This is a genomic window from Phormidium sp. FACHB-592 (assembly GCF_014695795.1).
In the GTDB taxonomy this organism is placed as follows: domain Bacteria; phylum Cyanobacteriota; class Cyanobacteriia; order Leptolyngbyales; family Leptolyngbyaceae; genus Stenomitos.
Genome location: NZ_JACJOZ010000086.1, coordinates 1 through 55,197, shown reverse-complemented (window position 1 = coordinate 55,197; position 55,197 = coordinate 1). Strand labels below are relative to the sequence as shown.

Here is a 55,197-nt window from a genome sequence, read left to right as displayed (position 1 = left end):
AGTAGGGGAAGGAACTAGCTCACCTTCAGGCGTAAAGTAGCGTAGTTTATTCTCATGCAGACCCAAGAACAACTGTAGCTGCTGGCTCCAAAGCTGACCCTGAGCATTAGGCTGAAGCGGCTGGTATTGACCATTCACAAGAGCAAAGCCTGCAAATTCGAGGCTGTCGGGATCAAACCAGAAGTAGTCGTAAACTTTAAGCACATCCTGGTAAAGCTGTTTCTTTAAGCCTCTATCGATCGTTGCGGTGCTGTCTGACAACACTTCAATAATCACATTGGGTGTTTTGCCATCTTCTGCCCAGACAACCCAGCTTTTGCGGGGTCTGCGTTCTACGCCCAAAACGACAAAAAAATCGGGTCCACGAAAATCACGGCTGCGGAGTTGCTTCTCGCTAAAGTAAATGGTGCTGTTAGCACTGGCGTAAAAATCAGTGCGATCGCGCCACAGCCAGTTAAGGCAGTCTAAAAACAGTACGATTTGCTGAAAGTGAAGGTCGGTTTCCAACGGTGGCTCATCACTGTATAAATCGCAAGGCGGCAGCAGCACATCTGAATCTGGCAGTGCGATCACTGGGTCTTGAGCTGAAAACACTTGAGCCGAAGCCATGACTAACACCTGTTCTACTGCCAATGCCTATCAGCGTAGCAAACTTGCAGCCAGTTGCTTTTGTAGGAGCGTTCCATGGCACGTCTCTACTTTTCTAGACCATCTCAACTTACGAAATACAGACGTTCTTTTTGTTTCGGGGAACCGGGTTCGTAATAACCTGTGAGCCAGGAATCGTCAGGCTTGAGGTACACGGCTTTAGCTTCCTTTGGCTGCTCTATTGCTTGCATAGTGGTTACATAGCGAGAGTAGTAATGGTTGAACAGCCGCATAAATTCGCCCAGGTAGATATTGGCAACACGTCGATCGCCCCGAATCACCAGCATATTTTCGTCATTGTTTTTAGTTGAGGCATCGCTAAAGTTGGCAGAACCTGTAATCACAAGCGGGTCATCGCTGAGGGGATCGATCAGCATATATTTTGTGTGGATGTAGCGGACGTGGGTGTTGAGGTTAGTGGTCTTTTCTTGTAGGAAGCGATCGAATGTATCGCCTTTTTTCACCGCACCAACAGCAATGCGAGTATCGGGATCACGGCGCAAGGTTTCAATGTTGCCACCTTCTTTTTTGAGTAAGACATAGCGCAGATAATCTTTGTCTGCTGACAGCACTGTTGCCAATAAATCATTGACGCCAAAGGCAGCAGTGAGAAAAACAGCCGTATGGGTTACTTCCATGTGATCGGCGCACCATTCCAGTGCTGCCAGCGACCGACGGGGACTGAAGTTGACGTTGTTGCGTTGAGTGGTAAATCCTTTGGTACAGGCGTTTGCTGCCCAGTCCAGGGACGCAACTTGGCAGCAGTGGGATCTTGGCTCAACGCCTCCAGTAGTCGAGATAGCTGGCGGTAACAGCGGGATCGCGCACGATATGTCCGACATTGGAGTGCCCCAAAATGCCGCCATCAGTGATGTTGGTAGAACCTGTCCAGACTTGAAGGGGTTTGCCGTCTTTGAGCAAGACAATGAACTTGTTGTGGGCAATGTAGCTGGGGTTAGCTTGGCGAGGAAGGGTGAGGGCTTCGATGTTGGCGTTGGCGATCGCTGCCGGGTTTGCCTGTTTGGGGTAATTCTGCCCATTCGGCTTGGCATCAAAGATAATTTTGACAGTGGCTCCCGTTTTTTGTGCGGCACCAAAGGCTTGCAGTACGGGCAGATAGTGGAACTCATACAACGCTGCCCGCAGTTCGTATTGGCTACCCTTCGCTTGCTGAATAAAGGTCAGTAGTGCTTCGACTAACCCACGAAACAACCACTCCCAGGCACGACCTTTAGGCACCTGATCGGGCGGTAGATTTTTGAACTTGCGAGCATAGGCTTGCGCCCCCGCCACACTCCGATTGAAGTAGACGGTATGATTGCCCGTCGCCTCGTCTTCAGTCGTAATTTTGACTGCGACCGTCTCGCTTTGCTCCAACTTTTTGGGTTTGCCACGCAGTGCAACAATGCGGTAGGTGTAGTCGTGGGCTGGTTTGGCAGTGAAGTCACCCCATAAAAATGCCTGTATGGGATGTTCTAACAACGAAACCAGGCTACGGGGGGCAAGCTGGGATCAGTTTCTTCAAACGTACGAAAGCCTTTGAGCCAGTAGCGTTCGTCTTCGGTGCGGTCAATACGCTCGATCGCAAACCCCAGTACACCCGCACAACTCGACTCTGCCAGATCAAAACCTAGCAGGACAACAAATGGCGCGATCGTCCGCACTGCGATCGCGCCATTCGTTTTTTTGTTTCGCATTGCTTGTTACCGGGTGGGTTGGTCGCACGAGCCATTGCGGTTAGTGTCAGGCGTAGCATCGGGATAAAACGTACGGATCGCACCTGCCTTTTTGACAAATACGGCTTGATGTGGCTTGGTGCCAGGTATTGCGATCGTCAGGAGACAACCCTTTGATTCTTTGGAGGTAGACTTAAACAACTTAAACCCGCGTGTTGCTTCCAGCAGCATTTCTTGTGCATTGAGCGTGTAGGGATAGCCTTTGACGGGATTGTCTGCAATCACCCGACCGTTTTGCACGATCGCCACACCAAACGTATAGATTTCACCATCTACTACTTCTTGCGTTGCCTTTCTGCCGTTGCCAGTACGAAGAATGCGTCCGGCGACACCGTTCTGCTGTAGCTCCAGATACCGACCAACAAAATGTAGCCCGCATGCTCTTGCCGTCCTGCTCACCGCAGAAAATGTGCTTAAAGCCCTTTTGCTCAAACCAAATGGCAGTTAAATCATCTAAAAACTGGCTGTCGGAGCGACGCTTGGGCTTCAGCTCTCCGTCTGTTACCTGCTTGAGGTCGCGCACCACATCCGGGTAAAACGTCATCAACTGACGGAACTTAACATTGCTAACGGGCGCATCAAACTCGCCTCCGCAGAGCGCCAGAATCTTTCGATCGAACTCCTCCAACTCGGGTGGTGGTGGCGAAATGTCCTTCTGAGCACCGCTTGGAAAATCGACTGAAACAGGATCATCTTCTGTATCAAAGAACGGCAGGAGCGATGAACCGGGTTGGCTCGTTGGGCTGGGAGTCGGTGACAAAGTTGGCGATGGCTTAGGCGATGGGTTCACCACTCCAGATGCTTGAAAATTGCCGCAGGTCGCTTTTACCCAGCGTCGATCGGGTGTAGCCTGGGGCACCTCCAGCAAAACAAACTGACGCTGCGGGTTGTTAAACCCTACAACAGCGTACAAAACGCCGACGGTCAGCTTAATATTGCCAGGATTTTTACCGTTGATCGCTTGCGTTGCAGGGCAGGCTTGCGTTGCTGTAAAGGTTCCAGTAGGGGGTACTTGAGCCTGAGTTCTGTGAATCAAGAGGGCAGATGTAACACCTAACGATAAGCAGGCAACGCTGATCGTGACTGAGTTGGAGAAGGGGGGCATAAATAACGACTCCTGATGGGATGCTTGCGGAACTTACAGCAAGTCGCTACAACAGGCAATAGCGTTACTCGGAAGTTTTTAATAAAAATCTACATTACAGCCACTTCTAATTGTATGAGTCAGACTTTGCGCCCCTTCACTCTACCCCCTCCTACTTCACCAAATCCAGCTTCAGCGTGCCAAACTTCGGCGACCAAAACCCATCATGTCCTTTAAAGAAAGCAACCTCTTTACATTTTCCGCGTCGATTTTCCAGCAGTGAACAGCGCAACATCATCTTCTCCTTCCCCTCTTTTGTGTAGCAGTAGCGCTCCAACAATGCCCCACAGACTGGGCAAGGAACGTCGGTAAAGGCTTCTGGGTCAGGGATGCGTTGAGCATAGGGCATCTCATATCGTTTTCCCTCAGGATTCCAAAACATCACAGTGCCACAGCCTGCTCCGCCACACCTGAGAAAATGGTTTGCCTTCAGCTTTTTCGATTTTGATGGAATCTTGCTCATTGCCTCGCCACACTTAGGACAAGCAGTTTTCGTGACCGTTGCCTGTGGTTTTAGCTGGTTTGCCTTGGGCGATCGCGTTATGCCTTCTTTAGAGCCTTGCGCTCCATCCACATTCACCACCTGAGCGCTATTGGTTTTCAGTAATTGACCTGCTTGCTCCAAAGCAGGCGCAAAATAGGTGCGATGCCAAGCAGTCAAATAGCCCTGCCAGTCCTGCTTTCCGTGGGCGATCGTATCCAACGCGGCTTCCATCTGTGCCGTAAACTCTGGTTGAATCAACTCTGGTAGTAGTTTTTCTAACGCTCCATCTAGTCCCATTCCCAATGCAGTAGGCTGAAGTTTGCCTTTCTCAATCTGTACATACTCCCGTTCTTTCAACGTTTTGATGGTAGGTGCATAGGTGCTGGGTCGTCCAATGCCCTTGCGTTCCATCAACTGCACCAGCTTAGGTTCCGTGTAGCGAGGCGGCGGTTGAGTTTGTTTTTTGTCTGCGGCTGCCTGTTTTAGAGTCAGCGGTTGTCCCTGTTGCAATGCAGGCAATTGGCTATCGGCGCTCAGGTTGTTCCAGTAGCGGGTATAGCCAGGGAACTCTACGACCTGTCCGTTCGCTTCCCACTGCACTGCACCGGATTTTGTTACAATGCGCGTTTTCCGCAAGCGGGCAGAGCAACACTGAGAAGCAACCGCTCGATTCCAGATCAATTCATACAGCTTCGTCTCGTCTGCACTTGCTTGCAGTTGCGCGGGCACCCGCTTCACATCTGTAGGACGAATCGCTTCATGCGCTTCCTGTGCACCTTTCACCGCTCGATGCCGCGTCGTTTTACTAGGTAGATTTGTTGGATCATGCGCTTCCAGGTATTGACGCACAGCAGCACAAAATGGCTCTGCTAAGGATACTGAGTCCGTTCGCATATAGGTAATGTGCCCCGCTTCGTAGAGTGCTTGCGCCACTTTCATCGCTTTGTCAGGACTGAAACGCAATTTGGCACCTGCTGCCTGTTGCAAAGATGACGTGATGAACGGTGGTGGTGGTGCTTGCTGAGCGACTTTACCTTCAACGGTGACGACTTGATGAGGATTCGCACGGGCGATTGCCACTAAGCGATCGGCTTCCACCTGACTGGTCACTCGATCCGATTCCTGAGCTTCCTTCCCTTCTGTAGCATCATCGGGCGCTTCACTAGCTGCTGACTTAGAACCTGGCTTGGCGTTCAATTTGGCACGGTAGAACGCTTTAAACCCTTCCTGGTACTCCACCCAAACGCTCCAGTAATCCTGAGGTTTGAATGCCTGAATTTCTTTTTCTCGCACACAGAGTAGATGCAGCGTGGCACTTTGCACTCGTCCCATCGACTTGGCACCCAGGTTAAGTCGCCACACTATATGCTTGCTGCCCTTGTAGCCCACCAGCTTATCAAGACAATCCCGTGCTCGTCCGGCGGCAATGAGTGACTGGTCAAGCGTTCGAGGATGAGCGATCGCGGCTTTCACAGCCTGGGACGTAATTTCGCTGTAAACCACTCGATGTGGGTTTTTGAGTTTCAATTCCTGTTGTAAGTGCCAGCCGATGGTTTCGCCTTCGCGATCGGGGTCAGTAGCAATGTAGACCGCATCCGCTTGTTTCACAGCTTGGCGTAGGTCTGACAGTACCTTTTTGCCTTTCGCGCCTCGGGGTTCATAGCGACACTCAATGCGATCGCCGGATAGATCAAACCCTAGGGCATCCTCACCATCGTTTGCTAGCTCCCGCACATGACCCATACTGGCTCTCACAATCCAACCAGCGCCCAAAATCTGACTTAATTTTTTTGACTTACCGGGACTTTCAATCAGCAGCAGGTTTGCCATGCATTCAGTTCTTGCTCAATGCCTTTATAGTACAGGCGATCTAAAAAAGAGGAAACTGTATGTATAGCAAAAGGATGCGGATGAAAGATGAGGGATGAGTAGAAGCTATTGCTCAAAGGAAGTTTCAGGGTTGATGTCAGTCCTAACGTTCTCTTCGACTGCCATAGCCCACTTTGCTAATTTTTATCAAGCCAATAAGTTAGCCTCGCACTCAGCTCAGGCATCACAGAAGCAACTTACTACTGTAAAGTCCTTGATAGAGAACGAGGCTACTGTAGAGAGAAAGGCTGGTGGATAGGTAACAGCCTTTTACGACACTTGCTTACTCAGTAGTGCCGAGAACCGTTCGTCTTGGCGCAAAAGGTCGAAATCGGAATTGGTTCGAGCGCTCTCACGATACTCGTTCGGGTCTAGTTCGAGTGCCTGCTGTAAGTTTTCAAACGCTAGATCGAAGTCGCCTTGCAAAGCATAGCAGCACGCTTTGTTGTAAAGAGAATAGGGGCTGTTGGGTTTGAGCGTCAAAGCCCTGTCATAGCTTTTGATGGCTGCTTCCAGAAAGCCCAGGTGATAAAGAGCGTTCCCGCGATTAGTCCAGGCTTCTTCAAAATCGGGTTTGAATTCCAGAGCTTTGTCGTAGCTAGCAACTACTTTCTCGATGCGATCGAGCCGGCGTAGCGCGAGTGCGCGATTGTACCAAGCCCAATAATAGTCTGGCTTGAACTCGATCGCACGATCGTAACTGAGTACGGCTTCGTCGTAACGCTCCAGGTTACGAAGTGAAATACCTCGGTTGTACCAAGCCCAGTAGTAGTTTGGTCTGAACTTAATTGCCTGGTCGTAGCTAGCGATCGCGGCTTCGTACTGTTGTAAGTCATCCAAGGCGCTACCCCGGTTATTCCAGGCTTCCGGAAAACCTGGTTCATACTCAAGCGCCTGGTCATAGCTGGCAATCGCCGCTTCATAGCGTCCCAGATGATATAGGGCGTTCCCACGGTTGTACCAGGCATCGGGATAATCGGGCTGAAGCTGCAACGTGCGATCGTAGCTACTAACCGCCGCGCTAAAGTCCTTCTGCTTATTCAGATATAGCCCTTTCTGGAAAAGGAAGGCGGCTTCTACATCCTGAATATGGCTCATAAGTTCAGTGTCTCAATGGTTTCTTGTGCCTAATATGCCCAAAGAGGGTGGCAGAAAAACAGTTTAAACCCTCTACCTCATAAATTACTTAATGATTTACTTAAAGCTTTTGTAAACCGAGCCATTTGCAACAGGGGCAGAAAGGGGTTTTTTATGGTTCGTTGGCTTGTACAGTCCGTTGGCATTGCCTTGAGAGCCGTAACAGTTTACCCAAGACAGAAGGCTTGACGTTGCTAACACAGGGCTGCTCTGACAGACTGCGTGCAGAGCGTAAGGTTTGGTCGGCGCTTTTGGTTCAGTAGTGGGGCTGGCTGGTTAGGTTTAGTGGTTACTCAATTTGTAACGATTCGAGGTTTTCATTTCAGTAAAGGCATAATAGCAGCCATCCAACATTCTTTATCAAAGGCTGCCGATGTTGTTATGGCATGATGCCCGCACGTATCAAATTCTTTTCCTGGCGCTCTTTTTGATGATTGGGCTGGGCACACGCGATTGGACGTTGCAGCCGGGCATGATTGCTGTGGCGATCGCAACCTGTGTGCTTACGCAATGGGTGATGGTAGCGGTCAGTGGTCAGGGGGTAAAAGGCAGAAGGCAAAAGGCAGAAGGCAAAAGGCAGGCGGCGGAGCAAGGAGGGGAAGGTTGGGGGTGGGGAAAATTCAAAGCTTTTAGCTTTTATCCTTTAGCCTTCAGCCTTCAGCCTTCAGCCCACCGCAAGGCGGAAGCAAGCTACAGCCTTCAGCCCTCTTTCCTTTCCTCTCTCCCCAGTGCTCTTGTCACATCGCTGGGACTGAGCATTCTCGTGCGTGCTGATCATTACAGCACGATGGTTCTGGCATGTGTGGCGGCGATCGGCAGCAAGTTTCTCATTCGGGTGCAAGGCAAACATATTTTTAATCCTGGCAACTTTGGCATTGTGGCAGCACTCATGCTGACATCAGATGCCTGGGTATCGCCAGGGCAGTGGGGTGAAGAAGGTTGGTATGCACTACTGTTTTTGAGCTGTGGTGGTTTGGTGCTCCGGCGAGTCGGACGCTGGGATACGACAGTAGCGTTTTTAGGTAGCTATGCCGTCCTTGAGGCAATACGCAATGTTTTGCTGGGCTGGACGTGGGATGTGTGGGCACATCGCTTAATGAGTGGCTCGTTGCTAATGTTTTCCCTCTTTATGATCACTGACCCGCGCACGATTCCCAATGCTCGGATTGGACGGTTACTTTGGGCAGTAGCGATCGCCCTTCTCACCTTTTTTCTCCGCAACTACCTGTTTCTTTCCACTGCTGTCTTCTGGGCACTCTTTGCATTGGCACCGTTAAGCATTCTGATTGATGCTGTTTTTCCAGGCGATCGCTTTGTGTGGAGCGATGGAGCAAGGGAAGCAGAGGGGGCACAGGAAGCAGGGGAAGCAGAGGGGGCGCAGGAAGCAGGGGAAGCAGAGGAGCGAGAAATGACGGCACTTGTCACTTAAAGCTTGTAAACCTGGGCAGCTATCAGTATCAACCATCAGCTAGTGCTTCGTACACAGAAGCTAGAACGCAGAACTCAAAACTCTCTTGACTCCTTTCCAACAACTCAAAACTACGATCATGAAACCCTTTCGTATTCTCATTACTTTATTTCTCACCTGCCTTGTTTGCCTGGTAGTGGCTCCTGAAGCATGGGCATTTTGCGGCTTTTATGTAGCCAAAGCGGATACTAAGTTGTATAACCAGGCATCGCAGGTGGCGATCGCGCGTGCGGGTAAGCGTACTGTGCTGACGATGGCAAATGACTATCAGGGCGAGGTAAAGGATTTTGCGATCGTTGTGCCTGTCCCTGTGGTGCTGCGGAAGGATCAGATCAAGGTGGCTGACCCCAAAATTATTGAGCGGTTGGATGCCTTCAGCGCGCCACGGTTAGTAGAGTACTTTGACGAAGATCCGTGTGAGCAGGGTCTGTACGATCGGGCAATGCCACCTCGCGCTGCGGCAGCACCAAGTGCAGCTCAAGAGTCGAACAGAGTACGCCAAGATTCACTGGGGGTCACTGTAGAAGCGCGCTACACCGTGGGCGAGTATGACATTTTGCTTTTAAGCGCAAAGGAATCGGATGGACTGCAAACCTGGCTGACCCAAAACGGCTACAAAATTCCGAGAGGCGCAAATCAACTGCTAAAGCCGTACATTCGGCAAAAGCTGAAGTTTTTTGTAGCGAAGGTCAATCTGAGTGAGTACGACAAAACGGGCTATCAATCGCTGCGTCCACTCCAAATTGCCTACGAGTCGCCACGCTTTATGTTGCCGATTCGGTTGGGGATGATCAATGCGAATGCGGCGCAGGATTTATTAATCTATGTGTTGTCTCCACAAGGGCAAACAGAAGTCACCAACTATCGCACGGTTAAAGTGCCATCTGAAACAGAGATTCCGGTGTTTGTCAAAAATGAGTTTAGCGATTTTTACAGGGCAATGTTTCAGACGGCATACGATCGCGAAGACCGCAAAGTTGCCTTTATGGAATATGCCTGGGATATGTCAAACTGTGACCCCTGTTCGGCAGAACCGTTATCGCAAGCTGAACTAAAGCAGGCAGGTGTCTTTTGGCTTGACAATCCAGATAGTGATGCAATGCCCCAGTCATCAGGCGGATTCCGTCCAGGTCGCTTTCCCTCATCCAGCGTTTTCATTACTCGCCTGCACGTTCGCTACACCCGCGACAAATTCCCGGAGGATCTGGTCTTTCAGGAAACGGGCAACCGCAACCTTTTCCAGGGTCGCTATGTGTTGCGTCATGCCTTTACAGGCGAGCCGAAATGTCAGGCAGCGTATCAGTATCGTCGATCGCTTCCCCGGCAGTTTGAACAGCAGGCGCAAAATCTAGCGCGTTTGACTGGATGGAACATTCAAGACATTCGTAAAAAGCTGCCGCAGATACGGGCAGATGTGCGTCCCTTTTGGCAACAACTTCTGTCTAGCTTGATTGACAAATAGTGTCGATCGTCCTGTCCCCTGTCGAAAGGTGCTGTTTTGTCTCTCTACAGGGGATGACGCGGCTATGAGTTGAAGGCAGAATAAGAGGGTTGCAACTCAGCGAACCGGCAGTTATGGATAGCTTGAACGATTTGTTTCAGAAAACCCTTTATTTTGGGGCAGGGTTAGTAGCGTATACGATCGAGAAAATCGAGCATCTGGATGAGAGCGTCTCAGCGCTACAGGTCGAAGTGCAGCAAACGGTAGATGAACTGATTGCACGAGGCGAACAGGTGATGACGCAAACCCAGCAATCGTCTGATGTGACTGATTGGCAGGTTGCACCCTTACGTCGCCGGCTGGTAATGTTGCTCAACGGTAATGAAACGCTGGCAACACACTTGGTTGAACAAGCACAAGATACCTATCCTGATCGTTCCTTAATGTGGATTTACGAGAAAGTCATTCACGATTTAGAGCGCGATCGGGGCTTATAGATGCTGTCTCAAGAACTCATCAACTGTTATTACCGCCACAGCACGAAATGGATGCAGTACAAGCAAATCTCTGTCACCAGTGATGATGTACTGTGCTTGACCGTTCAATGCCAATTCTAAAAGCTTGTCGTCTTTGCGATCGGACTTAAATAGTGGAAAGTATTTAAATTTGGACTGTACAACAGCACTTTTATTGTGACTCTAGCCAAATTGAATCGTTGCGGCGGATGGTGCCGCTCTGCAAAACTGAGGCACGGATACCGGCAATGACGTTGTTATGTTGAGCGGTTGTGCGTAGGATGTCCAGATCGTTTGGCAAACCGGATTGTGCCATCGTTGTGACGACGCAGCGAGGGCAGGCGGTATCAATGCTGAGACGTACTTCATTGCCGATCGCCAGTACACTACCGACCCAGGCATCTTCCACAAACGCTGCCTCATCCGCTACAGGTTTAATCAGAATGTTGGGTCGAAAGCGGCATGGCTCAAACTGTCCGTCTGGGTAAAGTGTCTGAAGTTTTGCCAAAGTTGCCGTCGTTAGAGCGTGAACAAAGCAAGAATCAAAGAACGTATTAGGAGGCAGCACTAGTTCTGTGATCGTTTCCTGATACGCTGTTCCTTCCACGTTAGGCCAATACTGGTCTAGGCTAGCGGTTTTTGGTGCAGACGAGAGTAGCCGTACCTCGCGACCAAGCAGCCCAGAGAGAATGCTGTTAGTTTCGATCGCCTCACTGATTAGAGAACGACCATCCGGTAGGGATACGTTTACTGGAGGAATCTCTTCTCGCACGGGAGTTGTTGTGTACGCTGCCTGAAATTCGAGCAGCTTCGCCCACTTTTTAGGATTCTTAGCGCTGGCGACCCTACCGCTTTGCACATCTAACAGCGCGTAGGCGCGATCGCCTAATAGTCCCTGCTCAGTGATCTCTGAAGCCTCCAGTTCCTCTCCCAGCATTGATTTCACAGGATACCGCCAGAGCGTTTCTACTGAGCCAACCATCACCCTCATCATCACACCTTGCTTACAACTGGCTAACGCTAGCAAGACTAGAGCGCTTTAGGAGTATCAGAAGGTACAGGGTTCATTCTTTCCCAGCCAATGAGGCAGATTGGGCTAGAGCCGTTTTACTACGTAGAAGCGTCTGAATTGCTTGAACTCTCTCCCCACTCTGCTTTACTGTTTTAAGGCGTTCATTGCGATCGAACATGGCAACCATCAACGACAACTATCTCAAACTCAAAGCGGGCTATCTGTTTCCCGAAATTGCGCGACGGGTAACAGCCTTTGCAGAGGCGAACCCAAACGCGAAGGTGATTCGACTAGGTATTGGCGATGTCACCGAACCACTGCCAGAAGCCTGTCGTACTGCCATGATTCAGGCGGTTGAAGAAATGGGCGATCGTGCCAACTTCAAAGGCTACGGTCCAGAGCAGGGCTATGCCTGGTTACGCGAAAAGATTGCAGCACACGATTTTCAGTCACGCGGCTGTGACATTGATGCAGCCGAAATCTTTATCTCCGATGGTTCCAAGTGCGACTGCGGCAACATTCTCGACATCTTCGGCAACAACAACAGCATTGCTGTGACTGATCCCGTTTATCCCGTGTATGTAGATACGAACGTGATGGCAGGGCATACGGGCGAGGCAAATGAGAAGGGTGAATACGGTGGTTTGGTGTATCTGCCAATTACTGCCGCAAACCATTTCACAGCTGAGATTCCGACACAGAAAGTAGATCTCATTTACCTTTGTTTCCCCAACAATCCGACAGGCGCGACTGCCAGCAAAGAGCATTTACAAGCGTGGGTGAACTATGCGCGATCGCATGGTTCCATCATCTTTTTTGATGCTGCCTACGAAGCTTTCATCACCGATCCAACGATTCCCCACTCCATTTATGAAATTGAAGGAGCACGGGAATGCGCGATCGAATTTCGATCGTTCTCCAAAAATGCAGGCTTCACAGGTACTCGTTGCGCGTTGACTGTTGTGCCCAAAACACTTACTGCCAAAGCTGCCGATGGCTCAGATGTAGAACTGTGGAAACTCTGGAACCGTCGTCAATCCACCAAGTTCAACGGTGTATCCTACATCGTCCAACGTGGAGCCGAAGCCGTTTATACAGAAGCAGGACAGGCGCAAATCAAGTCGCTGGTCAACTTCTATATGGAGAACGCTGCCATTATCCGCGAACAACTGACTGCGGCAGGAATCACTGTCTATGGTGGCGTAAATGCGCCCTATGTTTGGTTGCAAACGCCCAACGGTCTCTCCAGTTGGGATTTCTTTGACAAGCTGCTGCACACTTGTAATGTAGTAGGCACACCTGGTTCGGGTTTTGGCGCAGCGGGTGAAGGCTACTTCCGCCTTTCGGCATTCAACAGCCGTGAGAATGTGAAAGAGGCAATGAAGCGAATTACGGAGACGTTTTAAGTTTAGGGCAAGGTTTGTTGAGCTTCTGTACTTCTCTCAGTTAAGCTCAGCAAATTAGCCTTTAAACTTTGTTGATTGAATTACGATTAGCTTAATAGGATAGCTATGTAATCAAAGTTTTTGGTAGAAATATAGCATGAGGAAAAAGATAAGTAGAGATGAACTCACAAAGAGATCTGCTGAACAAACTGAAGAATTGATAGCATCAATGAATCGTTTGGCAAACTGGATCGAAGGTGCTCATCAACCTTCCTCTGGTTCTTATCTGGAATCTCTAATTTCCAGCCATCTCAAACGCAGATTGCCTGATAGATTTTCTGTATCCACTGGTTTTTTATCTTCTATTGAAACGATTGAAGATGATGGTTTTGAGCGTTTTATTTCTAGTCAGTTTGACATTTTGATTTGGGATTCTCATACGTATCCACCATTATTTAAGAATGATGACTTTGTAATAATTATGCCTCAATCTTGCTATGCCATTATTGAGGTTACTAATACTCTTGATGGAAAGAAGCTGCAAGAAGACATTCAAAAAATGGATAGCTGTTTCTACTGGTATGGTTGTCAGAGACAAAAATTCAATCCTTTTACAGCAGTTATTGGGTTTAACAGTAGCCTTTCCACTCTAGAAAGTCTTACAGAAAGGTTGTTTGAGGCTCTAACCTTCAATCATGACGTTCCTTTGGGCTTGAGATACAATCATCTCAAAACCTTTCGGAATAGATCCAATCCTATTCAGAATAGATCCAATGTTATTGGGTTTCCTAATGCTATATGTGCAATTGACAAAGGATTAGTGTACGCAGAATGGGAGCCTATTGACCAACGTATTTACGTTAAGTATCAGGGAACATATGTTAACCAGGTGGATTCTTTTGGGCTGTTTGAAAAAAAGCTCCTCTTAAATATAATGGAACAGGCTGATAATTCAGTGCAATTTTTTGAATATGATTTGTATTCTGAGTTTCTTCATGCTGCTGCTGAAAATAAAACTTTTTTCTCTATATTAGGCAACCTGGACGAAGATTTCTCATTCGATGTGCTTGTTCAGCATGATTCAAGGTTTCAAAGTTGTGGAAAATGTTTAAAGTTTGAGCATAATCAAGAAACTAAAAGTGGTTTAAGAAAAGGTTTTTGGGTTGAGGATATAAGTTCAGGAGCCAAGAAATCTTACGGTAGGTATCATAAAGGTAAGAGAGACGGATTGTGGAGTTGTTATTGCCTAGAAACGCGCAGTCTAGTTACAGAAAAATACAAGAATGGAAAGATAATTTCGAGCTGTTCGACATAGGGAAGAAAAGCCTTTAGTTAAATAGCTTTGGTTCAATTAAAACAACCTCAATATAGTTACACTCGCCTGCTTATAAATGAGTTATTTTTGCAACTGACGTTGAGCAAGCAGTCGATCGCGCCATCTTTTAGAAAGCAGTTTTGATCAGAACTTACGCGGCGTTTAACACCTCTTACTTTGCGGACGGCAAGGAGTAGGTAAGCGATAACTGGGTACATCAAGTATGTTAGTGCCCTAAGCTTCCTAAAGTTCAAACTGTAGTTTTTGGCGCGAATGTAATCCCTGCTCCAAGTTGCGCAACCATTTCTGCACGAGATGAAACCTCAAGCTTACGAAACATTCGCTTCAAAGCCTGCTTGACAGAATTCTCAGTGATCCAAAGTTCCTTGCCAATTTCTGCATTTGTTCGCCCCAAACCAACTAATGCGGCAATTTGCAATTCACGAGGCGTTAAACGTTGGCATAGCTGCTCCGAAAGAAGCTCGCTTCTCAAGGACTGGTGCTGTGACTTCCCTTCGTCTGGGTGAGCTTCGCCAACATAAACAGCTTGCGAACGCACTGTAGCAGCCCAAACAGATAAGTGTAGACAAATTCCACTCAAATCAGCCAAGTTTTGTGTATCAAAGGCAGGCATTGACTTTTCGCGCGTGCAGCCGACTGTACCAACTAATTGACCGTGGCTGACGATCGGTCCTGCCATCACATGCCAATGATCAGGACGAGGGCAAATAAGCGCCCACGCCTTAGGTGATGTTACTAAGCCTTCATGAACAGGCGTATGGCGCTCTGCTAAGTAACGTGCAACAGGATTATGTTCGATCGATAACGCAACTTGTAGGGCTTTTTGAAGTTTTTTATCAGCTACGATTTGGTCGAAAAAGAAGATTGCCGATCGCGTGGCTGCAAAATACTCGCCAAGCTTAGGTGCAATATCTGTTCGCAGATCGTGTTCGTTTTTTAGCTGATTGATTTTTTCAAATAAAAGTTGCAATGAAAGCATCGTGGTGCCAAAAAGAGTACTCGATCGAGGACTAGGCGCGGTCAGTTGCCACTCCTAGTATAAGAACAGATTTAAGCGCCGTTGCAAAGGAGATGGATTATGACTGGCTCACAAAAGCACATTATTGGTATGGTTTTTTATCCCGGTATGACAGCACTAGATATGGTGGGACCACATCAAGTTTTTAGTGCGCTTCCTGGTGTTCAGATTTATCGCCTCTGGAAGACTTCAGACCCAATCAAAACCGATGATGGCATGGTGATTTTGCCGGATACCACCTTTGAAAATTGCCCACCTTTGGATGTTATCTGTGTTGGTGGCGGTTTAGGGCAGGCGGCAGTAGTAGATGATCCAGAAACACTTGATTTTTTCCGAAAACAAGGCAGCACAGCAAAGTTTATTACCTCTGTGTGTGGCGGGTCAGAGTTTCTGGCGAAAGCTGGGTTACTACAAGGCTATCGAGCAGCGACTCACTGGACAGCACGAGAACAACTTGCAAAGCTGGGTGTTGAGGTTAGCACCGATCGCGTAGTCGTTGATCGCAATCGTATTACGGGTGGAGGTGTGACAGCAGGAATCGATTTTGGTTTGACGATCGCTAACATCCTGTGTGGCGAGGAGGTTGCCAAAATTATTCAGCTATTAATGGAGTACAACCCAGCCCCACCCTTTGATGTCGGTTCACCCGAAAAAGCGGGAGCTGAGTTGGTTGCTAAGGCAATGTTATTTATGCAGGGAATATCAACTTTAGAACTAGCAAAATCAGTAAGCTGATATGACTACAAATTTGGAAACAATTCGCGATATTGCTGCTACTACAAGCTGGATGAAACTTGGCTTTTACGCAATTTCCATCCTCTTTAACGTTTGCTTAATGGCTCAGGTGTTCACGGTTGGTGTTGCCTACTTCACTGATCCAACTTGGTGGCATATTCATGTATGGCTTGTGCGAGGGTACAGTGGGCTGGCGCTAATCTTGCTGGCAGGCTCGTTGGTTGCTCCATTCTCGGACAAAATTCGATCGCTCGCCGCCAGTCTACCCGTGCTGCTTGGACTCCAGTTTTGCAGCATTCATCTCAAGGCCCCGCTTCACTTAGAGGTGCTTCATCCTCTAATTGGCTTCACCTTATTCTATGTTTCTTCAAGTCTTGTACATCGTCTATCGAGTGAGGTGTTTAACAAGTCAGATGTTGTGACTAATGCTTAGGAGGAACTTGTGACTTCAACTCAACGAGACGTTCGCGTCACCATTATTTCTAGAATTTGGGCTTATGCAACGGCAATGTTCTTAATTTCTCTCTTGCTTAAGGGGCAGGGACACGATCGAGCAGTGCTCTTCTTGCCAGCAACAATTGTGTTCGGTGCGGTCACTAGCACGATCGTTGTTTTGAGAAAGTTGCGCGATCGCCAGCATGACGCTTCATTGCCCTCCGACACGCTGGAGGCGCTTAAACAACGCCTTGAGAATTTAGAGGCGATCGCTACAAGTGACGCCAGTTATTGGGAGCATTCTCCAAAGCAACTCGATCAAACAACTCTCGATCATCGTTGAGTTGATTAGGGTGACAGCACGTTGGTCATGCGATCGCCCAGGGAGCACAAAACAGCCTTTTGCTGATGCTACCGAGAGCGCCAATGACCGCCATCTCAACCGTCAAACTATTGGCAGAGTCCTTCTCGGCAACAGCTATAAGTTGGAGCGAAGGAACCAAGTGGTTGTCTTTCTACAGTCCCCTAGGCTTGAAGTTATGATGCCCCTGTAGGATCAAAGAGGCTTTGTAGCTCTTACAACGCTTTGGTTCCATCTCACCCCTGCTTACAGCACAGTATGCACTCTTCCCCTCAAGCCGACTCAAGCCGCCCTGGTCGTGGTTGCGTCCCTGCTACGGCTATCATCTGGGGCTGCTCGACAGGTATGTTAGCCATCAATCTGCTGCTCTCGACCAGTGCCCAGAGTGAGATGGCGATCGCGATCGCGATTGTGGCAGGGGCAGCGATGAGTACGATGACAGTCTGGCTATCCACGCGCAATGCTGTTGTCCCACAGGCTGAGGTTAAGGACGAAAGCTAAGGAGATTTCTAGCAAACAAAAGACCCGTAGGGGCAGGTTTGATACCAACGTGATCGGCTATTCGCAAAGCTTCTGGCAAAACCTGCCCCCTACAAGCGGTACATTCTTTCTCAGAGATCTCCTAAGACCTTAGCTTAGCGCTAGCTCTCTGAGTGTTCAGCCGCGATCGCCGCATCAATTTCTTCGGTGTTCTGAGCATAGTAGGTGTGGACTGCTTTCAAATCGTCTCGGGTCAACTGTGGGTAGTCACTCAGTAAATTTGCATCAGAGCAACCCTGAGCGCGCAAGGCGACCAGTTGCCATACGGGAATTTGCGTCCGACCAATACAGGCGGCTCCGTTACAGATGCCAGGTGTTTTTCTAATTTTTGCCGTTGCCATGTCTCATCCCAAGGGTCTTACATTTCTTGTCAGTGCTTAATGAGGCTGAACGCTACTTCACGAGTAGCATCCACCTTACTGCTATAGCGCCAGCTTCATTGCGCTAGTCATGTTTTAGCATTGCTTTGCTGTGAGGAATGGTTGCCAGAGGTAGCGGTATCCAGCATAAAGCTATGTAAATATTCTACCTAAAAACAGCTTGCACCCCGGTCGATCGACCTCAGATTGCTTCACTTTGTACTACTTCGAGAGCCAATTGCCAGTACGATCGACACTGCTGAAACTGCTGCACTGCAAAGCTGTTACAGCAAAGGGGAATTGTCATACAGAACAACGCCTGTAAAGGTGTACTAGTGACGTTGGGCTAAACTTTGGACAGCTTATTGCTCAGAAAGGGTTACTACAGGCAATTCGACCCAGTTTCAAAGGCTGGAAGCCTGATGCTCTCATGGTCGTTCCGCTCCCTTTGGCAGAAGGGCAAGAGCACCCTTCACCGAAATAAACGGCACATTGTCTCTATGATTGACAGAGTTAAGGGTAAAGTTAAGCCTTCTGGGTGGGCTAGATAGGCATACACTAATTTTGCACCAATAAAAGGGGTTGCCCTGTGGAGACGATGAGCGGAAGCAAGATACCCGAGCTATTAGAAATCTATGAGACAGATCTGCTGACTGAGTGGCATCAGGAGTTAGTAGCGACCAACGCTCGGAAGAGTTTAATCAAAGACGCGGAGCTACAGGAAGAGTGTCGTGAGTTTCTTCGGTTGCTTCGCACTGCGGTTCAGCAGGGTAATTTGGCTAATCTCAAGGCACCAGAATGGCAAGAGGTTCGAGAGATGCTGACCAGCGTTTCGCGATCGCGATCGCACAAGGGCTTTACGCCATCTGAAACAGCTTCGTTTGTCTTTTCGTTCAAACAACCGCTGTTTAACCGCCTACAGCAGCATTTAAAGGATTCTGCTGAACTCAGCGACGCGATCTGGCAAGCCACAACCTTGCTCGATCGGCTGGGTCTGCTGACGGTAGAAGCGTATCAGAAGGCGCGGGAGGAAGTGATTCTGCGGCAGCAGGAAGAGTTAATGGAACTGTCTACGCCAGTAGTCAAGCTGTGGGAAGGTATTTTGGCACTGCCGATTATCGGCACTTTGGATAGCGCCCGCACTCAGGTTGTAATGGAGTCGTTATTGCAGAAGATTGTTGAAACCGGGTCAGAAGTTGCCATTATTGACATTACTGGTGTGCCGACGGTCGATACTCTGACGGCTCAACATCTTCTTAAGACGGTGACAGCGGCTCGTTTGATGGGAGCGGACTGTATTATCAGCGGCATTCGACCGCAAATTGCCCAAACGATCGTGTATCTCGGTATCGATTTAACGGGCGTGATTACGAAAGCAACGTTAGCCGATGCCCTGCTGATGGCACTTAAGCGAGTGGGAGCAACCATCACTCGTTCGCAACCCAAATAGGTGAGAGGAGAAACGGATGGAGCGCATTCCCATACTGCAAATGGGTCATTTCTTGCTTGTCACCATTCAGGTCGATATGCATGATCAGCTTGCTATAACCTTACAGGATGACCTGACTAATCGCATTACTCAAACTTACGCTCAAGGTGTCTTGATTGATATTTCTGCGTTAGAAATCGTTGATTCTTTTATCGGCAGGATTTTAGGCAACATCGCCAAAATGGCACGGGTGCTGGGTTCCGAGACGGTTGTCGTCGGTATGCAGCCTGCTGTAGCCATTACGCTGGTAGAACTGGGACTATCGCTAACGGGCATTCGCACTGCGCTAAACGTGGAAAAGGGCATGACACTCTTGCGATCGTCGCTCGGTGACGTCAATCAGGTCACTGCTACTACAAGTGATGCAGAGGGCAATGGAGAAGCCTGAAACAATAAGCATCCAGTCGTCTGGGGATGTCGTTTTAGTGCGGCAAGCCGTGCGCCACTTTGCAGTAGCAATCGGCTTTGGCTTAGTAGACCAAACTAAAATTGTGACAGCCGCCAGTGAGTTAGCCCGCAACACCCTGGATTATGGCGGTGGCGGCACCATGATGCTGGAAAAGCTTCAGGCAGGAGGACGGCAGGGGCTTAGGCTCACCTTTGAAGATCAAGGTCCAGGCATTGCTGATATTGAGATGGCATTAAAGGACGGCTTTACGACCGGTAAAGGGTTAGGGATGGGGTTAAGCGGTGCCAAACGACTCGCTAGCGAATTTGAGATCGAGTCCACTGTGGGGGAGGGCACGCGGATCACGATCGTACGCTGGAAGTGAAAGCGGGATGGAGATGCAGCGACAGAGGGATGAAGAGAGGAAGAAACTCAGTTTATGATCACAAAAGCAGTTTGAAGCCTTGAGTTTTCTGAGGAATGAGTGATGACTAAAGCATGAAAGAATCGATTGCCATTCCTATTACTGAATCCAGCCAGGCAGGAGAAGCACGACGGGTAGCGCTGGCGTTGGCGGGTCGCCTCGGTTTTAACGAAGGAGAGCGAGGTAAGGTGGGCATTGTTGTCACCGAGCTTGCTAACAATCTTGTGCAGCATGGTAATGGCGGTATGGTGGTACTGCGCCCGATCGATCAATACTCCACTCTTGGCATTGAGGTTTTAGCGCTAGATCAAGGACGGGGGATGCTTGATGTCGATGATTGCTTGAAGGATGGCTTCTCCACTGGCGGCACCGCAGGCAATGGGCTAGGTGCCATTCATCGCCTCTCTAGCTTCTTTGAAATCTACTCCCCTCCTGCAAAGGGGACCGCAATTTTGGCGCATCTTTGGTCAGACTCAAAATACCATCCACCTGAAAACACTCTAGAAGTCGGTGGTGTGTGCTTACCGAAGCTAGGAGAAACAGTTTCGGGCGATACCTGGAGCTGTCAAGGAGCAACTCATCGTTGCTTGCTGCTTGTGGTAGACGGACTTGGGCACGGACCTGCTGCTGCCAGCGCTGCCGCAGCAGCTTTGAGAGCTTTTCAAGAGCATCACCACCGATCGCCTCATGCCATCATCGAAGCCACCCACGCCGCCCTACGAAGCACTCGCGGTGCTGCCCTGGCGATCGCCGAAATTGACTTTGAACAGCAGTCGGTTCGCTTTGCTGGTGTGGGCAACATCGCGGCTAGCATTGCCTCTGGCACCGAACACCGCAATCTCATGTCGCACAACGGTACAGTTGGGCATGAGGTTCGCAAAATTCAAGAGTTTACCTATCCCTGGTCTACGAATGGACTTTTGATTATGCATTCCGACGGCTTAGGCACTCAGTGGAAGCTCGATCGCTACCCAGGCTTAAGCCTCAAACATCCCAGTCTGATCGCAGGCGTGCTGTACCGAGACTTTCATCGCGATCGCGACGATGTGACAGTGTTGGTAGCCAAAGGAAACGGCGTATGACAACCCTCTTCAAGCTTGTAGTGAATGTCGAGCAAGATGTAGTGCAGGCACGGCAGCGAACCCGCGAACTCGCTGAGCAGTTGGGGTTTGAGACTCAAGAGCAGGTGCGCTTGGCAACCGCTGTGTCAGAGCTTGCCCGCAATGCGTTTCAGTATGCGAAGGGCGGAACGGTTGAATATTACGTAGAGGGAGAGCCTCAAACGTTTCTAGTGCGAGTGCAAGATCAGGGTAAGGGCATTCCTCATCTAGCCGACGTTTTAGAAGGACGCTACACCTCATCAACAGGCATGGGAGTAGGTCTTGTTGGCACTCGTAGGCTGATGGACTTCTTTGAGATTGAATCGCTGCCAGAACAAGGAACCACGGTAGTAGTAGGTAAACCGTTGCCGAAACGGGCATCAACCTTGACTGCTTCACAGTTGCGGCAGCTTCAGGAAGCGGTGACAGCACGATCGCCCCAGAATCCCTATGAAGAAGTCCAGCGGCAAAACCAGGAACTGCTGCAAGCAATGGCAGACCTGCGGAAGCGAGAGGACGAACTAACGCAGCTCAATCAAGAATTAGAAGACACCAATCGCGGTGTCGTTGCCCTTTATGCTGAACTCGATGAGAAAGCAAGCTCCTTGCAGCAGGCAAACGAACTCAAAACTCGCTTTCTCTCAAACATGAGCCACGAGTTTCGCACGCCGCTCAACTCAATTCTGTCGCTCTCTCGTATGCTGCTAGCCCGTATGGATGGCGACCTAACGGCAGAGCAAGAAAAGCAAGTCACCTTCATGCAAAAAGCAGCCAGTGGCTTGTCAGAATTGGTCAATGATCTGCTGGATCTCGCTAAAGTCGAGGCTGGCAAAATTGAGGTGCGTCCTAGTGCGTTTGAAGTCAGCGATTTGTTCGGCACCTTAAGAGGGATGTTGCGCCCCTTATTAGTGGAGGGTACTTCTGTGGCGCTCATCTTTGAGGAACCAGAGGGGTTGCCAACGCTCTACAACGACGAGAGCAAAGTCGCTCAAATTCTCAGGAATTTTATCTCCAATGCGCTCAAATTTACGGAGCAGGGAGAGGTGCGAGTGACAGCCACGCACGCAGGGCATATGGTCGTCCTCTCGGTCTCCGATACAGGCATCGGCTTGACACCCGAAGATCAGGAACGCATTTTTGAGGATTTTGTCCAAATTGAGTCCCCGTTGCAAAAGCAGGTAAAAGGCACTGGGCTAGGCTTACCCTTAGCACGCAAGCTAGCAGAGCTACTGGGTGGCAGTCTTTCAGTGCACAGCCAGCCGGGACAAGGCTCCACTTTTGCAGTATCACTGCCGATCGTCTACCCCCATGCCACTGAACTGCCCTCCCTGTTGCAACCGATCGCACCGTTGAAAGCAGCTCACCTGCCGATTCTTGCGGTTGAAGACCATACGGAAACGCTCTTTATCTATGAGAAGCACCTGCAAGAATCAAGATATCAACTGATTGCAGCCCGCACTCTGGCGGACGCTCGGAAAGCTTTACAAAAACTGCGACCAGCGGCGATCATTCTGGATATCCTGCTCGACGGGCAGAATGGCTGGACGTTTCTGCGAGAACTGAAAAGTGATGAAGCGACCCGCAGCATCCCGATCTTAGTGATTACTGTGATTGATAACGAACAGCAGGCGCTGGCACTAGGAGCGGATGCCTTCTTAATTAAGCCTGTAGACCGATTGCCCTTGCTCAGCAAACTGAATAGTCTAGTTACTCAGGGAAAAGCTCAAACGCTTTTGCTGGTTGATGATGACCCAGCCTATCGGTATGTGGTGAAGCAATTGTTGGCAGAGACTCCATTACAAATTTTAGAAGCTGTAAATGGACAAGAGGGCTTTGCCTTGGCAGAGACTGCACAGCCAACCGCTATCCTGCTTGACCTGGAGATGCCAGAAGTTAGCGGCTTTGATGTCCTCGATCGGCTCAAGCACAATCTCAACACTCAAGCGATTCCTGTCATTATCTACTCGTCTACACAACTGGATACAGAGGCGCAGAGCCGTCTAACCGCCCAAAGTATTGCTATTCTCTCCAAAGAAACGACTGCTCAAGCAGCGACACTGGCTCAACTTCGAGATGCCTTTGTCAAAGCTGGGCTTGTCTTGGAGCCTTGAGGGAAAGCGCCATGGCTGAGCCGCAGCTGACAGTCCTACATGTAGATGACAGTGAAGCTAATCGTTATGTGGTAGCACGGATTTTGCGAAACGGAGGCTTTACCGTTGTGGAAGCAGCAACTGGAGCCGCAGGTTTAGCTGCGATCGCTGCTCATCAGCCTGCCCTGGTGATTTTGGATGTGAAGCTACCCGACTTAAACGGGTTTGAAGTCTGTCGTCAGATTAAGTCCAACCCTGACTCTGAGTTTCTACCAGTGCTGCATCTCTCGGCTAGCTTTGTTCAAAGCCAGGATAAAGCCGAGGGTTTAGACAGCGGTGCTGATGCGTATCTTGTGCAGCCTGTTGAACCGATCGAACTGCTTGCTACGGTGCGATCGCTGCTACGCATTCGACGAGCAGAGGAAACAGCGCTAGCTTCAGCACGAGATTGGCAAACGACCTTTGATGCCATCAATGATGGGGTCTGTCTGGTAGACCCAGACGGCAAAGTTATACGCTGTAATCAGGCAATGAGCCAACTTTTTGACAAACCCTTCAATGAAATTCTGGGGCGCGTTCATTATGAGTTGATGCGTGGGGTGTTAGGGCTGGGAGATGGCACCTGCTTTCAGCAGGCACAAGCAACGCACCAGCGTCAAGTTCTAGAACTTCAGGCTAAAGGACGGTGGTTTGCCAAAACGATGGACCCAGTGTTAGACGGACAGGGCACCTTTACGGGTGCCGTTTTCATCCTGGCGGACATTACCGCTCGTAAACAGGCAGAAGCAGCTCTACAAGAGAGTGAAGCGTTAAAGCAACGCATTCTAGAGAGTAGTAAAGACTGCATTAAAGTTTTGACGTTAGATGGACGCATACTTTACTTAAACAAGGGTGCGTTACAGCTGCTAGAGGTTGATAATCCTACGTCCTTGCTAGGCGTTGAGTGGTTTAGTTTCTGGCAAGGCGAGGATAAGGACAAGGCAAAAGGAGCGATCGCCGCTGCCAAAGCTGGTAATAGCGGACAGTTTCAGGGCTTTTGCCCTACAGCAAAGGGTACGCTCAAGTGGTGGGATGTCGTAGTGACTCCGGTTCAGGATGCCTTGGGACAGGTTACACAACTCCTGGTTGTTTCACGCGATATGACTAGGCAAAAGCAAGCAATCGCTGAACGCGAACAACTACTGATACGTGAGCAAGAGGCTCGTGAACAAGCTGAGACCGCTAACCGGATCAAAGATGAGTTCCTAGCAGTGCTGTCGCATGAATTGCGATCGCCCCTCAATCCGATTCTGGGCTGGGCAAGAATTCTGCAAACGAGCCAGCAGGACGCGGTTAAAACCCAGTATGCGCTTGAGACCATTGAACGGAATGCCAGATTACAAGCGCAACTTATTGAAGATCTGCTTGATGTCTCGCGTATCCTTCAGGGCAAGCTGAGTTTGCATACAGATTCAGTCGGTCTGACGTTTACTATCAAAGCTGCTCTTGAAACCGTGCGGCTTGCGGCTGAGGCGAAGGCAATTCAGATTAAAACCGTCTTTGCACCCAACGTTGGGCAGGTATTGGGTGACGCTAGTCGGCTGCAACAGGTCGTGTGGAATCTGCTTACCAATGCCGTTAAATTTACCAAACAGGGTGGTCAAGTCGAAGTACGGTTGGAGGAAGTAAGGAGTGGGGAAGAGGACATAGGAAAGGGAGAAATGCCTCACTCTTCACGCCCGACATCCCATGCCCTAACTTATGCTCAGATCACTGTTAGCGACACAGGCAAGGGCATTTCCTCCGACTTCCTGCCCCATGTCTTTGAGTACTTCCGTCAGGCAGATAGCACCACGACTCGCAGCTTTGGCGGGTTAGGGTTGGGGCTAGCCATCGTGCGTTATCTGGTTGAATTGCATGGCGGCACCGTTCAAGCTGAGAGTCCGGGAGAAGAACAAGGAGCAACCTTTAGAGTCAGACTGCCAATTCTAGAAGCTTCTAGTTTGAATCAAGCTGATACGATGCCTCATGAACACTCAAAGTTTAATCTCAATGGCTTAGAGGTGCTTTTTGTAGACGACGATCGAGATTCACGAGAGTTGATTGCTTTTGTACTGCAACAGCATGGGGCAAACGTTACTGAGGTAGAGTCAGCGAGTGAAGCGTTAAACCATTTGAGCCACGCAACCTTTGATTTACTAATCAGTGATATCGGGATGCCTGCTATGGATGGCTACGCCTTAGTGCGTCATATTAGAGCACGATCGCCTCAGCAGGGTGGACAGATCCCTGCTATTGCCCTCACTGCTTATGCGGGAGAGATTGATCAGCAGCAAGCGATCACGGCAGGCTTTCAGCAGCACCTTACCAAACCGATTGAGCCAGAGCTACTCATGCAGGCAATTTGGACTTTAATGCAAACTAATGGCAAAGACACCACAGCGAAATTTGGATGAGCCAGAACTTTAGTGAAACTAGATAATTGTCTTCGATCGCCCACCTTTGGTTTATGAATCTGGTTTGACTAGCCCGATCGCGATAAAGGTGTACTGCTGCCCATGCCAATCCACTGTCCTCTCCTTACAAGGGGCAATTTGTGAGTCGGATAAGAGCCTAAAGCCCTGTTGTTGGGCAAGGGCAATTGCTGCTTGCACCTCTACAAACGAGAAAATGCTCCAGGATAAGCCAAACGGTTTGATCGATGGATCTATCTGAATTTTTTCCTGCCAATAGTCAGTTGTGATGAACAGAAGCCCGTTGGACTTGAGGATGCGATAAGTTTCCTGAAAAAACTGCTTCAGGTCTACGCCGTGTTCAATGACGGAAATACTGACTGCACAATCAAATGTCTGATCTGAAAAGGGCGTAGCAGTCAGATCACCCTGGTAAAGCTGATAGGGGCGATCGCCAACTGGTTGATGAATGGTTAAATCAATACCATGCAGTTGTTGAAACCCTAGCGCTGCAAGAAACTCTAACGTGCAGTAATCTCCACAACCGAGATCAATGATGGGGCAGTGGCGATCGCTGTGATCTAAGCATTGAGCAAGTAACCACTGGTCCCAGTTTTTCTCTACTGTAAGGTGAGTTGGCAGACCTCGACTTTGGAGCGCTTGAGTTGCAAGCTCAACGTCTTGCAGAGTTTTCAGAACTTGAATCACAACAGCATTCCTATTAACTAGATTAGTGGTGCTTGATCGTAATAGGTTTTGAATTATTAATGATGGTAATTAGCGTTATACCAATTCCCTTTTAACGCGTTGCAAAGCAGGATCCCCCTGCCTGCGGCTTCTCCCTTCATAAGGCGAATTGAGGGGGATCAATTGGAGGAATCAACACTAAAGTAATTCATGTCAATTAGAGCACCTACACTGCGATTACTGAGATCGGTCAGCAGCATAAGATGACTAAATTTTTAGGGAATTACTCTTTGTTGATTCCTATGCAGAGGCTTGACAGCAGGTGCCAAATTAAGCTTCTTGCCACATTTCAGAGATTTTACCGGGCAGGTACTCAGCTACTTCCTGAACCCGTTCCTGCGATAGCTCGTCTTTTGTCGCTGAAAAGACTGCTTTGATAATCGTTTCTGCATCGGCTCCGGGCAAGTTACCTTCTTGTCTCAAGCGTACTAAAAAATTATCAGGGCTGATATGCAAGTTTGGGCGAATGTGGCTGAGGAAGCTCACTAATGGATTTGTGTCTTTCCAAAGGTCTTCCACTTTGTCAGGGGCTTTTTCATCCAGTTCATCGGCAACGCGATCGATCGCCTCATTGCTCATCACGTCTCGCATCGTTCGATAAACTACTTCTGTAGCGTTACGTGCTTCTTTCAAATCTTTTAAGTTGCCCTGCGTTCTAACTTTCTCTAGAAAATCTTGATACGTTTCCATGTAAAGCTCCAGTAAGTTGTAAATTCTTTGGCGCTCAAGCTGTTTGTAAAGCGACCTTTAGCATCTTAAGGTTGGCTGCTTGGAAAAATGTCGATCGCAAGGCAGAAATCTCAAATAGACAGTGCAGAAAGTAGGTTGCGCCTCTGTTAGTTTCTTACAACCATTCACGACTAATGAGTGGATATCTACAGATCAAGCTTCCATTGACAAATTAGGATACAGATTTGGGCATAAGGGCATTTCACCTTCAATCAGGAGGCGTGCCAGACTGGGCAGAGCTTCACCATAAGTGGGATGGATATGTACCGATCGCTCTAGTAGTTGCCAGGTTGCACCCGCTTCCATAAGGGCTAACAACACATGCACTAGTTCCGCTGTTTCGTAGCCAACCAAGGTTGCACCTAAAATCTGATCGGTGTCGCGATCGATCACCAGGCGATAAAATCCTAAATCGTGCCCCCATTCGATGGCACGAGCAATATGAGCCATTGGTAAGGTGACCGCACGGGCATTGATGCCTTGCATTTGTGCTTGCTCCAGAGTCATGCCAACGCGCCCTACCTGCGGTTCGGTGTAGACGGCATAACCGAGAACGCGATCGCTCCGTGTCCGTTGCTCCCCACATAAGATTGCTTTCAAGCGGCGATAATCCTCCCAGGAGACATGGGTAAAGGCAGGTTGCCCTGCCGCATCTCCAATTGCATAAACGCCCTCGCGGGTAGTCTGAAACTGGTCGTTGATTTTGATGAAGCCTTTGCCATCTAGCTCTACACCTGCGGCTGTGGCATTTAAGGCAGTCGTATTTGGTTTACGTCCGATTACCACCATTAAGGCTTCACCCTCAAGGGTTTCGCCATTGCTTAGGGTTAGCGTAAACACTTCGTTTGCATAGCGAACCTGTTCCACATCAACTTTAAAGTGCAGAAAAATTCCATCTTGGTGCAATGCTTCTGCTAGAGTGTCGCTGACCTCAGGTTCTTCCTGCGCCAACACACGATCGCCCCTGATAATCAAATGGGTTTCACTGCCTAAGCGGGCTAATCCCTGTCCCAATTCCAGCCCAATGTAGCCCGCCCCAATGACCAGTAAACGCTTTGGCAGTTCTTTTAAGTCAAAGAAATTGCGATTAGTGAGATAAGGCGTTCCGGCTAAACCTGGAATCTCTGGAATCAGAGACGACGTTCCCGTATTAATTACCACCAGTGGCGCTTGCACTGTGACGGCTCCACCTGTAACAGCACCTTCTTCAGTGAGCGAAGCTTCGGCACAAACAACGTGAACCCCAGCACCCTCTAATTTTTGCTGAATTCCTTGATTAAAGCGATCGCGAATGCCTCTAACCCGCTCCATAACGACTGGAAAATCAACCTGAACTTGAGTATGAATTCCCAGTTTGGCAGACTGACGGGCACGACCCGCCGCATGAGCAGCCGCTAAAAAGGCTTTGGAAGGCGTACACCCATAATTGATGCAACTTCCCCCTAAGGCATCCCGTTCAAACAACACAACCGTACGTCCAGCTTTCGCAAAATCGGCTGCCAGGGGAATGCCACCCTGCCCACTCCCAATCACAACTAAATCTGCGGTTTCCATCTCTGATATGCCTCCGCTTAAGTAACGGCAACCGTGCTCACCTCAATTTTCCAGTCAAAGACGATGCGAGGGGCAGCAAAAGTTTGTACAACAGCCACAGCGATCTCAACTCGCTGGTCTCAACTTTCTAGGTGCACAGTAGCACTTCTACTCTCTAGAAAGCAAAACACCCATGCTACTAATGGTTAGCGCTGCTCCAGGGTTATATAGCAAAAGGATGAAGGATAGGGGATGAATCGAAGTCCTTGCTTAAAGGACGTTTCAAGGTTTAGGTCTGTCCTAACGTTCTCTTCGACTGCTATACCAATTCCCTTTGTCCACGCTACAAAGCAGGAGCTCCCTGACCGTAGCTCTTCGTACGTTAAAGTTGAATCGATGGAAGGGTACAGTATTTCCTTGCACTCCCGCGACTAACACTCTGTATTCGTTCTTAATTAAACTCCCCAGGCAAGATTCGAACTTGCGACCAATCGATTAACAGTCGATCGCTCTACCACTGAGCTACTGAGGAATGCTCTACGTTGCGAATCTAATAGTACCTACAAATAGGTTACTTTGACAAGCGTTCAGACTAGTTTTTTGTAAATGTGTTGCATCGAGGCAGAAATGTAGTCAACGATGTCCCAGCGCACCACGGTAAAACCAGTTTGCTGTGCCAACGATCGCGTGCCTCAGCAACCCATACAGCCCTGCGCTACTTCTCCCAATTCAGGGCTGATGCTTGCCAAAGCGCATTTTTGCCAACCGTTGTTGGGCTGCGGGGTCAAGCGCATGAGCCAGAAACCGACTCGACGGCTTTTTAGCTGCTTTTTGCTGACGTTGAACGCGACGATCAATTGCTGCCACCTCAGCGCCCAAGCGTTCGGCAGACATCCATTCTGCGCCATAGCCAACGACTGTCAACTGCTGGGCACGATCGGACGTTGCCACAATTAACCGTTGTTGAAACTTACGCAAATCGTAGCGGAAGTCAGCGCAGGCTTTTTCAATATAGGTATCTGCTGTCTGCCCGCAGTTGGTATAGCAGACACATAGATTAGGGGTAATGACCTCTCGACTGCTACCGGTATCACGATACTGGGAGTCAAACACAATTTGGGTATCAAAGTCTTGGAAAGCACTGTAACCCGTTAAGGCTTCAATTAATTGACGGCGCGCAGGCTCTAAACCCTCGCGATCGCGCACTCGCCGTAAGTCAGCCCACAGCCCGACGACATTGTAGCCGTCCACTAGCAGTATCGCTTGTGGAGCCGATCGCGGCATAGTTTAAAGCCTGCAAAGGACAGTAGACATTTACTTAACCTTTAGTTAGCTTTATCATCACACATTTTGTTGAGTTCTGTTACAAGGTACGGGTCAAGCAAGTGCAGTCTAGCTTGGCAAGTTTGTCTCAGAGCAACAGCCCCACGCTCAGATCGCCAAAGCTGACGCTCTCTTTCAAGAAGCGTTTAAAGAGGAGTGGGCAATGGCAGCTTACAAGTTGATCGCTTGTCTACCCAACCTATTTAAATCCTGGCAAGCGCTAAGGCTACAGATTCCTTCGCTTTCAGGCTTATAGCGCTCTAGAGAGGCACCTGCATCAAGCGTTGCTTCAAGCGCTGGGGATCACCCCGATCGACCACTTTGCCCTTCTCTAGCAAAAATGCACCATCACAGTAGTCCAACTCATCCAGCCGATGTGTGACCCAAAGTGCTGTCAAGCCGCGACTCTTGACTAACTGCTGTACCTGGGCAACTAGATCAAGCTGACTATCAGGGTCGAGCAGGGCTGTGGGTTCATCCAGCAGCAAAACATCACAGTGTCGAGCGATCGCGCCTGCGATCGCCACTCGTTGTTTTTGCCCACCGCTTAACGCATAAATCGGTCGCCGGATTAGCGATCGCAGATTAACAGCATCCAGAGCTTCCTCAACCCGACGATGGACTTGAGCAAGGGTTAACTTTTCTGCGACCAAGCCAAAGGCAACATCGGCACCAACAGTGGGCATTACAAGCTGGTGATCGGGGTTTTGAAACACAAAGCCGATATGTGGACTAGTCCGAATCGAGCCAGATTGGGGCGGCAACAAGTTTGCCAGCAGCTTCAACAGCGTAGATTTGCCGCTGCCGTTAGTGCCCAAAAGCATCCAGAATTCGCCTTGAGGCACCGTTAGACTACACCCATCAAGGACTGTCTCTCCCTTGTACCAGCGAAAACATAGATCCTGAACCTCGATGCCAAAGGATCGAGGCATTGTCTCTGTCTCCAGCCTCCCAACAGGTAATATGGGAAGCTGGTTGCCAAGACTAGTATCGGTCTGACGCGCAAATGGTTCTGAGGCACTCATTCAGCTAACGCAAAAAAGCCAGGTGGTCTACCAGAAGCCGCAGCCGTACCAGCTTTATCAGAGATCTGCACGGCTGAAATCTCGGAGCCCATGATACCGATTTTTTTCCCTACTTGCTTTTCACAGGACAGTTCCAGCAGTTCATTGCCGCCAGAGCGAAGCATTTGCAAGATTTTTTGATAGATGGCTTCGGCATCCTCTTCAGACTTGCGCTGTACCGAAAGAGAAAGGGGCGTGTTTTTGAGAGTGATATCGATAGTAAACATATGTTGCGTGCATCACAGAACCAGCTTCTAGTATCGCAAATCGCGGCGCGGTTGGTTGGGTGATCGTCAGACACTTGGAAACCAGCGCTTAAAACAGATGGGTTTCTCCTCTTAAAGAGACGGTTTTAGCAAACAGGTTGACGCAGCAAGCCGGGTTTTCTTCGCGTTTGTCTTTCACCAGCGACCTTTTGCCTAAGCGTCGTCTCGCTGTAAGGGTAAAAATACTTGTAGCCAGCCGCCATGAGTTTCAGGATGGTTACTTGCCTGCACGCTACCGTGGTGTGCTTCCACAATTTGACGGACGATCGCCAGCCCTAAACCACTGCCGCTGCTTACTGATACGGCGTGGGTTCCTTTTGTAGACTGGGCATCATCGCTAGAGGCACTGTTAGCAGCCGCGGTGTTTTTGCCAACGGCATAGGTTTTGGAGATCTCTACCTCAGCAGGGCTACGAGAACGCGATGGATCAGCGCGGTAAAAGCGATCGAAGACATAGGGCAACGCATCGCTAGGGAAACCCAAACCCGCATCAATGACATCCAGTTGCACTAATTGCTTAGAGAGATTAGGGTCAGAGCGATCGTTGGTGATCAAACTTGCCTGCACTCGAATTGCCTGCTGGGGTGGGCTGTACTTAATGGCATTGTCGAGCAAATTTAGCAGCACGCGATGTATCCGTGATTCATCAAGCTGTATCAGCAGGCGATCGGGTCCTACATAATCAAGTCGAAGCTGCTTGTTACGGGCTAATGGCTCCAGCCCGAACCAGGCAGATTGAATCAGCCTCGTTAGGTCAACGGTTTTGCACCTTAGACTTGGGTGAGGATTTGCTTCAAGCTGGCTCAGATCCAGCAGATCTTGCACCAGGCTGCTTAAGCGGATTGTTTCATTAAGTAGGCGATCGATCCAATCGCGTAGCGGCGGCTCCAGCCGGATTTGAAGCGTTTCGGCAACCAGGCGGATAGAGGTAAGGGGCGTTTTAAGTTCGTGCGCCACATCAGAAATCCAGCGATCGCGCTGTTGAGCCAATAAAACAGCTTCCTGACGACTTTCCAAGAAAACGCCTACACAACCATCGCGTAACGGTAAGCTGTGCGCCCGCAATGGACGGGGCATCTGACGCGATAGCTGCGAGGGATCGGCACACACAGGATGAAATGTCCAGTCGCTTTGGCAGGGTTTGCGGAGAACGCGAGTCTGCTCAATCAATTGATCTAACTCATAGGAGCGGACGAGTTCCAGTAGCAAGCGACGGGTTGGTGCGGTCGGCGGCTGAATGCTAAGAAGTTGACCTGCTTGAGCATTACACCAGATCAGTTGGTTCTCTTCATCAACTTGCAGTATTCCGATCGGGGCAGCAAGCGAAAGGTGTCGCCAGGTTTCCAGGTCAGTGAGTAAGGCTTCTTGGGCATCAACCGAGGCTGCAACCGCTTGCCGTAGCCGCAATACTGACACGAGCGATCGACGTGAACCCTGGGGTTGAAGCGAAGACATCAAAAACTGAAGCTGGCGAGTGAGCTGAATGTGATACCAGCTCAAGACTCCTAGCCCAATCATCAGCCCTAGCAGAAACCACAAAAATGCCACGTTGTTTTGCGCTTAACTGTCAGCAAGCAGCCTTAAGTGAAAAAGCAGGGATTCCAATGAGAAATCGCTCTAGCCATGAAGCGCTCAATGCTTATTCGTTCTTCAACAAAGCATGGCGATCGCCGTACCCACTTAAAGCAGAATGTATCGTTATTCTAAGCTGATTGCTGACTGCTGACCGCCAATCGTCATTTAACCAAAACGATAGCCAAACCCGCGCACTGTTACCAAATAGATGGGGCTACTGGGATCAACCTCAAGTTTTTCGCGTAGCCAGCGGATATGCACATCCACAGTTTTGCTGTCACCAATAAAATCGGGTCCCCAGATGCGCTCTAGTAGCTGCTCCCGCGACCAGACTCGGCGAGGATAGCTCATGAATAGCTCTAGAATTTTGAATTCTTTAGGCGAAAAATTAACGGCTGCACCCCGCACTGTAATGCGGCATTCTTGGGGATAAAGAGCAATATCTTGATACTTTAACGACGGTTGCTCTGGCTGCACTTGAAACTGTTGGTAACGGCGCAGCAAGGCACGACAACGCGCAACTAATTCCCGAATGCCAAACGGCTTGGTGAGGTAATCATCTGCTCCCACCTCTAGCCCAACGACGCGATCGGTCTCGCTACCTTTGGCACTAAGCATCAAAATGGGGACAGTCATGCCTTCTCGACGAATGAGACGGCAGAGGTCAAGTCCATTGATGTAAGGCAACATCAAATCGAGAATAATTAGATCGAGCGATCGCCCCCACAGTTGGTGCGGTAGCGTCGATGTCACCCCAGAACCACCGTTAGACTCCAGTTCTTTAAGTTGGTGGACGATCTCAAGGGCAGCCCGACCATCTGTAGCGGTCACCACATCGTAGCCTTCATCTTTCAACGCTAACGCAATCGTCTCGGCAATTAAACCTTCATCCTCAACAACTAAAATGCGCCCCAGTTTAACACTGGGCTGATGCTTTGTTCTTTCCGACGCTAGCGTAAGCGGCATATTGCTGGTCCTGATTAATCCAGGTAACTTCTGTCCATCAACCGTAATCGTACCACTTGTGACACTTTTAGTAAGGTTTGATACCGCAGACGGAATCTGTTTTATGCGTCTAGTCCTGATCTGCCTCGATTCTCGCTACGCCTGTTTTGGGATAGTAGTTGCTCAAGATTTGTTGATACGAATAGCCTTGCTCGGCTAATGCCAACGCGCCTAGCTGGCTCATGCCTTTACCTTGAAATGCCTCTGCCACAATGTCATCAGACGCAGCATAGAGTGATTCAACAATGCCACCACGATAGCTGACAAACTCGCCTGCTGTGGCATCAACGGCGGCACTGGTTCTACTCGCTTCACGCTCGATGCCACTGTAAACTTGATAATACTCGGTTGCGCCCATATGAAAGAGCGGACTGACAGGTTTGAAGTAGTAGGTCAACGCATAGGAACGGGCGGCAACAGCCTGTGCCTTTAGTGCTTCCATCTTCCAGCTAGGGGAGACTTCGCTGGCAACAACACTGTAAAGATACTGTCGCAGATTGACATGATTAACGCCCCACAATTTGCCGTCAGTAGCAACTAGCAAGAGCCGTCCTCGGTAAGTGCGATCGCCCATTTGAAACACACTTCCCGGTGGAATCTCTAGCCAAACGACTGCTGGCAATTGCCAGTCTCCAAAGCGAATGGCTTGTCCATCAGGCTGAGTATTGTAAACAGTACCGGGGGGTAACTGATGCAGTTGCTGTCCTTTCTGGTTCAGCAGGATGGCACCAGTGGGAGCGCCGATCGTCAGAGAGGGTAGCCCTTCAGCGATCGCCACATGCATTTCAATTAAGGCATCGACGGATGATCCCGTTGAGGCAAAGGCTGCTTTCGCGCGTCGATTAATTGCTTTTTGTTCTTCCGTTAACGCATTGGGATCAACCGGTTTAGGGGACGGTTTGGCAGTCGGTTTCGTCGCTTGCGGTGATGGGGTGGGAGTAGCTGAAGGCGACGGCACCACTGCTGGCAAGGATGTAGCTGTGGGTACAGGAGTCAACGCTGTCGGGACAGATGGCTGCACCTGTTGCCGACTGAGTGTCATACCCAGCAGTGAGAGTACGCCAATCAAAGGCACTACTACCCAGAGTAGTGGCTCCATCTGCCTCACACGGTTTGGCGTGAGCGTTTTGTCAGGCTTCATTGGCGATCGCTTCATAGAGTTCAGCACATCCTTAACTCTGGCTTACACATTCAAACATCGTTGTAAGTCACAGCATCCTTTTTACAGCTATGTTACGAAGCAGCCTTTGCTTTGGTGAGGCGCTGTTGCTCTAAGTAAGCAAACACACTTTTATCACCAATATCGGGCGGAATTGGCTGGATGACCTTGCGAACAGCAAAAACTAGAAAAAGCAGTGCCCAAAGGGCAAGCAATCCTTGTTCTAGCGGTAAAGGGAGCCAACCAACCATGTGCCCTAACAGGAGCAGCGGCACAATTGGCGTAAGGAACTTCGTTTCTAGACGGTTAAAGCACACCGCTTCTTTAAAGAAAATGCCAGTCAGCGCTGCAAAGGTAAAGCCAATACCCAGAATACTCAACGGTTGATTATAAACGGTTAAGGCAAACGGCTCTGGATCAAGATGCCCGATCGCCACTGCGGCAAGACAACCAATAACCCAAAATACCTGTAGCGCCCGATGCAATGCTGCCATGTAAATATGAATCGTCAGCAAACTCACGCCCAATGCCAAACAAAAGCCCGTGTAAAGAAACGTCAGCCCTTGTAATACTGACTTGTCTACGTGCCATAACACTAACCCGACCCCAAGGGCAAAGCAGAGCACCGCAGTCAGCAAGCCAGCGCGATAAATGACAACGCCCTTGCGATCGTCTGCCGTCAGCGTAAACTCCCCAAACTGTCCCTGGTAAAGCTCTGGCTCAAAAGATTGCGTCATGGCTATGTAGTGAGTGCTGTTGCGTTGCTCCTCACCTATTCTCTCTCTAACAACCACAACTAACAACTAATCACAATTTCAATCCTGTTGGCAGCTAGCTCCCGGTTTAAATGAAGTCTTGCCTGAGCATTACCGCCATTAACGGCAACTTCGACCCAGCCATGACTGCCCACCAGTGCTAGCAATTCTCCCGGTGGGCTGTCGCTATAGGTGTGCTGACCTGGCAGCGTTACATTGTTAATCAAGAGCGACCATTGTTTGCCGCTTACTTGCGCTTCAGGGATATTTGTAATCACATTGCCGAAGTGGTCGATCGCTTGAATGCAGCCTGTCAGTTTGTAGGAGGAACAAGCAACGTCTCCACCCTCCGCTAAAACTGCCGCTGGCATCTCAGTGTTATCTGCCCTAAACCGACAATGCTCAAGCCGACGGTATACAGGCACATTCAGCCTGACTAACGTTTCTGGTTCAAGGCGATCGCCCATCTCAGTAAGCAGTACCCCACTGGCAAGATGTGCACCGACTGGGGCAAAGATGTCGCGCCCATGAAAGGTTACGCTAGGTGCTGGTGTACGCCAATAGTGGGAGTTTGTTAGAGAAACGGCTGCAATGATGGGATGAGCAGCAAAGACTCCACTGAAAATGCCATTATCGGGTCCGACTAAAAAACCTGCTGGTTGTGCTGCCACTGTGCCTATGGCAACCGCGATCGCACGTCTTGTACCACCGACACCTGGATCAACCACAGCAACGTGGACAGTGCCTGCTGGAAAATAAGGATAAGCCGTCATTAGAGCAAAGCGTGCCAGAGCAATATCCTGTGGCGGGATCTGGTGCGTTAGATCAATAACGGTTAGTGACGCATTCACTTGCGCGATCGCCCCTTTCATCATGCCAACGTAAGGGTCGCTCAAGCCAAAGTCACTCAGCAAGGTAAGCACACGACTTGGCTCCATTGCTGCATCTCTATTGGTAATCAGCTAGCAAGCGGGAAATCCTGCCAGTGTCGCTCGGGAGCCTCATTCTGTACTATGAACGGACGATCAGTTTGCATTGACTCCAGCTCAACGATCGCGTCAATTGACTGTTGTGCAGCGTACAGCGCCTCTTCCAGGGGTTGGGTCGGTGCAACAAAATAGCCATAGCGTACAGCAACCTGATCTTCCTGTGCTGCATACCTGCGATCGGCAGGGTGATACCAGTGGAGCCACAAGCCCTTATCAATAGACCCTTGAAAGACGCGGGTCAGAAAAATTTCCCATCCTAAATAGGTGTGAACAGGCTGAGAATCACTCAAGACGGCTTGAGAAGATGGGGGTTGAATGGTTGCCGAGAGAGTTTGCATTGTCCGCTACTATGATTGGTTGAGTTTGTTCTTTCTCTTCAGAGACACGTTGGTAGTAGCTGCACACAATTAAAGATTCTCTACAATCCCTTCAGGTTCAGCGCAACGACATAACAGCGCAATGATGAACACATTCGGGGATGACACAGGGCAATTTTAAAATTCAGTAACACCCACTGCATGAAGCCAGAGACTAGAAGCAGTAAGGTGCTCAAGGGCGTAAAGCTCTCAGCTTGAGAAAAGTAAGAGCTTGTTTCACGTCTTGATGTTGCCATGAAGTTAGTATCACAAGGATGGCAGCTACTTCGCCTCTACCAGTAGTTCGATTTCATACTGCCATTGCCTCATTCCGGACTAGCGCTCAAGTGCGTCACCGTCTCATGACAATACTCTTACAGTTTCTGAAATGTTGAGCCGTATCCTGTTTTTTCTTAACTTCTGATCGCTAGTATCTGATGGCTGATAAAAGAGGTGAGCGACAGCGAGATCGTAACGTTCCGTATCACAAGCTACCGTTTTTCCTTATGAATGCTATAATTAAATCAAATCAACTAGCACATTTTATTTTTAAGAGATGTCTATCATGAACAGAAAGCGTCAGGAAGTCGTGACACAGGCATCCCAGACCCACCGCGTTAATATGCAAAAAAACTTGCAGCGCCGCTTGGAAGCCGCCAGAGCCAATGGTGATGAAGAATTGATTCGTCTTCTGGAAGCAGAAGCAACCTATATTGGTTAGTCGATCACTGAGTTCGCGTTGCTTAAGACAGTCTAAAGTTCCATTGCTCACAAAAAAGAAGCCAAGGATCAATCATTTGAGCGGTCCCTGGCTTCTTTCTTTAGGTTGGTTAAGCGTATGTAAGCAGCCGAAGCCCCAATATTGATAATGAGAAGTTGATGGGCGATCGCGGCTACCGATGGGCAGCCCTTAGAGCTTCAAGACCTCACCAACTTTCAGTATTCTGATTTGACTTTTGACACCTTGCTGCCGAAGTGCTTGAGAGAAAGCAGTCGGTGTTCCTGGCAGGTTGAAGGCACCATAATGCATGGGCACGACAGTGGTTGGGTTGACCAGCTTAACGGCTTCAGCAGCTCGTTGAGGTCCCATAGTGAACTGGTCGCCAATGCACGCTAGCATCAAGCTCACTTTTCTAAATTTGGGTATGAGCGACATATCGGCAAATAAATCTGTGTCGCCCGTATGGTAAATCACAGGTCCACCTTTGACGCTTACCAAAAAACCACCAGGATTGCCAGCAAACGTTGCAGGGCTACCATCTGATGCTACCGAAGAACTGTGGACGGCTGGAATAAATGCAACCTTGACCTCGCCATTCAGCAGCGTAAGTTCTCCACCAAAGTTTCCCTGTGTTTCAAAAGGAACTAATTCTTTGGGATAACCGCTAAAGGCTACCATTGCTTGCCCTAAGTCGGAGGAACTGACAAGCTTAGCGTTCGTTTTTTTAGCGATCGCCACCGCATTCCCTACATGGTCAAAATGCCCGTGCGTCACCAGGATTAAATCGACCTGCTTTAGCGCTGCCAGATCTGCTTTACCGTTAGGGTTGAGGGGATTCTCTAACCAGGGATCGATCAGCAGCACCTTACCGGATGGTGTGGTGAGCTTAAAGGCTGATTGTCCATACCAAAGCAGTTGAGTACTACCTGATTGCGCATTGCTGGCACTGTGCCATCCAGCCATCACGATCGTCAGAATGATCGTGATTAGGGCGATGCCTGCTTTCAGCAAATGCTGCCGCACCCAAGTCCATTGCTTCATTGTGATATCCTTTACATTGGCGATCGCAGTGCTGATTTTGCCGCAAGCGTGCAGTTAGATCCCACTTCAGGGAGACTTTAGCACCTAACGCAGCGGTCATTCTCACGAGTCAAACGCGATCGTATCAACCCAGTCTTGATACTGCGTCTCGCGTTTTTCGGTAATTGCAATAAGCAGTGCCCGTAGACGTTCAGTCACAGGACGGTCAGTGGGCAGTTCGTAATTTTCAACGCGCTTAACGGGTGCCACCTTAGCAGCCGTGCCCGTCAAAAAGACTTCATCAGCAATATACAGTTCAGACTTGTCGATGGGACGCTCGATCGTAGGAATGCCCAAATCCTTCGCTAGAGTCAGCACACTGTCACGAGTAATACCTTCTAGAATGTCCTGATCAAGCCCAGGCGTGATCAACTGACCATTGCGAACGATGAAAATATTCATCCCTGAAGCTTCGCTCACTTTGCCCTGCGTGTTCAGCATAATGGCTTCATCAAAGCCCGATTCAACAGCTTCCGTTTTGGCAAGGGCTGAGGCAATGTATGCCGCAGTAATTTTGCCACGCAACGGCATACTAGGATCTGCCTGACGCTGCCACGAGCTAATGCGACAGTTTACACCTGCGGGCGGCAAATAATCGTCCATCGCTAAACCGTATACCAACAGGCTCTTTTCAACCTGATGTAGCCTGGGTGCAATGCCAAGTCCAGAGGTATAAACAAGTGGACGGATGTAGAAGGGACGAGTTGGGCGATTTTTTTGGATGAACTCAACAATCACCTGCTTGATCGTCGTACTAGGCAAGTCGTAATGGATAAAGCGGGCACTCTGACTGAGCCGTTGGCAGTGTCTCTCTAGCCGAAAGAGAAGGATCTGATTAGGGTTCTGTGGATCAGGAATGCCTCGCATCCCACCGATCGCCCCCGTCCCATAATGCAAAGCATGGGTAGCGATCGAGATTTTGGCATCTGTAAACGGGATAAATTGCTCTTGAAGGTAGGCGATCGGCAGAAAGGTGTCCATGAGTCCGAGGGGTGATTGAAAAAAGCTAGTGCTGTTGATAGTACTCCACGACCTGCGTCATGAACGACCGCCAGCGATCATTGAGCACTCAAATTCAGTACAAAGACTGGGCGGCAATCATCTCATCCATACCCTCATGCACATGGCGATAGAGATACATAAACACTGCTATAACCCGTCACTCCTTTATCCTTTGCCTTTGCCCTTCTACCCCTTACAAAAGCCAGCCCATCTTGCTTCTTGTGCCTACTATCAATCCTGAAAGAGGGAGAATTCTCCACCAAAGCTTTACTTCTAGAGCAAGAGTTTGTAAAAACTGTTGACTTTCTAAACTGGTTGGGTACATTAGGTGAAGATTTGCATGACCACCTTTAAAGCGTTTGGCATCCATCTATGGGTAGAAAGAATCGAGCGGGTAAAAACAATCGCGCCGTTTTAACCTTAATCGTCGCGTGTAGCACCGCTGGCGTGATTTTGGGCGGTACAGCAAGCTGGGCAGAAAGTAACAGTTGTCTGCAAGAATCAGCACCCTCTGCACAGTGCTTAACTAAAAGCCCGATGACACGAACGATCGAGGGAATGAGTGTCGGCTTAGTAGCAGGCTTAGGAGCCGCACTGGGAGCCGTCTGGCAGGCGAAGCAGACAACCTAAGCATAGTTGTGAAGCATAATTGTGAACGATTGTCCTAGCTCTTAGGACGATCGTTCTTTGCACCTGACAACCGCACGTTGTTAGTATTCGCTTCTCTAGCACTGGCGTCCCTGGAACGAGAGGGCAGCTCTGGCTGAAGCTGCTGCCGACCATTGCGAACCACGCGCATCATTTCGCTTAATTGTTGCTCCATTTCTTGCAGCACGCGATCGGCATACTCATCTGCCCCCGCCTGAATTTCTTCGCACTCGGCGATCGCCATGCGCTGCATTTCTTCTAGCTCCTGTTGAGCTTGACGGCGTATCCGTTCAATTTCAGCGATGGTCTGCGCTTCCGCAGCTTCACACTTTTGCTGCACTTGCTGACGAATCTGCTGCGCTTCGATCTCAGCCTGCCGCAAAATGCCCATTTCGTTCAAAATTTTGGCTGCCTGCCGCTCGGCATTTTCGACAACTTCCTGGGCATATTGCTCGGCTTGCAAGAACAACTCATCTTTCTGGTGAGCGATCGCCTCTGCTTCATGAAATGCCTCTGGAAGACTGAGCCGCACCAAATCGAGCTGCTCTAGCAACTGCTCCTCATCCACCCATGTCCAGCGCGTCATCGGCACCCGTGGACTGTCGAGGATCATTTCCTCCAGCCGATTCAACTCTCGCTGAATATCTATTCCCGACCGAGAGGTTTCTCCTGAGACGGTTCCGTTATGAGTGGTAGCGGCGTTGGTGCCAAAGCTGTGGTCTGGGCTGATGCTGGATGAGTCTTGGCGAAGCATTGGTAAATATCTACGGCGACATGGTTAGGAACAAGATGATCGATCGCACCGCCAAACCTGGCGATTTCCTTGACGAGACTGCTGCTCAAAAAACTGTATTCATTGGACGTTGCTAAAAAAACGGTTTCGATCTGAGCCGAGAGTGTTTTATTAGTATGAGCCATTTGCAGCTCCATCTCAAAGTCAGAAAGCACTCGCAAGCCTCGAAGCAGTGCTGATGCTCGTCGCATCCTGGCATAGTCAATTGTTAAGCCGTCAAAACTATCAACTTCAAGATTAGACAAGTGTTGCGTGGAGCGGCGAATCTGCTCTATGCGGTCTGGTACTGTAAACAGCGGCGTTTTATTTGGATTGCGTAAAACTGCCACGATTACCTGATCAAACAGCTTACAGCCTCGCTCAATAATGTCGAGGTGCCCTAGGGTAACAGGATCGAAGCTGCCAGGATAAATTGCAAGCACGGACAGTGACCAACGCTACTGAGGCGATTATAAAAGCAAACGCTGCTGACTCAACCGGATACTGCTGAAGTAAGCCCAATCAGGCGAAGTCGCTAAGAGCAAAGTCGCCTTAATCACGAAGCACATGGCAGAGAAGCAGCTCAGTAAAAGGCGAAAAGGATGGCAGTAGATAACTCCAAGTGATGGAAATCTACCTACTCTACCAGAGCCATATGATTTCACCAAGCGGATATGCTTCTCGGCGATCGTTGCTGCTTGATGAATTATTTTTGCAGGCAAAAACTGTGTTCACGTTGCTGTTTTCGTTTCACTGCCAATGCGGCATCTTTGACTAGCGATTTGCTTCACCACCTCTACTAGGGGTTGTTCCAGGGTCTGGCGCTCCTGCTGTAGTGTGGTGGGATAAAGGACTACGAACAAGTACTCGCGGAGCAACAGCATAGCACGCTGAGGGCTAGTCATTTGGTCTGAGAGAGGGCTGATAGCAGGAATAACCTGAAAGCCCATTTGCTCAAAGATCAGGAGCGATCGCCATAGGTGAGGCGCATCTGTCACTAACAAAATCTGCTTAACAGCTTGAGATTGCAGCACGGCTTTTGTAAACATTGCATTCTCCCAGGTTGTTTTAGAGCAACCCTCGCCGCTGATGTTCGCAGCCGGGATGCCCCTGGTTCGCAGTAATTGAGCGAGTTCGGGAGCATCATTAATTCCACTCACAAAAATTACGGGTGCTCGCTGCTCTCTCCAAAGTTGTGTGGCAACATCCGCACGAGACGGACTATGTTCGCGCCCACGTCCTAAAATGACGATCGCATCCACCCTCGTATCAGGATCAGGGGATAGCGGACTGACGATTCCAGCCGTTGCCAGTGCAACAAACGGTGGTGAGATGAGAATCAGGTAGACAATCAGTAGGGCGATCGCATAAGTCCTCACGCGACGCAGCCAGCGCCTAGAACGAAAGAGCCAGGGCAGGCTAATCAAAAACAGAAGCGTAAAGATGACTCGAATGGGATCACTGAACCACTCTAACCAGATCCAAGACAAACGAATTGAGTCCATTTGACGTTAGTCCGCAGAAGGCAGACAGTGGAATGGGGAACCGGAAATGGAGAGGCAAAGGGACAAGGGAGTTAAGGGAAGCAGAGGGAGCAGCTCAAAATTCCTTTCTTGGTTGAAGTACTTTAAGGTAAACACGATCGCACCGCTCGGTTTCGACACCCGTTGCTGGCTGATAGCCGCTGGTTTCGTAGAGCTTGACAGCTTCGGTTAACACGCTAGCGGTTTCAATCCAGATTTGCTCGAAGTGGCGGGTGGCGATCGTGACTTCTAGGGCTTGCAGCAAAAAACGCCCTAAACCCTTACCTCTAGCTTCTGGTAGCAAGTACATCTTGCGAATCTCGACAGCATTTTGCCCGCGCAGGATAGGGTAGTAGGCTCCGGTGCCAACGAGTTTGCCATGCTGCTCGATCACCCAAAACTCGCCATTGATTGCTTGGTAAGATGCCTCGACTGCCAGGACATCGCGATCAGCACCCTCTGGCTCCCAACCTAACCCGTACTCCGCTAAGACAGCACGAATGATTTCGGCAGCGGCAGCGCGATCGGTTGGTTGCCAGTCACACAGCAAAAAGTCCTTGTACTGTACTTGCATGAATGAAAGGTTTGGGTGAACGAGAAACTTGGCTAAACGTGGGTCAGGCTTGCTGGGTTTGCTCTTGAATCACCGCACTCCAGTCATCATTTTCGACTGATGCTTTGAGCGTTGAGTGCGCTTCAGCCTGACTTTGGGCATCAGCTTCACGACTCAGATCAGCGTCTGCCATTGCTTTGCGTAGCTTGAGCTTTTTCTCTTCATATGCCTGTCGTTCGGCGGGTGACATAACAGCGATCGCAGCTTCTCCGATCGTTCCTGCCCACAGATCACTTGCCTCTGCATTACCAGATGGTACGTAAGCTAATTGAGCGATCCAGGCATCACGCTGCTGTTCCATGACTTCTCGCTTTGGAAACTTGGCGGTTTGTACCTGGACAAACGCGCAGATATCGCTGCCAAGCTGTGCCAAATGCCCCCTAAGCGACAAGGCAACGTTGCGAGAGTAGCCAATATAGTGAGTGCGGCGATCACGTCCCAAAACCGCATAGACACCTACCACCTTGACGTTACCAGCTAGATCACACCAGGCTTCTAGAGGCATTAACTCAGAGCTGTTCTCCAAACTTGGAGCTGCGGTAACTGCCGCTGTGTGCTCATCCTCAGAGCCATAGAGGAAGCCGTGTAACCCTTGATGACTTTGCGGTACGTTTTGATGCTCGATCGCTGTGTTTTCAGCTTCCACTCGTATTGCTCCTGTTTGAAATGGCTTGATAAGGCTGCTAGCACTCAGCGGTTAGCTACTAGCGTTCAGTCGATTGACGTTCAGCACTTGTAATAGGATCGGTCAAAATTTACAGACTCACAGTGATGCGCTCATCAGTCGCTACGCTATGAGGGAGGCTTTTTCCCTTGTTGGTTAGCTATGCATCCTCGGTTCAGGGTGCAGAGTAGCGAGCAACTGGCTTTCGATCGCCGCCAAGGCTTCTAAACGTTGGTCTACTACAGCACGCTCAAACTCAGTTGTTGCCAGGAGCCAATAAACCCCATAGTGCCGTGCTTCCGATGCCATAAGGGCGCGGTAGAACTTCGCCAATTCAAGGTCTGGACAATGAGCGCCCAACAGTCCAAGCCGTTCATGACTACGAGCTTCGATTAAGCCACAAACTAGTAGGGTATCCAGCAGGCGATCGGGTTCTTTTGCCCGAATTTGCTTGTTCAAGCCAGCGCCATAGGGAGGTGGTGCCAGTGCGCGTAAAGGAATACCCCGTCGTTCTAAAATTTCGTTAACCTGTTCAAAGTGCTCCAATTCTTCTTGGGCAATGGCTGTGAGCGATCGCACCAATTTTGTATAAGACGGATAGCGAAACATTAGGTTTAGCGCTACGCCTGCGGCTTTGCGCTCGCAATGGGAGTGATCCAGCAAAATGGTATCAAGATTGGTTAGCGCCTGCTCAAGCCATTGTTGAGAGGTCGGTTGCTGTAAAAACTTGATCGTCGTTGGGTTTGCCGAAAGCACCATCTAAAGTTGAGTTATGGGTTCATGCACAGTCTACCAAGTCAGCAGGGTAGCGCTTACAGATTGCGATTGACAATTGACAGATAAGATATGTTAGAAGCGCTCTTCATTATCGCGATCGGGCTGATTCCGGCAATTATCTCATGGTTCCTGATGCGTAAAGCCGAAGCTCACCTGAGAACCCGCTTGCGTGCCGCGATGAATGCCTCCGCTAACCGTCAGTTTAACCGCTTTCACCGATCGCCACTCTCTGCCGATCACCAATATGTTGAGGGGGTTGGCTATCTGATCGGTGATATCAGTTGCCGCTTCAACGCCCGCTCTGCTCATATTCGCTGCGCCGTTAACCCCTCTGGACCCTGCAAGGAATGCCCATACTATGAGTCGATTGAATTTAAATAGACCTTAGGAGATTTCTGAGAAAGAATGTACCGCTTGTAGGGGGCAGGTTTTGCCAGAAGCTTTGCGAATAGCCGATCACGTTGGTATCAAACCTATCCCTACAGGTCTTTTGTTTGCTAGAAATCTCCTTAGTCCATAGCCTACCCAATACCTCAGTTTCTTAGTTCCTCACTCCTTCAGCCCTCATGATCTTTCCCAGTTTTTCAGACTTCACGAGCCTCGCCAAGCAAGGTAACTTTGTTCCTGTCTATCAAGAATGGATCGCTGACTTGGATACTCCCGTATCGGCATGGTATCGAGTGTGTGCAGGACAGCCCTATAGCTTTTTGCTGGAGTCGATCGAAGGTGGTGAACAACTGGGACGCTACAGTTTACTAGGCTGCGACCCGCTGTGGGTGCTGGAGGCGAGAGGAAACCGCACCACACAGACTTACCGCAACGGGGAACAAGAAGTCTTTGATGGTGATCCCTTTGCGGTGCTTGCTCGTTGCTTAGAGCCATATCGCCCTGTAAAGCTGCCGCAGTTGCCACCGGGCATTGGTGGGCTTTTTGGTTTTTGGGGCTACGAACTGATTCATTGGATCGAGCCTCGCGTACCCATTTATCCTGCAACAGCAACCGATTTACCGGATGGTTTATGGATGCAAGTCGATAACTTGCTAATCTTTGACCAGGTGAAACGCAAAATTTGGGCGATCGCCTATGCTGATCTGCGTGACCCAAATACCGATCATGCCCTTGCTTACCAACAAGCCTGCGATCGGGTGGCTCAACTGGTCAACAAGCTACAATCACCGCTTTCAGAGCAAGCCGTTTTACTGGCATGGACACCGCCAGGAACGAGCAGTCCGCCGTCAGTACCAAATCAACACTCCTCGCCTGCTCTCTACACCAGCAATACGACCAAAGAACAATTTTGCGCCAACGTTGAGACAGCAAAAGCGCACATTCAGGCGGGCGATATCTTTCAAGTGGTTGTGTCGCAGCGGCTATCGGCAGAGTATAGCGGTGATCCGTTTGCGCTCTATCGATCGCTGCGGTTGATTAATCCATCGCCTTATATGGCGTACTTTCACTTTGGCGACTGGCAGATCATCGGCTCTAGCCCAGAAGTGATGGTCAAGGCAGAGCTTGCACCTGACCCAACTGAACCATTAGTGGCAACTGTCCGACCGATCGCAGGCACCCGACAGCGCGGTAAAACGTTCCAGGAGGATGCGGCACTGGCAGCCGATTTGTTGGAAGACCCCAAAGAAGTAGCTGAACACGTCATGCTGGTCGATCTGGGACGAAACGATTTGGGGCGGGTCTGCATCAATGGCACAGTCAGCGTTGACGAACTAATGGTAATTGAGCGCTATTCGCACGTGATGCACATCGTCAGCAACGTAGTGGGTAAACTTGCTCCTAGCAAAACAGCGTGGGACTTGCTGAAGGCTTGCTTCCCAGCGGGTACGGTCAGCGGCGCACCGAAAATCCGAGCAATGGAAATCATCCATAGTCTAGAGCCGTGTCGTCGAGGACCCTACTCTGGTGCCTATGGCTACTATGACTTTGAAGGACAGTTAAATACGGCGATCGCAATCCGTACAATGGTGGTTCGCTCTCAAGGTGGCGGCAAACATACTGTCACCGTACAAGCGGGAGCCGGACTAGTCGCGGATTCACAGCCTGAAGCAGAGTATGAAGAAACCCTTAATAAAGCAAAGGGTATGCTGGAAGCAATCCGAAGCCTAACGTAGCGCTGACGTTAAGCATTGCACAGTAGTTAGGCTTGCATCACTTCTTCATAAATGTTACCTTTCTTTACAGAGAGTGATGGTAAGAACATAATCTAAGCAGTTTATGTCTTAAACACCACACTGAGTTAGCCTATGGTTAGCCTGCTCCTAGGCTTCCACAGTTAATCCTGTCTGTTTCTGTCATCTGCCATCTGCCGTCTGCCGTTTTATATAAAGTCGGGTTTATATTGGTTCCTTGCATGGCTTAAAGAATGGTGAAAGATTAAAGTTGTCTTCATAAAAAGTACTACTTAGGTCAGAAATCTTTTTTCATCCTGCGTACGCCTTACCCACCGTGATACCTTAATGGATGGCATCGAAGCTTCTAGAACGGTTACGTTAGAGAAGTTTCTTCACTTGTGACCCTTGGGTCAATTTACTCATCCTTGGCGCATCGGTGATGACAGAGCACTCACGCAATCACCATTTGACTCCAGACTCCTAGCCGTCCGGTGAAAGCGCCATCAGACGTAGAGCGGTGGATGGAAATGCCTTGAATAGTACACCCTATAATCAAGGTTAGTTAGGGAAAAGAGTACGCTGTTTCTGGGGACAGGTTTACCACTCTGGTTTCATGCAGCATTTAGTTTGTGCGCTTAAGTATGTCTATCTGAATCACAGTCTGGAGGTATCGTTCCCATGTCCATTCGTCTCTATGTCGGCAATTTGCCAGAAGATTTGAGTCGCCAAGAATTAGAGGCGGTTTTTGCAGAAGCGGGTGATTCAATTTCGATTAAAATCATCACCGATCGCAAGACGAACAAGTGTCGTGGCTTTGGCTTTGTCACTGTAAAAAGTGAGGAAGAAGCCGATGAGATTATTGAGAAATTCAATGGTCGTCCTATTAAAGACAACGCTTTGAAAGTGGAACGGGCGCAGCCACGAGCTAAAGACAAAGCTGATGACGAAGATTCGCCTTCGGCTACGAGCGCTCCGGTTCCGGCTGGAAGTGCTCCTAGTGCTGTTCGACGTAAGGGCAATGGCAACAGCGGCAACAACAAGACCCGTCGTGCTGCTGGCACCACTCAGAATGATTCTGATAGCGTGCAACCTGATCCTCGGTGGGCGCAAGAGCTTGAGAAGCTGAAGCAACTGTTAGCTGCTCAAACAACAAACCCCTAGCGCCTTGTTGTCATACTTTGATTGATGCTAAAAGCTTGACGTAAACAAGCTGAACAGAAGGCTCTTAAATGACCAGTTTGCAGCTTCTTGCAACATTGACCATTTAAGAGCCTTAATTTTTACTTGTCAGCGCCATTTTAGATGATTACAGAAAAAATCTGTTGGGCGTGATATGCCTTGAAGGGTAACCAATTGTTCGTCTCCATTCAGTCGATCGCATACAACGCAGCGTCTACGATCGTTCACCTGATTGCCCACTTTAATCGACTAGAGACACCTGAAATTGCTCTTGCAAATGCTCTCGAACTTGCTGAGAAAACGTTGGGCGCTGATTGAATTTTTCTGTCCGCACCGCTTTGCGCTCGGCATCTAGCATCCAGCCATAGTCGCTGCTGAGGCGAAGATTGCCTTGCCAGTCTGAGATCGAAAGAATGAGCTGGTCGGCGGGGCTATTATCAACGCCGTTGACCCGAAACACGTAGTTATAGGTATTTTGACTAGCTGCTGCAACAGTGGACGGTTGCTCAAAGGTTTCCTTGAGCCGCTTTCCCACTTGTGCCGCCAGTCCGGGGGTTGTCAGGTCATCCAGCGTTCGCACTGCCAGCGTGAGGGCAAAATAGAACTGTTCTACAGGAATAAACTCAAGCTGCATAGGTGGTTACGCTCTGTCACGGTCTGGTTTGTCTGAGTCTAAGAGTTGGGTCGGTTGCTGCCGGGAAGCTGTAACCGTAAACCCAAGCCATTAATCAGAGTACCAGTGTCTCGCAAACAGAAACAGGGGAAGCGACAGATGGCTGCGATCCCCCCTTCCCTCAGCCCCCTTTGCCAGCGTTCACTTAACCCAGCGTATAGGCAGACTGTAATGCCCAGACAATTAGTGCCGCAATACTTCCCAAAACCAAGAACGCAGAGAGCGCAACCGCTTTTGGATTATCGGCACCATTGAACTTCATGATGCCGCGATTTAGATCTGACATAGGGCTACTCCTCGTAGTCACAGTGCTTAAGCAGAAGCAGTACAGGCAAGGCACGATCGCATTAGATAAGAGCCTTACTTGGTCACTGGCTTCTCCAGATAACACTTGTACCCTCAAATTTTAGCGATACTCACGCTAGAGACAACGTATTCTTAAGTGTTTGATTAGAAAAAAGCATCAATTGGTAAAAGGAATTGGCAAAAGGCGATCCACCTTCATGGTAGGCATTATGTGTAACGAAAGGCAGTAGCGATCGTAGTCGCATACTTTCTAGCAGGACACCTGGAGATTAAATTTCTCTTTCAATAAAAAAGCGCGCTTTTCGTATGATTATTTGGATGCTTGAAAGAAATAGTCAGGAAAATGTGAAGTAATTTTAACCAAACGTTAATAATCACAACTAAGCTGTTGTTTTTTGATGTGCAAGTACAGCATACTTAACCTCAAATCAAGTCAACGCTCAGCCATGCCTCTGGATTAGTTTGTAATTAGTTTTAGATCTGCTTAAACGATGACTTAATCGTGCCTCTGAGTCGGTCAGCTGTAAGCGTCATTTCGACGCGGCTGGGTGTTTTAAATTCATAAGTTTGGATATATAGAATGGCTTTCTCAGTTGAATTGACTGCGGCTAATTTTCAGCGCCCTGGTACTATCATTTCTCCCTCGTCAGCAAGGATGGCAAAAGTTCCCCCAGCAAAAGTCTCATCTCTAGCGGCATTGTGGGCAAAAAACTATATCATTTCTGTCACAACACGTGATGAAGCCGAACGGTTGCGAAAAAGTGCTGATTTAGCAGAGATTACATCGCAAGAAGGGCGTGCCCGCACGGCACAGCATTTACAGCACAACCTGAAGTTAGCAAGTGCTCAAGCCTGGTCGTTAACTGAGAAGCTACTGTCTGAGGAAGTACGCCGTCACGGCATTGACCTGAATGTAATTAATCCCTGGCAGATTGCGGCAGATTCTCATGCCTTGTTTCAGAAGGCGTTAGATGCCTATGGCGATCGCGTAACGCCTCGACGGCTATCGGTTATTGTAGGCAGTGAGTTTGGGCGCGTGCGGCAGAAGTATACGGCTGATGATCCACGGGCGATCGGCTTTGTGAGTATGCAGTTTCACTACACGGGACAAACGCTGCTCGACAGCCTCTCATCCGCAGAACGGCTCCTTCTAGAACCATACTTTAAAGTGATGGATGACCACCTCTATATGCCGCTTCGGGCTGCGTATGAGGCAGCAGCAAACCATCCATCAACCTCTCCCGCTTTACGAGCCGTACAGAATTTGCTACCCATTAGCACCCGTGTTGCCCAAGAAGTCTGTAAGCAGGTGAGTCGTCTGCATCCTAGCTACGAAACCTACAGTGGGTCTCTCAGCGCCCCACAGGTAAGAACATCAAGCATCCGTGATGTCGAAATGTTTCAGGTCTATCTGTGCCTCTGTGTGCTGGAAGATAGCCTTCAGTCGGTACAGAATGAACTGTTTCCCCTCTGCGCGATGCTGTATCCACGCCTTCAAGTTAGCTGGCGCTTAGTGCAGGAGATGCTGCAAGCGATCGGCTGGGAAATGCACGATCGTCTCACACCACATGACGTAGCTGTGTTTCTACCCTATCTAGGCGCGCTGACAGAAATGTTTTCTAATGAGGTGTTTCAAAGCGCTTAAGGCTTGTGAATGGTTGGCAGCAAAGTGATGACTCCATACGATGTTTTAGCAAATCTTATGCTAGAAGCGAAGTCTACCTTCAGTCAGGAGTTTGAAGCCTGCAACCAGCGCTGTAAAGGCAATGAGGAAGTTCCAAAGGCTCGTCGGCTTTAGCATGATGCCCCCGCTAAGGAAGACGAGCACAACGCCAAAAATTAATAAGATCCAGCCAAATTTGCCTGTTTGACGAGGGAAAACGAGAAGTGAAATGACACCCCCCATAATTGATAGCACTGAGCCTTGCGCTGGTAGGTTGCGCCAGAAGTAGGGAGAGTAATAGGTCGAAAACATGATGTTTTGACCGAGAAAATACAGACCCCCTAGTAAGAGCACAATGCCAAACAATTGACTCATAAATTTAAGACCTGTCCAAAGTAACGTCAGTATTCCCTACTGAGGTTAAAAATCACGACAGAAAGAGGCGATTCCGGAGGCTGGCTAGTCTATATCTGACATTGATAGTGCGAGTTGGTAGATCTGACGGCGAGGCAGAGCCGTTTGTTGTGCGAGTTGACGGCTAGCATCCGATCGCGAGAGTCCCTGCTCCAAAAGGTGCTGCAACTCCATTTTCAGTGCCGCTTCAGATAGTACAAGTTGGGTTGGGTTGGCTCCTGCTACAACAACTGTAAATTCGCCCTGCGGTTCGCGAGTGCTGTAATGGGCGATCGCTGCCTCAATGGTGCCACGCCAAATTTCCTCATACCGTTTGGTCAGTTCCCGTGCCAGTACAATTTGACGGTCTGCTCCTAAGAGGAGAAAGTCTTGCAGCGTTTGGCGCAGTCGATGGGGCGCTTCATAGAAAACTAACGTGCGGGACTCGGTTTGCAACACCTCTAGATGAGCGCGACGTGCCTGGGGCTTGGCAGGTAAGAAGCCTTCAAAAATGAAGCGATCGCACGGCAAACCAGAGGCAACTAGGGCAGCGATCGCGGCACTCGCACCCGGCAGCGGCACCACAACGATATCTGCTTCGGCACAGGCTTTCACCAGCTCATAGCCAGGGTCAGAAATTCCCGGCATTCCGGCATCGGTGACAAGGGCGATCGTCATGCCTTGTTGCAGCTTCTCTAATAGTTCTGCCGTACGACTATGACGATTGTGGTCGTGGTAGCTAATCTGAGGCGTTGTAATCTGAAAATGGTGCAGCAGCTTTCCTGTATGGCGTGTGTCTTCGGCAGCAATCAGGTCAACCGTTTGCAAAAGCCGCACTGCCCGGAAAGTCATGTCTTCTAAGTTACCGATCGGTGTACCGACAAGGTAGAGTGTTCCTGGCATGGGGGAGAAAGGTGAGGGGAGAGGAGGGAGGGGAAATGGAAGAGTAAAGGGGTAGAAGGGTGAAGGGGTACTGGAAACTGGAAACTGACGACTGACTCTGAAGAAATGCCTCAAGCTCAATTCGATCGTGGACTGTTTGTGGGAATGGTGACGTTGGATCTGATCTATCTAGTCGATCGACCGCCCCCGCCAAATCAAAAAATTGTTGCGTCTGACTCCACCATAGCGGCTGGTGGACCCGCGACGAATGCGGCTGTCGCTTTTGGTCATCTGGGTAAAACTGCGATCGTGCTCGGTGCCTTGGGCGCTCATCCGATCACTCAGCTCATTCTGACAGACTTACAGCAGTGTGGCGTGACCTTAATAGACCTCAACCCGACTCACACCGAACCACCCCCTGTTTCCTCAATTATGGTGACAGAAAACACGGGAGAACGAGCCGTTGTCTCGCTTAACGCTGTAAAACCGCAAGCGATCGCCGGCTATCTTCCCAGCGATATTTTGCAGGCTGTCTCTGTAGTGCTGATCGACGGGCATCAGATGGATGTGGGACAAGCGATCGCGACCCAGGCACGATCGCAGGGTATTCCAGTAGTGGTCGATGGCGGCAGCTGGAAACCTGGCTTTGAAACGGTGCTATCTCTGGCTGATTACGTCATCTGTTCTGCCAACTTTTACCCACCAGGCTGCGAGAACACCGCAGACGTAATGGCGTTTTTACAGGCATTGGGCATCCCCCATCTTGCTATTACGCAAGGGCAAAAGCCACTTCTGTACTGGGCAGTGGATCAAGCTGGACAAAGCGAGGCTAGGCAGATGGCAGTGCCTGCGGTAAACACAATCGACACGCTCGGCGCAGGCGATATTTTTCACGGTGCGTTCTGTCACGCCATTTTGCAGGAAGATTTTAAAGGCGCGCTGGCGATCGCCGCTAAGGTTGCGGCTCAGTCTTGCCAATACTTTGGGACACGGCGATGGATGGAGGGGAGGGGTGAAGAGATGAAGAGGTAAAGAAGTGAAGAGGTGAAGGGGTGAAAGATGAGAGGAGAATACGCCGAGTGAACCATTTGCACGCTACAGAATTGCAGGAATTAGTGGCGATTGCCCGCCGCATTGGCTGGGGATCTGCTGACATTTTGCTTAAAGTTCAGCATGCAGACCTGGCAATTCAGGATTCAGCGGATGGTCCTGTGACGGCAGCGGATACTGCGGTCGATGCCTACATCCTTAACAATCTGCAAGCCAGTTTAGGTAAGCAGGACTTTGCCTACTTGACTGAAGAAACGTACAAAACGCAGCCCAGCCATGAACGGTTAGCTAAGCCCCTGGTCTGGGTGATTGATCCGCTAGATGGGACGAAAGATTTTATTAACGGTACTGGAGAGTATGCGGTTCACATTGCCCTGCTGGCAGGCAATCGCCCCATTCTGGCAGTAGTCGTTTGCCCAGCGGCGGAACGGCTCTACTTTGCGACGTTAGGCGGCGGTACCTTTGTTGAACATCAGCATGAAGCGCCAAAACCGATCTATGTCTCCCAACGTAACCGTCTGGGGGAAATGACGATCGTTGCCAGTCGCAGTCACCGCAACGATCGTTTTGTGCAACTACTACAGCAGTTTCCGGTACAGCAGCAGCGATCGGTCGGCAGCGTCGGTGGCAAAATCGCTGCCATTTTAGAACAGCAAGCGGATCTGTATCTTTCGCTCTCTGGCACATCGGCACCCAAAGATTGGGACTTAGCTGCCCCCGAGTTGATTTTGACAGAAGCAGGCGGACAACTCACGCATTTTGACGGCACTCCACCGCGATACAACCAGGAGGATGTTAGTCAATGGGGCGGGCTGCTTGCCAGTAATGGGCAATGTCATGACGTTTTGTGCGCGGAAGCAACCAGGATTTTAGGGGCGATCGATGGTGAGTAACAGCACAGTAGAACCGTCGCAGCTATCTAGAATGGCAACAGATAAACTCTCAGTGGTTGGCTCTAAAACCTTGTTAGCCCTCCGCACCTCCCTATAGCAACTTAATAACTCACAATCAAAGCAAATCTTCTTCAGATAGCCTTGCTATTTTCATCAGGGCTTTCAACGTTCTAACTTTCAGGTCTTGATTGCGGTGAACAGGAATTGACAGAATTTATTTACTTCAAGATTTTCCTAGATATGATGGCTATCAGTTATTTTTCGCAAGACCCAGCCTTTGTGCTCCACGATTTTGCATAACTGCTTGCCAGAAATAGATTTCATACAGCAATTTCAACCACTTGATCAGTTGAATTGATTGCGTTACGACTGTTAGCAACATCAAGCCAACCTTCAATAGCGTCTTGCAAATTAGCTACTACTTCGTCTATTGTGTCACCTTCAGTAACACAACCAGGAAGTGCAGGCACCTCTGCCCAATAACCACCTTCTTCTGCTGAGCGAATAATCGCTTTGATTTTCATATATCTGCTGAGTTAGAGTTGTTGAGAAAATGCTAGCAACCTGATTGTCCTCGACTATAGACAAATTAGTTAATTGCCCCGAAATGTCCCAAAGATGTCAAAATCAAGAACTCACGTTTGCTTGATTATCGATTCATAGAAAACCTCTTGCTGCTCCCAAAACTTCCTAAGCTTTCTTATCACGAGCTTAAGATAAAAATTGTGAGAATGCAGCCAACGATAGCAATTGAAGTGTGGAGCGCCACCCAAAGCTGATTGGGATGAATTTTTGTCATAAGCGGATGGCGCTTTTCATGAAATTCTTTTGCTTGAATCCTCAGTTCTTCAATCTGTATATCAGGATATAACTTATCCAGTTTGTCACGATAGAGTTTTACGATCGATAGGCTGTAATGAATGCGTTCTCGGTATTTGCGAGCACCGATCGCTCCATAAACTCCCAGAAAAATAAGCAGCAGAGATAGCGGAAGATTGTTCTTATCAAGCCCTTTTTGAGTAAAGATTCCTACTATAGCTGAAGCAATAAGAAGAATAATGTTACTTAGAAAGTGTTTGTAAATGCTGGTTAAGCAGGTTTCAAGTTCCTCGTTCGTCGGTTGTTTGTTAACCGCCTCAGCATCAACCGAATCATGACCACATAAACCATGCCTTCATGATTTTCAGG

General features: G+C 49.4%; 61 protein-coding genes, 1 tRNA gene and 1 pseudogene (1 of these 63 only partly in view). 24 read left to right on the top strand and 39 right to left on the bottom strand.

The features are described 5' to 3' along the window. From H6F86_RS24265 to H6F86_RS24235, 8 genes are all read right to left on the bottom strand, one after another. Positions 1-609: the 5' portion of a Uma2 family endonuclease gene (locus tag H6F86_RS24265; protein ID WP_190452116.1), read on the bottom strand. 84 nt of this gene lie to the left of the window's left edge; the window shows 609 of its 693 coding nt (coding positions 1-609); its start codon is at positions 607-609; the stop codon falls past the left edge of the window. A 104-nt stretch (positions 610-713) separates the two neighbouring features. Beyond that, the gene (locus H6F86_RS24260) at positions 714-1,490 is read right to left on the bottom strand and encodes a phospholipase D-like domain-containing protein (protein WP_190452115.1); all 777 of its coding nucleotides are present in this window, start codon (positions 1,488-1,490) and stop codon (positions 714-716) included. Further along, positions 1,426-2,130 carry a phospholipase D-like domain-containing protein gene (locus H6F86_RS24255; protein WP_190452114.1) on the bottom strand — a complete coding sequence of 235 codons (705 nt, stop codon included), beginning with the start codon at positions 2,128-2,130 and terminating at the stop codon, positions 1,426-1,428. The genes H6F86_RS24260 and H6F86_RS24255 overlap by 65 nt, the downstream gene beginning before the upstream one ends. Further along, positions 2,124-2,345 carry a hypothetical protein gene (locus H6F86_RS24250; protein ID WP_190452112.1) on the bottom strand — a complete coding sequence of 74 codons (222 nt, stop codon included), beginning with the start codon at positions 2,343-2,345 and terminating at the stop codon, positions 2,124-2,126. The genes H6F86_RS24255 and H6F86_RS24250 overlap by 7 nt, the downstream gene beginning before the upstream one ends. Positions 2,346-2,351: 6 nt before the next feature. Then, a complete protein-coding gene (locus H6F86_RS24245) occupies positions 2,352-2,735 on the bottom strand; it encodes an EndoU domain-containing protein (RefSeq protein WP_242033677.1) in 384 nt (127 codons plus the stop codon). Then, complete coding sequence (locus H6F86_RS32460; RefSeq protein ID WP_242033672.1) at positions 2,650-3,489, bottom strand: hypothetical protein; 840 nt, start codon at positions 3,487-3,489, stop codon at positions 2,650-2,652. Before H6F86_RS32460 ends, H6F86_RS24245 begins: the two co-directional genes overlap by 86 nt. 151 nt (positions 3,490-3,640) lie before the next feature. Then, complete coding sequence (topA, locus tag H6F86_RS24240) at positions 3,641-5,842, bottom strand: type I DNA topoisomerase (RefSeq protein WP_190452109.1); 2,202 nt, start codon at positions 5,840-5,842, stop codon at positions 3,641-3,643. A gap of 309 nt (positions 5,843-6,151) precedes the next feature. Then, entirely contained in the window at positions 6,152-6,979 is an 828-nt protein-coding gene (locus tag H6F86_RS24235; protein WP_190452106.1) for a tetratricopeptide repeat protein, read from the bottom strand. A gap of 412 nt (positions 6,980-7,391) precedes the next feature. On the opposite strand from H6F86_RS24235, the gene H6F86_RS24230 reads away from it, so the two are divergent. The 3 genes from H6F86_RS24230 to H6F86_RS24220 all read left to right on the top strand — a co-directional run bounded on the left by H6F86_RS24230 (position 7,392) and on the right by H6F86_RS24220 (position 10,424). Beyond that, positions 7,392-8,447 carry an RnfABCDGE type electron transport complex subunit D gene (locus H6F86_RS24230; protein ID WP_190452104.1) on the top strand — a complete coding sequence of 352 codons (1,056 nt, stop codon included), beginning with the start codon at positions 7,392-7,394 and terminating at the stop codon, positions 8,445-8,447. Between the two features lie 118 nt (positions 8,448-8,565). Then, a complete protein-coding gene (locus H6F86_RS24225; protein ID WP_190452102.1) occupies positions 8,566-9,948 on the top strand; it encodes a DUF2330 domain-containing protein in 1,383 nt (460 codons plus the stop codon). 113 nt (positions 9,949-10,061) lie between these two features. Beyond that, on the top strand, positions 10,062-10,424 hold the full coding sequence (locus tag H6F86_RS24220; RefSeq protein ID WP_190452101.1) for a hypothetical protein: 363 nt from the start codon (positions 10,062-10,064) through the stop codon (positions 10,422-10,424). Here the strand turns inward: H6F86_RS24220 and H6F86_RS24215 are convergent. Both H6F86_RS24215 and H6F86_RS24210 read right to left on the bottom strand, forming a co-directional pair. Beyond that, positions 10,419-10,559 (bottom strand): annotated as a pseudogene (locus H6F86_RS24215) (putative toxin-antitoxin system toxin component, PIN family); the annotation flags it as partial. The gene H6F86_RS24220 and the pseudogene H6F86_RS24215 overlap by 6 nt on opposite strands. 55 nt (positions 10,560-10,614) lie before the next feature. Then, positions 10,615-11,436, bottom strand: a complete 822-nt coding sequence (locus H6F86_RS24210; RefSeq protein WP_190452098.1) for an MOSC N-terminal beta barrel domain-containing protein — start codon at positions 11,434-11,436, stop codon at positions 10,615-10,617. 194 nt (positions 11,437-11,630) lie between these two features. Between H6F86_RS24210 and H6F86_RS24205 the strand changes: the two genes are divergently transcribed. Together H6F86_RS24205 and H6F86_RS24200 are read left to right on the top strand one after the other, a co-directional pair. Next, positions 11,631-12,860, top strand: a complete 1,230-nt coding sequence (locus tag H6F86_RS24205; protein ID WP_190452096.1) for an LL-diaminopimelate aminotransferase — start codon at positions 11,631-11,633, stop codon at positions 12,858-12,860. Between the two features lie 136 nt (positions 12,861-12,996). Then, a complete protein-coding gene (locus H6F86_RS24200; protein WP_190452095.1) occupies positions 12,997-14,154 on the top strand; it encodes a DUF6602 domain-containing protein in 1,158 nt (385 codons plus the stop codon). 250 nt (positions 14,155-14,404) lie between these two features. Here the strand turns inward: H6F86_RS24200 and H6F86_RS24195 are convergent, their stop codons facing one another. Next, on the bottom strand, positions 14,405-15,154 hold the full coding sequence (locus tag H6F86_RS24195) for a LuxR C-terminal-related transcriptional regulator (RefSeq protein ID WP_190452094.1): 750 nt from the start codon (positions 15,152-15,154) through the stop codon (positions 14,405-14,407). Between the two features lie 99 nt (positions 15,155-15,253). Here H6F86_RS24195 and H6F86_RS24190 point away from each other — a divergent pair, with 99 nt between their 5' ends. The 3 genes from H6F86_RS24190 to H6F86_RS24180 are packed head-to-tail and all read left to right on the top strand — an operon-like array spanning position 15,254 to position 16,706. Further along, positions 15,254-15,928 carry a DJ-1/PfpI family protein gene (locus H6F86_RS24190; RefSeq protein ID WP_190452093.1) on the top strand — a complete coding sequence of 225 codons (675 nt, stop codon included), beginning with the start codon at positions 15,254-15,256 and terminating at the stop codon, positions 15,926-15,928. 1 nt (position 15,929) lies between these two features. Next, positions 15,930-16,361, top strand: coding sequence for a DUF6220 domain-containing protein (locus tag H6F86_RS24185; protein ID WP_190452092.1), 432 nt, complete (start codon positions 15,930-15,932; stop codon positions 16,359-16,361). 9 nt (positions 16,362-16,370) lie between these two features. Continuing rightward, the gene (locus H6F86_RS24180; protein WP_190452091.1) at positions 16,371-16,706 is read left to right on the top strand and encodes a hypothetical protein; all 336 of its coding nucleotides are present in this window, start codon (positions 16,371-16,373) and stop codon (positions 16,704-16,706) included. A 25-nt stretch (positions 16,707-16,731) separates the two neighbouring features. Here the strand turns inward: H6F86_RS24180 and H6F86_RS32950 are convergent, their stop codons facing one another. Further along, positions 16,732-16,866, bottom strand: a complete 135-nt coding sequence (locus tag H6F86_RS32950; RefSeq protein ID WP_277881707.1) for a hypothetical protein — start codon at positions 16,864-16,866, stop codon at positions 16,732-16,734. A gap of 116 nt (positions 16,867-16,982) precedes the next feature. Here H6F86_RS32950 and H6F86_RS24175 point away from each other — a divergent pair, with 116 nt between their 5' ends. Continuing rightward, positions 16,983-17,225 carry a hypothetical protein gene (locus H6F86_RS24175; RefSeq protein ID WP_190452090.1) on the top strand — a complete coding sequence of 81 codons (243 nt, stop codon included), beginning with the start codon at positions 16,983-16,985 and terminating at the stop codon, positions 17,223-17,225. A gap of 140 nt (positions 17,226-17,365) precedes the next feature. Here the strand turns inward: H6F86_RS24175 and H6F86_RS24170 are convergent, their stop codons facing one another. Beyond that, positions 17,366-17,605, bottom strand: coding sequence for a DUF433 domain-containing protein (locus H6F86_RS24170; RefSeq protein WP_190452089.1), 240 nt, complete (start codon positions 17,603-17,605; stop codon positions 17,366-17,368). A 616-nt stretch (positions 17,606-18,221) separates the two neighbouring features. On the opposite strand from H6F86_RS24170, the gene H6F86_RS24165 reads away from it, so the two are divergent. The 6 genes from H6F86_RS24165 to H6F86_RS24140 all read left to right on the top strand — a co-directional run bounded on the left by H6F86_RS24165 (position 18,222) and on the right by H6F86_RS24140 (position 25,549). Beyond that, complete coding sequence (locus H6F86_RS24165) at positions 18,222-19,073, top strand: STAS domain-containing protein (protein ID WP_190452087.1); 852 nt, start codon at positions 18,222-18,224, stop codon at positions 19,071-19,073. A gap of 16 nt (positions 19,074-19,089) precedes the next feature. After that, positions 19,090-19,500, top strand: coding sequence for an STAS domain-containing protein (locus H6F86_RS24160; RefSeq protein ID WP_190452085.1), 411 nt, complete (start codon positions 19,090-19,092; stop codon positions 19,498-19,500). Beyond that, complete coding sequence (locus tag H6F86_RS24155) at positions 19,487-19,885, top strand: anti-sigma regulatory factor (RefSeq protein WP_190452083.1); 399 nt, start codon at positions 19,487-19,489, stop codon at positions 19,883-19,885. The genes H6F86_RS24160 and H6F86_RS24155 overlap by 14 nt, the downstream gene beginning before the upstream one ends. A gap of 113 nt (positions 19,886-19,998) precedes the next feature. Then, positions 19,999-21,006 carry an ATP-binding SpoIIE family protein phosphatase gene (locus tag H6F86_RS24150; protein ID WP_190452081.1) on the top strand — a complete coding sequence of 336 codons (1,008 nt, stop codon included), beginning with the start codon at positions 19,999-20,001 and terminating at the stop codon, positions 21,004-21,006. Further along, complete coding sequence (locus tag H6F86_RS24145) at positions 21,003-23,135, top strand: ATP-binding protein (RefSeq protein WP_190452080.1); 2,133 nt, start codon at positions 21,003-21,005, stop codon at positions 23,133-23,135. The genes H6F86_RS24150 and H6F86_RS24145 overlap by 4 nt, the downstream gene beginning before the upstream one ends. 11 nt (positions 23,136-23,146) lie before the next feature. Continuing rightward, on the top strand, positions 23,147-25,549 hold the full coding sequence (locus tag H6F86_RS24140; RefSeq protein WP_190452079.1) for a response regulator: 2,403 nt from the start codon (positions 23,147-23,149) through the stop codon (positions 25,547-25,549). A gap of 51 nt (positions 25,550-25,600) precedes the next feature. Here H6F86_RS24140 and H6F86_RS24135 read toward each other — a convergent pair whose 3' ends face one another. From H6F86_RS24135 to H6F86_RS24100, 8 genes are all read right to left on the bottom strand, one after another. After that, positions 25,601-26,254 (bottom strand): class I SAM-dependent methyltransferase, encoded by a 654-nt coding sequence (locus H6F86_RS24135; protein WP_190452078.1) that lies wholly within the window; start codon positions 26,252-26,254, stop codon positions 25,601-25,603. Positions 26,255-26,563: 309 nt separating this feature from the next. Next, positions 26,564-26,983 carry a DUF2267 domain-containing protein gene (locus tag H6F86_RS24130; protein ID WP_190452077.1) on the bottom strand — a complete coding sequence of 140 codons (420 nt, stop codon included), beginning with the start codon at positions 26,981-26,983 and terminating at the stop codon, positions 26,564-26,566. Between the two features lie 192 nt (positions 26,984-27,175). Then, a complete protein-coding gene (locus tag H6F86_RS24125) occupies positions 27,176-28,576 on the bottom strand; it encodes an FAD-dependent oxidoreductase (protein WP_190452076.1) in 1,401 nt (466 codons plus the stop codon). 439 nt (positions 28,577-29,015) lie between these two features. Beyond that, positions 29,016-29,087, bottom strand: a tRNA-Asn gene (locus tag H6F86_RS24120). Between the two features lie 197 nt (positions 29,088-29,284). Continuing rightward, the gene (locus tag H6F86_RS24115; protein WP_190452074.1) at positions 29,285-29,839 is read right to left on the bottom strand and encodes an NYN domain-containing protein; all 555 of its coding nucleotides are present in this window, start codon (positions 29,837-29,839) and stop codon (positions 29,285-29,287) included. A gap of 299 nt (positions 29,840-30,138) precedes the next feature. Further along, entirely contained in the window at positions 30,139-30,810 is a 672-nt protein-coding gene (locus H6F86_RS24110; RefSeq protein ID WP_190452073.1) for an ABC transporter ATP-binding protein, read from the bottom strand. An 89-nt stretch (positions 30,811-30,899) separates the two neighbouring features. After that, a complete protein-coding gene (locus tag H6F86_RS24105; protein ID WP_190452071.1) occupies positions 30,900-31,169 on the bottom strand; it encodes a hypothetical protein in 270 nt (89 codons plus the stop codon). Positions 31,170-31,361: 192 nt separating this feature from the next. Next, positions 31,362-32,756 (bottom strand): HAMP domain-containing sensor histidine kinase, encoded by a 1,395-nt coding sequence (locus tag H6F86_RS24100; protein ID WP_347241022.1) that lies wholly within the window; start codon positions 32,754-32,756, stop codon positions 31,362-31,364. On the opposite strand from H6F86_RS24100, the gene H6F86_RS24095 reads away from it, so the two are divergent. Next, a complete protein-coding gene (locus H6F86_RS24095) occupies positions 32,750-32,920 on the top strand; it encodes a hypothetical protein (protein WP_190452069.1) in 171 nt (56 codons plus the stop codon). The two genes, H6F86_RS24100 and H6F86_RS24095, sit on opposite strands and share 7 nt — an antisense overlap. Positions 32,921-32,948: 28 nt before the next feature. Here H6F86_RS24095 and H6F86_RS24090 read toward each other — a convergent pair whose 3' ends face one another. From H6F86_RS24090 to H6F86_RS24070, 5 genes are all read right to left on the bottom strand, one after another. Beyond that, positions 32,949-33,749: a response regulator transcription factor gene (locus H6F86_RS24090; RefSeq protein ID WP_190452067.1), complete on the bottom strand. Its 801-nt coding sequence runs from the start codon at positions 33,747-33,749 to the stop codon at positions 32,949-32,951. Between the two features lie 109 nt (positions 33,750-33,858). Beyond that, entirely contained in the window at positions 33,859-34,956 is a 1,098-nt protein-coding gene (locus H6F86_RS24085) for a SpoIID/LytB domain-containing protein (protein WP_347241020.1), read from the bottom strand. A 65-nt stretch (positions 34,957-35,021) separates the two neighbouring features. Beyond that, positions 35,022-35,684 (bottom strand): DUF2301 domain-containing membrane protein, encoded by a 663-nt coding sequence (locus tag H6F86_RS24080; RefSeq protein WP_190452065.1) that lies wholly within the window; start codon positions 35,682-35,684, stop codon positions 35,022-35,024. Positions 35,685-35,743: 59 nt separating this feature from the next. Then, positions 35,744-36,640, bottom strand: coding sequence for an SAM-dependent chlorinase/fluorinase (locus H6F86_RS24075; protein ID WP_190452063.1), 897 nt, complete (start codon positions 36,638-36,640; stop codon positions 35,744-35,746). Between the two features lie 20 nt (positions 36,641-36,660). Next, positions 36,661-37,029, bottom strand: a complete 369-nt coding sequence (locus H6F86_RS24070) for a hypothetical protein (protein ID WP_190452062.1) — start codon at positions 37,027-37,029, stop codon at positions 36,661-36,663. 583 nt (positions 37,030-37,612) lie between these two features. Here H6F86_RS24070 and H6F86_RS24065 point away from each other — a divergent pair. Next, positions 37,613-37,768: a hypothetical protein gene (locus tag H6F86_RS24065; protein ID WP_190452059.1), complete on the top strand. Its 156-nt coding sequence runs from the start codon at positions 37,613-37,615 to the stop codon at positions 37,766-37,768. Between the two features lie 189 nt (positions 37,769-37,957). Here H6F86_RS24065 and H6F86_RS24060 read toward each other — a convergent pair whose 3' ends face one another. Continuing rightward, on the bottom strand, positions 37,958-38,809 hold the full coding sequence (locus tag H6F86_RS24060; RefSeq protein WP_190452057.1) for a metal-dependent hydrolase: 852 nt from the start codon (positions 38,807-38,809) through the stop codon (positions 37,958-37,960). A 102-nt stretch (positions 38,810-38,911) separates the two neighbouring features. Continuing rightward, complete coding sequence (locus H6F86_RS24055) at positions 38,912-39,829, bottom strand: branched-chain amino acid transaminase (protein WP_190452056.1); 918 nt, start codon at positions 39,827-39,829, stop codon at positions 38,912-38,914. Between the two features lie 393 nt (positions 39,830-40,222). Here H6F86_RS24055 and H6F86_RS24050 point away from each other — a divergent pair, with 393 nt between their 5' ends. Continuing rightward, a complete protein-coding gene (locus H6F86_RS24050; RefSeq protein ID WP_190452054.1) occupies positions 40,223-40,480 on the top strand; it encodes a hypothetical protein in 258 nt (85 codons plus the stop codon). A gap of 34 nt (positions 40,481-40,514) precedes the next feature. Here H6F86_RS24050 and H6F86_RS24045 read toward each other — a convergent pair whose 3' ends face one another. The 6 genes from H6F86_RS24045 to miaE form a co-directional block, all read right to left on the bottom strand. Beyond that, on the bottom strand, positions 40,515-41,252 hold the full coding sequence (locus H6F86_RS24045; protein ID WP_190452053.1) for a DivIVA domain-containing protein: 738 nt from the start codon (positions 41,250-41,252) through the stop codon (positions 40,515-40,517). Next, positions 41,144-41,713, bottom strand: a complete 570-nt coding sequence (coaD, locus tag H6F86_RS24040; protein ID WP_347241016.1) for a pantetheine-phosphate adenylyltransferase — start codon at positions 41,711-41,713, stop codon at positions 41,144-41,146. Before coaD ends, H6F86_RS24045 begins: the two co-directional genes overlap by 109 nt. 288 nt (positions 41,714-42,001) lie before the next feature. Then, on the bottom strand, positions 42,002-42,775 hold the full coding sequence (locus H6F86_RS24035) for a YdcF family protein (protein ID WP_190452050.1): 774 nt from the start codon (positions 42,773-42,775) through the stop codon (positions 42,002-42,004). Between the two features lie 94 nt (positions 42,776-42,869). Continuing rightward, positions 42,870-43,367, bottom strand: a complete 498-nt coding sequence (locus tag H6F86_RS24030; RefSeq protein ID WP_190452048.1) for a GNAT family N-acetyltransferase — start codon at positions 43,365-43,367, stop codon at positions 42,870-42,872. A 43-nt stretch (positions 43,368-43,410) separates the two neighbouring features. Continuing rightward, positions 43,411-44,052 carry a GIY-YIG nuclease family protein gene (locus H6F86_RS24025; protein ID WP_190452046.1) on the bottom strand — a complete coding sequence of 214 codons (642 nt, stop codon included), beginning with the start codon at positions 44,050-44,052 and terminating at the stop codon, positions 43,411-43,413. Between the two features lie 174 nt (positions 44,053-44,226). Beyond that, positions 44,227-44,829, bottom strand: a complete 603-nt coding sequence (gene miaE / locus H6F86_RS24020; RefSeq protein ID WP_190452045.1) for a tRNA isopentenyl-2-thiomethyl-A-37 hydroxylase MiaE — start codon at positions 44,827-44,829, stop codon at positions 44,227-44,229. An 87-nt stretch (positions 44,830-44,916) separates the two neighbouring features. On the opposite strand from miaE, the gene H6F86_RS24015 reads away from it, so the two are divergent. The 3 genes from H6F86_RS24015 to H6F86_RS24005 all read left to right on the top strand — a co-directional run bounded on the left by H6F86_RS24015 (position 44,917) and on the right by H6F86_RS24005 (position 48,131). Then, a complete protein-coding gene (locus H6F86_RS24015; RefSeq protein WP_190452042.1) occupies positions 44,917-45,228 on the top strand; it encodes a DUF6464 family protein in 312 nt (103 codons plus the stop codon). 185 nt (positions 45,229-45,413) lie between these two features. Then, entirely contained in the window at positions 45,414-46,970 is a 1,557-nt protein-coding gene (locus H6F86_RS24010) for an anthranilate synthase component I family protein (RefSeq protein WP_190452040.1), read from the top strand. A gap of 678 nt (positions 46,971-47,648) precedes the next feature. Beyond that, entirely contained in the window at positions 47,649-48,131 is a 483-nt protein-coding gene (locus H6F86_RS24005) for an RNA-binding protein (RefSeq protein ID WP_190452037.1), read from the top strand. A gap of 259 nt (positions 48,132-48,390) precedes the next feature. Here the strand turns inward: H6F86_RS24005 and H6F86_RS24000 are convergent, their stop codons facing one another. Further along, positions 48,391-48,783 carry a hypothetical protein gene (locus H6F86_RS24000; protein WP_190452035.1) on the bottom strand — a complete coding sequence of 131 codons (393 nt, stop codon included), beginning with the start codon at positions 48,781-48,783 and terminating at the stop codon, positions 48,391-48,393. A 184-nt stretch (positions 48,784-48,967) separates the two neighbouring features. Further along, complete coding sequence (locus H6F86_RS23995; RefSeq protein ID WP_190452033.1) at positions 48,968-49,108, bottom strand: hypothetical protein; 141 nt, start codon at positions 49,106-49,108, stop codon at positions 48,968-48,970. Between the two features lie 675 nt (positions 49,109-49,783). Here H6F86_RS23995 and H6F86_RS23990 point away from each other — a divergent pair. Then, positions 49,784-50,773, top strand: coding sequence for a hypothetical protein (locus H6F86_RS23990; protein ID WP_190452031.1), 990 nt, complete (start codon positions 49,784-49,786; stop codon positions 50,771-50,773). 60 nt (positions 50,774-50,833) lie between these two features. On the opposite strand, the gene H6F86_RS23985 is transcribed toward H6F86_RS23990, so the two are convergent. Then, on the bottom strand, positions 50,834-51,166 hold the full coding sequence (locus H6F86_RS23985; protein WP_190452029.1) for a hypothetical protein: 333 nt from the start codon (positions 51,164-51,166) through the stop codon (positions 50,834-50,836). Between the two features lie 84 nt (positions 51,167-51,250). Then, positions 51,251-52,087 carry a 16S rRNA (cytidine(1402)-2'-O)-methyltransferase gene (gene rsmI / locus H6F86_RS23980; protein ID WP_190452028.1) on the bottom strand — a complete coding sequence of 279 codons (837 nt, stop codon included), beginning with the start codon at positions 52,085-52,087 and terminating at the stop codon, positions 51,251-51,253. 105 nt (positions 52,088-52,192) lie between these two features. On the opposite strand from rsmI, the gene H6F86_RS23975 reads away from it, so the two are divergent. After that, positions 52,193-53,098 (top strand): PfkB family carbohydrate kinase, encoded by a 906-nt coding sequence (locus H6F86_RS23975; RefSeq protein ID WP_242033671.1) that lies wholly within the window; start codon positions 52,193-52,195, stop codon positions 53,096-53,098. 47 nt (positions 53,099-53,145) lie between these two features. Next, positions 53,146-54,009, top strand: a complete 864-nt coding sequence (locus H6F86_RS23970; RefSeq protein WP_347241012.1) for a 3'(2'),5'-bisphosphate nucleotidase CysQ — start codon at positions 53,146-53,148, stop codon at positions 54,007-54,009. A gap of 320 nt (positions 54,010-54,329) precedes the next feature. On the opposite strand, the gene H6F86_RS23965 is transcribed toward H6F86_RS23970, so the two are convergent. Then, positions 54,330-54,533 carry a type II toxin-antitoxin system HicB family antitoxin gene (locus H6F86_RS23965; protein WP_190452026.1) on the bottom strand — a complete coding sequence of 68 codons (204 nt, stop codon included), beginning with the start codon at positions 54,531-54,533 and terminating at the stop codon, positions 54,330-54,332. Positions 54,534-55,197 lie beyond the last annotated feature (664 nt).

What these genes read in the sequence shown, in the direction of transcription:
- H6F86_RS24105 (WP_190452071.1), bottom strand. Translation starts at nt 31,169, where the DNA reads ATGTTTACTATCGATATCACTCTCAAAAACACGCCCCTTTCTCTTTCG.
- H6F86_RS24175 (WP_190452090.1), top strand. Translation starts at nt 16,983, where the DNA reads ATGCACTCTTCCCCTCAAGCCGACTCAAGCCGCCCTGGTCGTGGTTGC.
- H6F86_RS24090 (WP_190452067.1), bottom strand. Translation starts at nt 33,749, where the DNA reads ATGCCGCTTACGCTAGCGTCGGAAAGAACAAAGCATCAGCCCAGTGTT.
- H6F86_RS24115 (WP_190452074.1), bottom strand. Translation starts at nt 29,839, where the DNA reads ATGCCGCGATCGGCTCCACAAGCGATACTGCTAGTGGACGGCTACAAT.
- H6F86_RS24140 (WP_190452079.1), top strand. Translation starts at nt 23,147, where the DNA reads ATGGCTGAGCCGCAGCTGACAGTCCTACATGTAGATGACAGTGAAGCT.
- H6F86_RS24080 (WP_190452065.1), bottom strand. Translation starts at nt 35,684, where the DNA reads ATGACGCAATCTTTTGAGCCAGAGCTTTACCAGGGACAGTTTGGGGAG.
- rsmI (WP_190452028.1), bottom strand. Translation starts at nt 52,087, where the DNA reads ATGCCAGGAACACTCTACCTTGTCGGTACACCGATCGGTAACTTAGAA.
- H6F86_RS23985 (WP_190452029.1), bottom strand. Translation starts at nt 51,166, where the DNA reads ATGAGTCAATTGTTTGGCATTGTGCTCTTACTAGGGGGTCTGTATTTT.
- H6F86_RS24000 (WP_190452035.1), bottom strand. Translation starts at nt 48,783, where the DNA reads ATGCAGCTTGAGTTTATTCCTGTAGAACAGTTCTATTTTGCCCTCACG.
- H6F86_RS24160 (WP_190452085.1), top strand. Translation starts at nt 19,090, where the DNA reads ATGGAGCGCATTCCCATACTGCAAATGGGTCATTTCTTGCTTGTCACC.
- H6F86_RS24235 (WP_190452106.1), bottom strand. Translation starts at nt 6,979, where the DNA reads ATGAGCCATATTCAGGATGTAGAAGCCGCCTTCCTTTTCCAGAAAGGG.
- H6F86_RS24065 (WP_190452059.1), top strand. Translation starts at nt 37,613, where the DNA reads ATGAACAGAAAGCGTCAGGAAGTCGTGACACAGGCATCCCAGACCCAC.
- H6F86_RS24110 (WP_190452073.1), bottom strand. Translation starts at nt 30,810, where the DNA reads ATGCCTCGATCCTTTGGCATCGAGGTTCAGGATCTATGTTTTCGCTGG.
- H6F86_RS24190 (WP_190452093.1), top strand. Translation starts at nt 15,254, where the DNA reads ATGACTGGCTCACAAAAGCACATTATTGGTATGGTTTTTTATCCCGGT.
- H6F86_RS24030 (WP_190452048.1), bottom strand. Translation starts at nt 43,367, where the DNA reads ATGCAAGTACAGTACAAGGACTTTTTGCTGTGTGACTGGCAACCAACC.
- H6F86_RS24095 (WP_190452069.1), top strand. Translation starts at nt 32,750, where the DNA reads ATGCCACGTTGTTTTGCGCTTAACTGTCAGCAAGCAGCCTTAAGTGAA.
- H6F86_RS23990 (WP_190452031.1), top strand. Translation starts at nt 49,784, where the DNA reads ATGGCAAAAGTTCCCCCAGCAAAAGTCTCATCTCTAGCGGCATTGTGG.
- H6F86_RS24195 (WP_190452094.1), bottom strand. Translation starts at nt 15,154, where the DNA reads ATGCTTTCATTGCAACTTTTATTTGAAAAAATCAATCAGCTAAAAAAC.
- H6F86_RS24165 (WP_190452087.1), top strand. Translation starts at nt 18,222, where the DNA reads ATGAGCGGAAGCAAGATACCCGAGCTATTAGAAATCTATGAGACAGAT.
- H6F86_RS24130 (WP_190452077.1), bottom strand. Translation starts at nt 26,983, where the DNA reads ATGGAAACGTATCAAGATTTTCTAGAGAAAGTTAGAACGCAGGGCAAC.
- H6F86_RS23975 (WP_242033671.1), top strand. Translation starts at nt 52,193, where the DNA reads ATGCCTCAAGCTCAATTCGATCGTGGACTGTTTGTGGGAATGGTGACG.
- H6F86_RS24230 (WP_190452104.1), top strand. Translation starts at nt 7,392, where the DNA reads ATGTTGTTATGGCATGATGCCCGCACGTATCAAATTCTTTTCCTGGCG.
- H6F86_RS24260 (WP_190452115.1), bottom strand. Translation starts at nt 1,490, where the DNA reads ATGTCGGACATATCGTGCGCGATCCCGCTGTTACCGCCAGCTATCTCG.
- H6F86_RS24075 (WP_190452063.1), bottom strand. Translation starts at nt 36,640, where the DNA reads ATGGAGCCAAGTCGTGTGCTTACCTTGCTGAGTGACTTTGGCTTGAGC.
- H6F86_RS24125 (WP_190452076.1), bottom strand. Translation starts at nt 28,576, where the DNA reads ATGGAAACCGCAGATTTAGTTGTGATTGGGAGTGGGCAGGGTGGCATT.
- H6F86_RS24200 (WP_190452095.1), top strand. Translation starts at nt 12,997, where the DNA reads ATGAGGAAAAAGATAAGTAGAGATGAACTCACAAAGAGATCTGCTGAA.
- miaE (WP_190452045.1), bottom strand. Translation starts at nt 44,829, where the DNA reads ATGGTGCTTTCGGCAAACCCAACGACGATCAAGTTTTTACAGCAACCG.
- H6F86_RS24205 (WP_190452096.1), top strand. Translation starts at nt 11,631, where the DNA reads ATGGCAACCATCAACGACAACTATCTCAAACTCAAAGCGGGCTATCTG.
- H6F86_RS24045 (WP_190452053.1), bottom strand. Translation starts at nt 41,252, where the DNA reads ATGCTTCGCCAAGACTCATCCAGCATCAGCCCAGACCACAGCTTTGGC.
- topA (WP_190452109.1), bottom strand. Translation starts at nt 5,842, where the DNA reads ATGGCAAACCTGCTGCTGATTGAAAGTCCCGGTAAGTCAAAAAAATTA.
- H6F86_RS24225 (WP_190452102.1), top strand. Translation starts at nt 8,566, where the DNA reads ATGAAACCCTTTCGTATTCTCATTACTTTATTTCTCACCTGCCTTGTT.
- H6F86_RS23965 (WP_190452026.1), bottom strand. Translation starts at nt 54,533, where the DNA reads ATGAAAATCAAAGCGATTATTCGCTCAGCAGAAGAAGGTGGTTATTGG.
- H6F86_RS24155 (WP_190452083.1), top strand. Translation starts at nt 19,487, where the DNA reads ATGGAGAAGCCTGAAACAATAAGCATCCAGTCGTCTGGGGATGTCGTT.
- H6F86_RS24185 (WP_190452092.1), top strand. Translation starts at nt 15,930, where the DNA reads ATGACTACAAATTTGGAAACAATTCGCGATATTGCTGCTACTACAAGC.
- H6F86_RS24010 (WP_190452040.1), top strand. Translation starts at nt 45,414, where the DNA reads ATGATCTTTCCCAGTTTTTCAGACTTCACGAGCCTCGCCAAGCAAGGT.
- H6F86_RS24150 (WP_190452081.1), top strand. Translation starts at nt 19,999, where the DNA reads ATGAAAGAATCGATTGCCATTCCTATTACTGAATCCAGCCAGGCAGGA.
- H6F86_RS24210 (WP_190452098.1), bottom strand. Translation starts at nt 11,436, where the DNA reads ATGATGAGGGTGATGGTTGGCTCAGTAGAAACGCTCTGGCGGTATCCT.
- H6F86_RS32460 (WP_242033672.1), bottom strand. Translation starts at nt 3,489, where the DNA reads ATGCCCCCCTTCTCCAACTCAGTCACGATCAGCGTTGCCTGCTTATCG.
- H6F86_RS24015 (WP_190452042.1), top strand. Translation starts at nt 44,917, where the DNA reads ATGTTAGAAGCGCTCTTCATTATCGCGATCGGGCTGATTCCGGCAATT.
- H6F86_RS24060 (WP_190452057.1), bottom strand. Translation starts at nt 38,809, where the DNA reads ATGAAGCAATGGACTTGGGTGCGGCAGCATTTGCTGAAAGCAGGCATC.
- H6F86_RS24250 (WP_190452112.1), bottom strand. Translation starts at nt 2,345, where the DNA reads ATGCGAAACAAAAAAACGAATGGCGCGATCGCAGTGCGGACGATCGCG.
- H6F86_RS24070 (WP_190452062.1), bottom strand. Translation starts at nt 37,029, where the DNA reads ATGCAAACTCTCTCGGCAACCATTCAACCCCCATCTTCTCAAGCCGTC.
- H6F86_RS24005 (WP_190452037.1), top strand. Translation starts at nt 47,649, where the DNA reads ATGTCCATTCGTCTCTATGTCGGCAATTTGCCAGAAGATTTGAGTCGC.
- H6F86_RS24170 (WP_190452089.1), bottom strand. Translation starts at nt 17,605, where the DNA reads ATGGCAACGGCAAAAATTAGAAAAACACCTGGCATCTGTAACGGAGCC.
- H6F86_RS24145 (WP_190452080.1), top strand. Translation starts at nt 21,003, where the DNA reads ATGACAACCCTCTTCAAGCTTGTAGTGAATGTCGAGCAAGATGTAGTG.
- H6F86_RS24050 (WP_190452054.1), top strand. Translation starts at nt 40,223, where the DNA reads ATGGGTAGAAAGAATCGAGCGGGTAAAAACAATCGCGCCGTTTTAACC.
- H6F86_RS24220 (WP_190452101.1), top strand. Translation starts at nt 10,062, where the DNA reads ATGGATAGCTTGAACGATTTGTTTCAGAAAACCCTTTATTTTGGGGCA.
- H6F86_RS24055 (WP_190452056.1), bottom strand. Translation starts at nt 39,829, where the DNA reads ATGGACACCTTTCTGCCGATCGCCTACCTTCAAGAGCAATTTATCCCG.
- H6F86_RS23995 (WP_190452033.1), bottom strand. Translation starts at nt 49,108, where the DNA reads ATGTCAGATCTAAATCGCGGCATCATGAAGTTCAATGGTGCCGATAAT.
- H6F86_RS24035 (WP_190452050.1), bottom strand. Translation starts at nt 42,775, where the DNA reads ATGGACTCAATTCGTTTGTCTTGGATCTGGTTAGAGTGGTTCAGTGAT.